Source organism: Streptomyces sp. NPDC005728 (assembly GCF_040630895.1).
Lineage (GTDB): Bacteria > Actinomycetota > Actinomycetes > Streptomycetales > Streptomycetaceae > Streptomyces.
In genome coordinates this window covers 111,613-167,642 of sequence record NZ_JBEXYL010000003.1, presented here as the reverse complement: position 1 = coordinate 167,642, position 56,030 = coordinate 111,613, and the positions used below count along the sequence as shown (strand labels likewise).

52 protein-coding genes (2 of these 52 only partly in view) are annotated in these 56,030 nt (G+C 72.1%); 19 read left to right on the top strand and 33 right to left on the bottom strand.

Annotated features, from left to right (window positions below):
* Both ABZ471_RS03990 and ABZ471_RS03985 read left to right on the top strand, forming a co-directional pair.
* Positions 1 to 953, top strand: partial view of an acetyl-CoA acetyltransferase gene (locus ABZ471_RS03990; protein ID WP_359062102.1) — the 3' portion only. The gene continues 217 nt to the left of window position 1, outside the view; the window shows 953 of its 1,170 coding nt (coding positions 218-1,170); its start codon lies off the left edge, out of view; it ends in the stop codon at positions 951 to 953.
* A gap of 83 nt (positions 954 to 1,036) precedes the next feature.
* A complete protein-coding gene (locus tag ABZ471_RS03985) occupies positions 1,037 to 1,462 on the top strand; it encodes a pyridoxamine 5'-phosphate oxidase family protein (RefSeq protein WP_359062100.1) in 426 nt (141 codons plus the stop codon).
* Positions 1,463 to 1,497: 35 nt separating this feature from the next.
* Here ABZ471_RS03985 and ABZ471_RS03980 read toward each other — a convergent pair whose 3' ends face one another.
* The gene (locus ABZ471_RS03980; protein ID WP_359062098.1) at positions 1,498 to 2,721 is read right to left on the bottom strand and encodes a transposase; all 1,224 of its coding nucleotides are present in this window, start codon (positions 2,719 to 2,721) and stop codon (positions 1,498 to 1,500) included.
* Between the two features lie 276 nt (positions 2,722 to 2,997).
* On the opposite strand from ABZ471_RS03980, the gene ABZ471_RS03975 reads away from it, so the two are divergent.
* The gene (locus ABZ471_RS03975) at positions 2,998 to 3,663 is read left to right on the top strand and encodes a pyridoxal 5'-phosphate synthase (protein ID WP_359062096.1); all 666 of its coding nucleotides are present in this window, start codon (positions 2,998 to 3,000) and stop codon (positions 3,661 to 3,663) included.
* A 14-nt stretch (positions 3,664 to 3,677) separates the two neighbouring features.
* Here the strand turns inward: ABZ471_RS03975 and ABZ471_RS03970 are convergent, their stop codons facing one another.
* The 3 genes from ABZ471_RS03970 to ABZ471_RS03960 are packed head-to-tail and all read right to left on the bottom strand — an operon-like array spanning position 3,678 to position 5,405.
* A complete protein-coding gene (locus ABZ471_RS03970) occupies positions 3,678 to 4,544 on the bottom strand; it encodes a GNAT family N-acetyltransferase (RefSeq protein ID WP_359062094.1) in 867 nt (288 codons plus the stop codon).
* 16 nt (positions 4,545 to 4,560) lie between these two features.
* Entirely contained in the window at positions 4,561 to 4,956 is a 396-nt protein-coding gene (locus tag ABZ471_RS03965; protein WP_359062092.1) for a Zn-ribbon domain-containing OB-fold protein, read from the bottom strand.
* Entirely contained in the window at positions 4,956 to 5,405 is a 450-nt protein-coding gene (locus ABZ471_RS03960) for a DoxX family membrane protein (protein ID WP_359062090.1), read from the bottom strand. Before ABZ471_RS03960 ends, ABZ471_RS03965 begins: the two co-directional genes overlap by 1 nt.
* A 194-nt stretch (positions 5,406 to 5,599) precedes the next feature.
* On the opposite strand from ABZ471_RS03960, the gene ABZ471_RS03955 reads away from it, so the two are divergent.
* From ABZ471_RS03955 to ABZ471_RS03940, 4 genes are all read left to right on the top strand, one after another.
* Complete coding sequence (locus tag ABZ471_RS03955) at positions 5,600 to 6,142, top strand: hypothetical protein (protein ID WP_359062088.1); 543 nt, start codon at positions 5,600 to 5,602, stop codon at positions 6,140 to 6,142.
* Positions 6,143 to 6,368: 226 nt separating this feature from the next.
* Positions 6,369 to 7,547, top strand: a complete 1,179-nt coding sequence (locus ABZ471_RS03950; RefSeq protein WP_359062086.1) for an NAD(P)/FAD-dependent oxidoreductase — start codon at positions 6,369 to 6,371, stop codon at positions 7,545 to 7,547.
* Between the two features lie 101 nt (positions 7,548 to 7,648).
* A complete protein-coding gene (locus ABZ471_RS03945) occupies positions 7,649 to 9,877 on the top strand; it encodes an acetate--CoA ligase family protein (RefSeq protein WP_359062084.1) in 2,229 nt (742 codons plus the stop codon).
* Positions 9,874 to 10,662, top strand: coding sequence for an enoyl-CoA hydratase-related protein (locus tag ABZ471_RS03940; protein WP_359062082.1), 789 nt, complete (start codon positions 9,874 to 9,876; stop codon positions 10,660 to 10,662). The genes ABZ471_RS03945 and ABZ471_RS03940 overlap by 4 nt, the downstream gene beginning before the upstream one ends.
* A gap of 3 nt (positions 10,663 to 10,665) precedes the next feature.
* On the opposite strand, the gene ABZ471_RS03935 is transcribed toward ABZ471_RS03940, so the two are convergent.
* On the bottom strand, positions 10,666 to 11,592 hold the full coding sequence (locus tag ABZ471_RS03935) for a hypothetical protein (protein WP_359062080.1): 927 nt from the start codon (positions 11,590 to 11,592) through the stop codon (positions 10,666 to 10,668).
* Between the two features lie 80 nt (positions 11,593 to 11,672).
* On the opposite strand from ABZ471_RS03935, the gene ABZ471_RS03930 reads away from it, so the two are divergent.
* Positions 11,673 to 12,284: a flavin reductase family protein gene (locus tag ABZ471_RS03930; protein ID WP_359062078.1), complete on the top strand. Its 612-nt coding sequence runs from the start codon at positions 11,673 to 11,675 to the stop codon at positions 12,282 to 12,284.
* Positions 12,285 to 12,292: 8 nt separating this feature from the next.
* Here the strand turns inward: ABZ471_RS03930 and ABZ471_RS03925 are convergent, their stop codons facing one another.
* Positions 12,293 to 13,627 (bottom strand): MFS transporter, encoded by a 1,335-nt coding sequence (locus ABZ471_RS03925; protein ID WP_359062076.1) that lies wholly within the window; start codon positions 13,625 to 13,627, stop codon positions 12,293 to 12,295.
* A gap of 38 nt (positions 13,628 to 13,665) precedes the next feature.
* On the opposite strand from ABZ471_RS03925, the gene ABZ471_RS03920 reads away from it, so the two are divergent.
* On the top strand, positions 13,666 to 14,673 hold the full coding sequence (locus ABZ471_RS03920; RefSeq protein WP_359062074.1) for a helix-turn-helix domain-containing protein: 1,008 nt from the start codon (positions 13,666 to 13,668) through the stop codon (positions 14,671 to 14,673).
* A gap of 39 nt (positions 14,674 to 14,712) precedes the next feature.
* Here the strand turns inward: ABZ471_RS03920 and ABZ471_RS03915 are convergent, their stop codons facing one another.
* The 4 genes from ABZ471_RS03915 to ABZ471_RS03900 form a co-directional block, all read right to left on the bottom strand.
* Positions 14,713 to 15,936: an MFS transporter gene (locus ABZ471_RS03915; RefSeq protein WP_359062072.1), complete on the bottom strand. Its 1,224-nt coding sequence runs from the start codon at positions 15,934 to 15,936 to the stop codon at positions 14,713 to 14,715.
* 102 nt (positions 15,937 to 16,038) lie between these two features.
* Positions 16,039 to 17,088: a Zn-dependent alcohol dehydrogenase gene (locus ABZ471_RS03910; protein WP_359062070.1), complete on the bottom strand. Its 1,050-nt coding sequence runs from the start codon at positions 17,086 to 17,088 to the stop codon at positions 16,039 to 16,041.
* Positions 17,088 to 18,236 carry an acyl-CoA dehydrogenase family protein gene (locus tag ABZ471_RS03905; RefSeq protein ID WP_359062068.1) on the bottom strand — a complete coding sequence of 383 codons (1,149 nt, stop codon included), beginning with the start codon at positions 18,234 to 18,236 and terminating at the stop codon, positions 17,088 to 17,090. The genes ABZ471_RS03910 and ABZ471_RS03905 overlap by 1 nt, the downstream gene beginning before the upstream one ends.
* Positions 18,237 to 18,288: 52 nt before the next feature.
* On the bottom strand, positions 18,289 to 19,203 hold the full coding sequence (locus ABZ471_RS03900) for an SDR family NAD(P)-dependent oxidoreductase (protein ID WP_359062066.1): 915 nt from the start codon (positions 19,201 to 19,203) through the stop codon (positions 18,289 to 18,291).
* Positions 19,204 to 19,289: 86 nt separating this feature from the next.
* On the opposite strand from ABZ471_RS03900, the gene ABZ471_RS03895 reads away from it, so the two are divergent.
* The gene (locus tag ABZ471_RS03895) at positions 19,290 to 20,216 is read left to right on the top strand and encodes a cyclase family protein (protein ID WP_359062064.1); all 927 of its coding nucleotides are present in this window, start codon (positions 19,290 to 19,292) and stop codon (positions 20,214 to 20,216) included.
* Between the two features lie 235 nt (positions 20,217 to 20,451).
* On the opposite strand, the gene ABZ471_RS03890 is transcribed toward ABZ471_RS03895, so the two are convergent.
* From ABZ471_RS03890 to ABZ471_RS03875, 4 genes are all read right to left on the bottom strand, one after another.
* Positions 20,452 to 20,916, bottom strand: a complete 465-nt coding sequence (locus ABZ471_RS03890; protein ID WP_359062062.1) for an ATP-binding protein — start codon at positions 20,914 to 20,916, stop codon at positions 20,452 to 20,454.
* Between the two features lie 484 nt (positions 20,917 to 21,400).
* Positions 21,401 to 22,297 (bottom strand): acyl-CoA dehydrogenase family protein, encoded by an 897-nt coding sequence (locus ABZ471_RS03885; protein WP_359062060.1) that lies wholly within the window; start codon positions 22,295 to 22,297, stop codon positions 21,401 to 21,403.
* A 2-nt stretch (positions 22,298 to 22,299) separates the two neighbouring features.
* A complete protein-coding gene (locus ABZ471_RS03880) occupies positions 22,300 to 23,433 on the bottom strand; it encodes an acyl-CoA dehydrogenase family protein (RefSeq protein WP_359062058.1) in 1,134 nt (377 codons plus the stop codon).
* Positions 23,433 to 24,626 carry an amidohydrolase family protein gene (locus tag ABZ471_RS03875; protein ID WP_359062056.1) on the bottom strand — a complete coding sequence of 398 codons (1,194 nt, stop codon included), beginning with the start codon at positions 24,624 to 24,626 and terminating at the stop codon, positions 23,433 to 23,435. The genes ABZ471_RS03880 and ABZ471_RS03875 overlap by 1 nt, the downstream gene beginning before the upstream one ends.
* A gap of 140 nt (positions 24,627 to 24,766) precedes the next feature.
* Here ABZ471_RS03875 and ABZ471_RS03870 point away from each other — a divergent pair, with 140 nt between their 5' ends.
* Positions 24,767 to 26,290, top strand: a complete 1,524-nt coding sequence (locus ABZ471_RS03870) for an AMP-binding protein (protein ID WP_359062054.1) — start codon at positions 24,767 to 24,769, stop codon at positions 26,288 to 26,290.
* Here ABZ471_RS03870 and ABZ471_RS03865 read toward each other — a convergent pair.
* Together ABZ471_RS03865 and ABZ471_RS03860 are read right to left on the bottom strand one after the other, a co-directional pair.
* Positions 26,274 to 26,786, bottom strand: coding sequence for an EF-hand domain-containing protein (locus ABZ471_RS03865; RefSeq protein WP_359062052.1), 513 nt, complete (start codon positions 26,784 to 26,786; stop codon positions 26,274 to 26,276). The genes ABZ471_RS03870 and ABZ471_RS03865 overlap by 17 nt on opposite strands.
* A 154-nt stretch (positions 26,787 to 26,940) precedes the next feature.
* The gene (locus ABZ471_RS03860) at positions 26,941 to 27,321 is read right to left on the bottom strand and encodes an STAS domain-containing protein (protein WP_359062050.1); all 381 of its coding nucleotides are present in this window, start codon (positions 27,319 to 27,321) and stop codon (positions 26,941 to 26,943) included.
* Between the two features lie 335 nt (positions 27,322 to 27,656).
* Between ABZ471_RS03860 and ABZ471_RS03855 the strand changes: the two genes are divergently transcribed.
* Positions 27,657 to 28,262, top strand: coding sequence for a sigma-70 family RNA polymerase sigma factor (locus ABZ471_RS03855; RefSeq protein ID WP_359062048.1), 606 nt, complete (start codon positions 27,657 to 27,659; stop codon positions 28,260 to 28,262).
* Positions 28,259 to 29,632, top strand: a complete 1,374-nt coding sequence (locus tag ABZ471_RS03850; RefSeq protein ID WP_359062046.1) for a zf-HC2 domain-containing protein — start codon at positions 28,259 to 28,261, stop codon at positions 29,630 to 29,632. The genes ABZ471_RS03855 and ABZ471_RS03850 overlap by 4 nt, the downstream gene beginning before the upstream one ends.
* Before the next feature lie 19 nt (positions 29,633 to 29,651).
* Here ABZ471_RS03850 and ABZ471_RS03845 read toward each other — a convergent pair whose 3' ends face one another.
* The 3 genes from ABZ471_RS03845 to ABZ471_RS03835 form a co-directional block, all read right to left on the bottom strand.
* The gene (locus ABZ471_RS03845) at positions 29,652 to 30,431 is read right to left on the bottom strand and encodes an SDR family oxidoreductase (protein WP_359062044.1); all 780 of its coding nucleotides are present in this window, start codon (positions 30,429 to 30,431) and stop codon (positions 29,652 to 29,654) included.
* A 24-nt stretch (positions 30,432 to 30,455) separates the two neighbouring features.
* Positions 30,456 to 31,337, bottom strand: coding sequence for a formyltetrahydrofolate deformylase (purU, locus tag ABZ471_RS03840; RefSeq protein ID WP_359062042.1), 882 nt, complete (start codon positions 31,335 to 31,337; stop codon positions 30,456 to 30,458).
* Between the two features lie 92 nt (positions 31,338 to 31,429).
* A complete protein-coding gene (locus tag ABZ471_RS03835; RefSeq protein WP_359062040.1) occupies positions 31,430 to 31,930 on the bottom strand; it encodes a hypothetical protein in 501 nt (166 codons plus the stop codon).
* Between the two features lie 117 nt (positions 31,931 to 32,047).
* Here ABZ471_RS03835 and ABZ471_RS03830 point away from each other — a divergent pair, with 117 nt between their 5' ends.
* Positions 32,048 to 33,376, top strand: coding sequence for an ABC transporter substrate-binding protein (locus ABZ471_RS03830; protein ID WP_359062039.1), 1,329 nt, complete (start codon positions 32,048 to 32,050; stop codon positions 33,374 to 33,376).
* 30 nt (positions 33,377 to 33,406) lie between these two features.
* Here ABZ471_RS03830 and ABZ471_RS03825 read toward each other — a convergent pair whose 3' ends face one another.
* Both ABZ471_RS03825 and ABZ471_RS03820 read right to left on the bottom strand, forming a co-directional pair.
* Complete coding sequence (locus ABZ471_RS03825; protein WP_359062038.1) at positions 33,407 to 35,113, bottom strand: hypothetical protein; 1,707 nt, start codon at positions 35,111 to 35,113, stop codon at positions 33,407 to 33,409.
* Between the two features lie 201 nt (positions 35,114 to 35,314).
* Positions 35,315 to 36,700: a transcriptional regulator gene (locus tag ABZ471_RS03820; protein WP_359062036.1), complete on the bottom strand. Its 1,386-nt coding sequence runs from the start codon at positions 36,698 to 36,700 to the stop codon at positions 35,315 to 35,317.
* Between the two features lie 277 nt (positions 36,701 to 36,977).
* On the opposite strand from ABZ471_RS03820, the gene ABZ471_RS03815 reads away from it, so the two are divergent.
* Genes ABZ471_RS03815 through ABZ471_RS03805 form a run of 3 tightly spaced genes read left to right on the top strand, consistent with a single transcriptional unit; the run spans position 36,978 to position 40,042 of the window.
* On the top strand, positions 36,978 to 37,631 hold the full coding sequence (locus ABZ471_RS03815; protein WP_359062034.1) for a bifunctional DNA primase/polymerase: 654 nt from the start codon (positions 36,978 to 36,980) through the stop codon (positions 37,629 to 37,631).
* Between the two features lie 51 nt (positions 37,632 to 37,682).
* A complete protein-coding gene (locus ABZ471_RS03810) occupies positions 37,683 to 38,459 on the top strand; it encodes an ABC transporter ATP-binding protein (protein WP_359062032.1) in 777 nt (258 codons plus the stop codon).
* On the top strand, positions 38,456 to 40,042 hold the full coding sequence (locus ABZ471_RS03805; RefSeq protein WP_359062030.1) for a transporter: 1,587 nt from the start codon (positions 38,456 to 38,458) through the stop codon (positions 40,040 to 40,042). Before ABZ471_RS03810 ends, ABZ471_RS03805 begins: the two co-directional genes overlap by 4 nt.
* A gap of 90 nt (positions 40,043 to 40,132) precedes the next feature.
* Here the strand turns inward: ABZ471_RS03805 and ABZ471_RS03800 are convergent, their stop codons facing one another.
* Both ABZ471_RS03800 and ABZ471_RS03795 read right to left on the bottom strand, forming a co-directional pair.
* A complete protein-coding gene (locus ABZ471_RS03800) occupies positions 40,133 to 40,993 on the bottom strand; it encodes an alpha/beta hydrolase (protein WP_359062028.1) in 861 nt (286 codons plus the stop codon).
* Between the two features lie 299 nt (positions 40,994 to 41,292).
* Positions 41,293 to 41,985, bottom strand: a complete 693-nt coding sequence (locus tag ABZ471_RS03795) for a metal-dependent transcriptional regulator (RefSeq protein ID WP_067120881.1) — start codon at positions 41,983 to 41,985, stop codon at positions 41,293 to 41,295.
* A 301-nt stretch (positions 41,986 to 42,286) separates the two neighbouring features.
* On the opposite strand from ABZ471_RS03795, the gene ABZ471_RS03790 reads away from it, so the two are divergent.
* Complete coding sequence (locus tag ABZ471_RS03790) at positions 42,287 to 43,042, top strand: SIS domain-containing protein (protein WP_359062026.1); 756 nt, start codon at positions 42,287 to 42,289, stop codon at positions 43,040 to 43,042.
* Positions 43,043 to 43,081: 39 nt separating this feature from the next.
* Here the strand turns inward: ABZ471_RS03790 and ABZ471_RS03785 are convergent, their stop codons facing one another.
* From ABZ471_RS03785 to pdxH, 3 genes are all read right to left on the bottom strand, one after another.
* Complete coding sequence (locus ABZ471_RS03785) at positions 43,082 to 44,518, bottom strand: PAS domain-containing protein (protein ID WP_359062024.1); 1,437 nt, start codon at positions 44,516 to 44,518, stop codon at positions 43,082 to 43,084.
* 113 nt (positions 44,519 to 44,631) lie between these two features.
* Positions 44,632 to 45,093, bottom strand: coding sequence for a GNAT family N-acetyltransferase (locus ABZ471_RS03780; protein ID WP_359062022.1), 462 nt, complete (start codon positions 45,091 to 45,093; stop codon positions 44,632 to 44,634).
* 390 nt (positions 45,094 to 45,483) lie between these two features.
* Complete coding sequence (gene pdxH, locus ABZ471_RS03775; RefSeq protein ID WP_359062020.1) at positions 45,484 to 46,170, bottom strand: pyridoxamine 5'-phosphate oxidase; 687 nt, start codon at positions 46,168 to 46,170, stop codon at positions 45,484 to 45,486.
* 167 nt (positions 46,171 to 46,337) lie between these two features.
* On the opposite strand from pdxH, the gene ABZ471_RS03770 reads away from it, so the two are divergent.
* A complete protein-coding gene (locus tag ABZ471_RS03770) occupies positions 46,338 to 47,438 on the top strand; it encodes a citrate synthase 2 (protein WP_359062018.1) in 1,101 nt (366 codons plus the stop codon).
* Positions 47,439 to 47,520: 82 nt separating this feature from the next.
* On the opposite strand, the gene ABZ471_RS03765 is transcribed toward ABZ471_RS03770, so the two are convergent.
* The 7 genes from ABZ471_RS03765 to ABZ471_RS03735 all read right to left on the bottom strand — a co-directional run.
* Entirely contained in the window at positions 47,521 to 48,552 is a 1,032-nt protein-coding gene (locus tag ABZ471_RS03765; RefSeq protein ID WP_359062017.1) for a 2-oxoglutarate and iron-dependent oxygenase domain-containing protein, read from the bottom strand.
* Positions 48,553 to 48,779: 227 nt separating this feature from the next.
* Entirely contained in the window at positions 48,780 to 49,385 is a 606-nt protein-coding gene (locus ABZ471_RS03760) for a TetR/AcrR family transcriptional regulator (RefSeq protein WP_359062015.1), read from the bottom strand.
* Positions 49,373 to 50,110, bottom strand: a complete 738-nt coding sequence (locus ABZ471_RS03755) for an enoyl-CoA hydratase family protein (protein WP_359062013.1) — start codon at positions 50,108 to 50,110, stop codon at positions 49,373 to 49,375. The genes ABZ471_RS03760 and ABZ471_RS03755 overlap by 13 nt, the downstream gene beginning before the upstream one ends.
* The gene (locus tag ABZ471_RS03750; RefSeq protein WP_359062011.1) at positions 50,107 to 51,675 is read right to left on the bottom strand and encodes a 4-coumarate--CoA ligase family protein; all 1,569 of its coding nucleotides are present in this window, start codon (positions 51,673 to 51,675) and stop codon (positions 50,107 to 50,109) included. Before ABZ471_RS03750 ends, ABZ471_RS03755 begins: the two co-directional genes overlap by 4 nt.
* A 38-nt stretch (positions 51,676 to 51,713) precedes the next feature.
* Positions 51,714 to 52,874, bottom strand: coding sequence for an acyl-CoA dehydrogenase (locus tag ABZ471_RS03745; protein ID WP_359062009.1), 1,161 nt, complete (start codon positions 52,872 to 52,874; stop codon positions 51,714 to 51,716).
* 7 nt (positions 52,875 to 52,881) lie between these two features.
* Entirely contained in the window at positions 52,882 to 54,729 is a 1,848-nt protein-coding gene (locus ABZ471_RS03740; protein ID WP_359062007.1) for a biotin carboxylase N-terminal domain-containing protein, read from the bottom strand.
* A 5-nt stretch (positions 54,730 to 54,734) separates the two neighbouring features.
* On the bottom strand, positions 54,735 to 56,030 hold the 3' portion of the coding sequence (locus ABZ471_RS03735; protein ID WP_359062005.1) for a carboxyl transferase domain-containing protein. 303 nt of this gene lie beyond the right edge of the window; the window shows 1,296 of its 1,599 coding nt (coding positions 304-1,599); the start codon falls outside the window, past its right edge; it ends in the stop codon at positions 54,735 to 54,737.

The following is a 56,030-nucleotide window of genomic DNA, read 5'->3' as shown; positions in this document are numbered from 1 at the left end:
CCTGGGTGGACTCCACCTCCGTCGGCGGCTCGACCTGGGAGGTCATGGCGGCCCACGCGGCGGACGCGATAGCGGCGGGCCACGCGAACGCCGTCCTGCTGGTCTACGGCTCGACGGCGCGGGCCGACATCAAGGCGGGCCGCAGGACCGGCAACCTCTCCTTCGGCGCGCGCGGCCCCCTCCAGTTCGAGGTCCCGTACGGACACACCCTGATCGCCAAGTACGCGATGGCGGCCCGCCGCCACATGATCGAACACGGCACGACGATCGAGCAGTTGGCGGAGGTGGCCGTACAGGCACGGGCCAACGCTGCCCTGAACCCGGAGGCGATGTTCCGCGAGCCGATCACGGTGGACGACGTCCTGTCGGGCCCGTTGATCGCCGACCCCTTCACCAAGCTGCACTGCTGCATCCGCTCGGACGGCGGGGCGGCGGTGCTGCTGGCGGCCGACGAGTACGTACGGGACTGCCGTACGCCCCCCGTGTGGATCCTCGGCACCGGCGAGCACCTCTCCCACGCCACGATGTCCGAGTGGCCGGACTTCACGGTCTCCCCGGCGGCGGTCAGCGGCCGGCTCGCCTTCGAACGGGCCGGGGTGCGCCCGGCCGAGATCGACTTCGCGGAGATCTACGACGCCTTCACCTACATGACCCTGGTGACCCTGGAGGACCTCGGCTTCTGCGCCAAGGGCGAGGGCGGGGCGTTCGTGGAGAAGGGCCGGCTGCTGGTGTCCGGAGAACTCCCCGTGAACACGGACGGGGGCGGGCTGTCGGCCCAGCACCCCGGGATGCGGGGGTTGTTCCTGCTGGTGGAGGCGGTGCGGCAGCTGCGCGGAGAGGGCGGGGAGCGGCAGGTGCGCAGGCGGGACGGGGAGGTGCCGCGCCTCGGCGTGGTGTCCGGGACGGGGGGCTGGTTCTGCTCGTCCGGGACGGTGGTGCTCGGCCGGAACTGATCGGCCGGGGGACCGCGCGGGAAGACGGCTCGTGCCGGCCGGTGTTGTCGCCGGCCACGGACGAGCTGCAGGAGGAGACCGAGATGGCGTTGACCCGCGAAGAGCGAGAGGCGTTCCTGGCCGAGGCGCACGTCGCCGCGCTGGCGGTGGACTCGGGCCCGGGGCGGGCGCCACTGGCCGTGCCGATCTGGTACTGGTACGAGCCCGGCGGGGACGTGTGGATCATGACGGGGCGGGAGTCCCGCAAATACGGCCTGATCAGCGCGGCAGGCCGGTTCACGCTGATGATCGACCGACTGGAGCCGACGATCAGGTACGTGTCGGTGGAGGGCCCGGTGGTCGAGACGACTCCGGCCACCGTCGACCAGCTGCGGGAGATCTCGGCGCGCTACCTGCCGGCCGAGAAGGTGGACGGCTACGTCGACTTCGCGTCGAAGAACCACGGGGAGCAGGTGGTGATCCACATGCGTCCGGAGAGGTGGGTGTCCTCGGATCTGGGCCAGGTTTGAATGCTCCCCCTGCCTGTTGGGAGGGGATTCCTGGCTCAGGCTGCCTCCTGGAGCAGCGCCCCAGGAGGTCTTACGCCCTCGACACCAGCCGGGTTCAGACCAGCCCGGATCAGCATCACACGCGCGGAGTTCTTGTCCCTGGGGGAGACGGCTCCGCACGCGACGCAGGTGTAGGTACGTTCGGACAGCGGCAGTGCGTGCTTGGTTCTCGCTCCGCACCGTGCGCAGTCCATGGTGGTGTGCGCGGGATGCACGAGACGGACGTCCCGCCCGTGCTTGCGGCCCATCTCGGCCAGGGCCCTCTTCGTGGCGCCGATCGCGGCGTCCGCTGCCTTGCGCGCCATCGGCGTCCTGGCGAGGAACTTCGGGCGGAAGTCCTCCACGGCGATGGCGTCATGGTCGGTCACCACGCGCTTGGCCCACTTGCGGCCGGTGTCCTGCCGCTGCCGGGCCACCTTCTTGCACGCCTTCGCCCGCAGCCTCCTGGCCTCGCGGTACCCCTTCGAGGCCGCCTGTCCCTTCGCGGGTTTGCGGCGGGCCATCATCCGGTCGTACCGCGACAGCTTCGCCTGGGCCTCCTTGCCGTGTTCGGCGTGCGGGAGGTCGTGGGCGTCCGAGGTGGTGGTCGCGGTCTCCTTCACACCCCAGTCGATCCCGATCACCGCGCCGGTGGCGGGCAGCGGCTGGACTTCGGCGGGCACGACGAAGGAGGCGTACCAGTGGCCGAGGCCGTCGCGGTACACGCGCACGCTGGACGGCTCGGCGGGCAGTTCGCGCGACCACACCACGGTCAGGACAATATCGCCCGCGAGGTGCAGACGGCCGTCCTTGAGACGGAAGCCGCGCTTGGTGTAGTTCAGCGTCGGGTCCGCCTCGCGCTTCTTCTTCCACCCGGGCATCCCGGCCCGCTGTTTGAGGGGCAGACGCCCTTTGATGTCCTTGTGCGCCTTCGCACGCGACTTGCCGAAGTCCCGGATGATCTGCTGCTGCGGCACCGAACTGCCCGCGCGCAGCCACGGCGTGCGCTCGCGGGCCCCGGTCAGCATCTTGTCGAGCTGGGCTGGGCCGCACGTCAGCTTGTCCTCGGGGTGCGCCTTGTTGTGCGCGTGCACGGCCTTGGACTTGGCCACGCATTCGTTCCACACCCACCGGCAGCGGTCCCACTCGGCGAGCAGCGCGGCGCCGGCGGTCAACGACACACGCAGCCGGTAGGTGTACCGGGTACACCCGCCCTTCTCGGGCTCCCTCACCGCCAGCACGACTTCACCCCCTCCACGCCCCGCCCACTCCTCCCCGCTTCCATGGCAAGACCGTACGTGCGAACTCCGTACACCCATGCCCTCATCACGCCACAGTCACCACAGCCAGCGAACGCAGGCACACGCGTTCGCTTCCTGGGCTCCGTCGGTGTATCGCGGGCGCTCCGCGCCCCAGGAGACCGGGCACGGTGACACTCCGCGTCACCGTCACGAGATGCGATTCCTCCCCGGGTGAACGCCTGGGCATCCTCGCAAGATTCAGGTGAGCATGAGGGAATGGGAACTGATCTCCACGCACTACTGAGGTCGCTGCGGGTGTGGGACGCGGGGACGACGACGCTGCCCCCCTTCGACCCGGCCAAGGCGCCCCCGACACCGCTTTCTCTGTTCACGAGCTGGTTCGCGGACGCGGTGGAGGCCGGCCAGCCCGAGCCGCACACGATGTCGCTCGCGACGACGGACGCGGAGGGGAACGCGGACGTGCGGATCGTGATGCTGCACGGCGCCGATGCGGACGGCTGGTCCTTCGCGACCCACGCCACCAGCCGCAAGGGCCGAGCCCTGGCCGCCCACCCGTACGCGGCCCTCGCCTTCTACTGGCCGGTGCTGGGACGGCAGGTGCGGGTGCGGGGTCCGGTGACGTCGGCGCCGTCGCAGGAGAGCCAGGCGGACCTGCACGCACGCTCGACGGGAGCGCTGGCGGCGGCCCTCACCGGACGGCAGAGCGAGGACCTCTCCTCGCTGGAGGACCTGCGGCAGACGTCGGAGGCCGCCTGGGAGCGAGCCCGCCGGAACCCGACGGAGCCCTCCCCGACCTGGACCCTGTACCGGCTGCACCCGCAGACGGTGGAGTTCTTCCAGGGCGACGCCGACCGACGCCACGTACGGCTGGAGTACCGGCGCGACGGGTTCGGGTGGAGCCGGGGGTTGCTATGGCCGTGAGAAGCCGGGGGTTGCTATGGGCGTGAGAACTCGTACACCGCGAAGTCGGCGATCCCCCGGTACCCGATCCTCTGGTACAGGCCGTTGCTCGTCGGGTTCGCGAGGTCGGTGAAGAGGAGGACCTCTTCCGTCCCGGACTCCAGGGCGACCCGGCTCACCTCGGCGGTCGCCGCGCCCGCGTAGCCACGCCCGCGCAGGTGCGCCGGGGTGTACACCGGCGCCACCCGCACCTGGCCTGCGGTCTCCGGGGTCACCCCGGCCATGGAGACGGGGGTGCCGTCGGGAGTCTCCCAGAGGGTGACACCGCCGTGGGCGATGCGGGCGTCGGTCCACTCGCCCGCGTCCTGGACCGCGCTGAGCCCGGCCGCGTCCTTGAACTCCCGGTACCAGCGGATCACCAGCTCCCGGTCTGCCGGCCCGGCCACCCGCGCCCGGCCCTCCGGCTGCGGTGCCGGTGCGGTCAACTCGGCCAGACGGTAGAGACGTTGGCGCTTGCTGATGCTGCCCGTGGTACCGGTGTGGCGGTGCCAGGCCGCCGTGAAGGCGCCTGCGGTGTCCCGCTCGGCCGAGACACCGGGGACCGGACGGCCCAGGCCGGCCACGAGCACCGCCAGCGACTCGGCCTCCTGCGGTGCGAGAGAAGTGACGTTCAGGGGGTGCGGTGGGGTGTGGAACAGGGTTGCGCGTACCGTGCCGTCCGCGTCCGCCAGCGTTCCGAAGAGCGGAGCTTGCTCACCGAAGACATGCAGCCCCCGCCTGCGCAACACGTCCGACACCGTCAGCTGCACCGTGTGCAGGGCCGGCCGGGAGCGCAGGAAGCCGTCGGCGCGGGCCAGGAACGCGTCCAGGTCGTGGGTCAGCTGCCAGGCGTCCGGATGCATCCCGCCATGGTCGCGCTCAGCCACCCGGCCTGAACACCGGTTTTCCCTCTCGGAAGACCACCCGCAGGGCCGTCCCGGCCGTCGGCTCGCCCTCCCCGCACTCGACCAGCTCCGTCATCATCCGCGGGCCCTCCACCAGATCCACGACCGCGGCCACGTACGGGGTGCGGTCACCGAAGGGCGGGAGGTCGTTGCGGTGGACCGTGGACCAGGTGTAGAGCGTCGCACGGCCGCTCGCCTCCTCCCAAGCCACCTCCTCGCTCCAGCAGTGCGGGCAGAACTCGCGGGGGTAGTGGTGGGCCCGGCCGCAACTGCCGCAGCGGCGGATCAGGAGACGTCCCTCGGCGGCCGCCTCCCAGTAGGGGCGGGTGAAGCCGTCGATCTCCGGGATGTCGTACCGTGCCGCGCCCATCAGAACCACCCCAGCGCCGCGTCCACCGACCACGTCTGCCACGCCATGCCGAAGAAGCCGGCCAGCGAGATCAGCGCCATCATCGAGTTCTGCCCCTGCTCCGCCCAGTCGTGGATCATGAGGACGAAGTAGAGGACGTTCAGGACCAGGCCGCCCAGCAGGGCCACCGGGGTCAGAAAGCCCAGGATCAGGCCGAGCCCCAGGGCGAGTTCGGCGTACGCCACGATGTACGCCATCAGCCTCGGCCGCGGGTTCACCACCGTCGCGAAGCCCGCCCGCACCGGGGCCCAGCGGTGTTTCGCCGCCACGTCCGCCGCCCAGGCGATGCCCGCCCCGCGCTCGAACCAGGCCTTCTTGTCCTTGTGACGCCAGCTCTCCAGCCACCACAGGCCTAGGCCTATGCGCAGCACCGCGAGCCACTCCGCGCCGTCGAGCCAGATCGCATCCATGGCATCTGACGGTACGTCAGATGCCATGGAAAGCCGAGGGCCCTGCAGTGGATCGGCTGTACGTTCGCCGCGGGGCTATGGCCGCCCTGTGAATGGCCCGAAGATTGTTGACGATTTTGTTGGCCACAAATTACGTTCGCAGACGCACGAGGGAGTCGGCGACACGAGAGGGCATCAAGGTGAAGCACAGGGCAGTGAGGCGCAGGACCGTCGCCATGGGCATCGGCGCCACCGCCGGTGTCGCGGCCGTGGGCGGCATCGCCCTGAGCGCACAGGCGTCGAGCGACCCGGCGTCGCCGGCATCGGACGCGCTGGTCTTCGACCCGGACGGCTACACCAGGCTGACCACGACCATCACGGACGCCGACGGCACCGACCACGCGGTCACGTACCACTTCTGGAAGGCGATCACCTATGTCGCCGACCCGGTCGACAAGACCTACCAGAGCCTCAACGTCAGCGTGCCGGTGGAGATCGACGGCAAGACCGTGGACGCCTCGGGCGCGCCGGTCCTGTTCGCGAACTCCGTCGGCGGATACATGCCGTCGTCGGTCGCGAAGGACTCGGACACCTCGCTCACGGTGTCCGCCAACCTCGCGGCGGCGGCCGCCGACCTCGGCGACGACGTGAACCACCTCTACTACTGGGACCAGGGCCACGGCGCCAACACGGACCCGGGTGACTTCGTCAAGTGGATCGCCGAGGTCACCGGGTACCGGGGCGGGAAGAACGGCTGAGTCCCGTGCCGAGACCGCGGTGTCCGTCTCCCGTCATGCTGCGGACACCGCCCCGCCGCGACGCCGGGCCCCCGCGCACCGGGGCCGGGCGTCGCGGCCTTCTCGTCACATCCGAGGCGGCTACGACACCTGTCCCACCCACTCCTCCCACATACGTGATCAATCCGCAACCAATTCCGGTCTTGACCGAGACCCATCAACCGGGTGGGTGATTACGCTCCCGCTCATGGCCGTCTCCCGTCCTTCCTCCGCACAGCCCGTCCCGGGCCCCACCGACCGCCCCGTCTACGTCATCGGCGCCGGTCCGGGTGGCCTGGCCGCCGCGTACGCGCTGCGGGCGCGAGGCATACGGGCCGTGGTCCTGGAGAAGGCCGACCGGGTGGGGGCGTCCTGGCGGGGCCACTACGACCGGCTCCACCTGCACACCACCCGGCGGCTGTCCGCCCTGCCGGGTCTGGCGATCCCGCGGAGGTTCGGGCGCTGGGTGTCCCGGGACAACGTGGTGCGCTACCTGGAGAAGTACGCCGAGCACCACGATCTGGAGATCGTCACCGGTGTGGAGGTCTTCCGCATCGAGCGGGCCGCGGGTGGCGAGGGCTGGGTGCTGCACGCCTCCGGCGGCCGGGAGCTGACCGGCAGCGCGGTGGTCGTCGCCACCGGCTACAACCACACCCCGCGCGTGCCCGCATGGCCGGGCCTGGACGGCTACGGCGGAGAGTTCCGGCACGCCGGCGAGTACCGGAACCCCCAGCCCTACGCGGGCCGGGACGTGCTCGTCGTCGGCATCGGCAACACCGGTGCCGAGATCGCCGTCGACCTGGTGGAGGGCGGGGCCGCGCGGGTGCGGCTGGCGGTGCGCACCGCGCCGCACATCCTGCGCCGCTCGACCGCCGGGTGGGCCGCCCAGTACACGGGCGTGCTGGTACGACGGCTGCCCGTGCGGCTCGTCGACCGGCTTGCGCGGCCACTGGCGAAGATCAGCATGCCCGACCTGTCCGCCCACGGGCTGCCGCGCCCGGACACCGGGCTGTACAGCAGGGTGCGGGAGGGTGCCATCCCCCTGCAGGACGTCGGCCTCGTCGACGCCGTACGGAAGGGGAAGGTGGAGATCGTGGCCGCCGTCGAGGGGTTCGAGGACGGGAAGGTGGTCCTCGCCGACGGGAGCCGGATCTCGCCGGACGCCGTGATCGCGGCCACGGGCTACGCCCGGGCGCTGGAAGGGCTGGTCGGGCATCTGGACGTGCTCGACGGGCGGGGTAAGCCTGTGGTGCACGGGGCCCGTACTCCGGGGAACTCCCCCGGCCTGTACTTCACCGGATTCACCAACCCCATCAGCGGGATGTTCCGGGAGCTGGCGATCGACGCCGAGAAGATCGCCAGGGCGCTGACGAAGAGACGGGCATAGCCGTCCGCAACTTTGCCGTTCCGACCCGTTCCTGACGCTGTGTCAGTTCAGTAATCTGACAGTGCGTCAGTTATGGCTGTCACACAGGAGCGGGCGGAACGATGCTTGGATCAACCCACGGCACCCTCACCACCGACTCCCGCCGGGCCCGGGTCCTCGCCTGCGGTGAGCAGCGGCCCGGACCCGCCGTCCACGGACGGGCGGACGAAGCGGACGATCGCGATGTCAGCGGGCGCCCGCTGTACTCGGACGTCCCGGATCTGGCGCGGTTCTTCCGGCCAGAGTCGGTCGCCGTGATCGGCGCCTCGGACACCGAGGGGCGGCCGAACACCGGGATCACACGACAACTGCTGGGCTGGGCCGAGCGGGTGGGGGCGCGGGTGCATCCCGTGCATCCGACCCGGCCCTCGGTCTTCGGCATCCCGTGCTCCGCCTCGGTCGCCGACCTGCCCGAGCAGGTCGATCTGGCCGTGCTGCTGGTGGCGGACCCGCTCCCCGTCGTGGAGCAACTGGCCGAGGCGAAGGTGAAGTTCGCCGTCGCCTTCGCCTCCGGGTTCGCGGAGACCGGGGAGGCCGGGGCCGAGGCGCAGAGGCGGCTCGCGGACGCCGTGCGCCGGTCGGGGCTGCGGATGCTCGGCCCGAACACCAACCTGAACGCCTTCGAGCGGTTCCGGGAGGACCTGGCGGGTCCGGCGATCGCACTCATCACCCAGTCGGGACACCAGGGCCGACCCGTCTTCGCCCTGCAGGAGCTGGGCATCCGGCTCTCGCACTGGGCGCCCACCGGCAACGAGGCGGACCTGGAGACCGCCGACTTCATCTCCTACTTCGCCGAGCGGCCCGAGGTCGGCGCCATCGCCTGCTACGTCGAGGGGCTCAAGGACGGCCGCGCCTTCCTGCTGGCCGCCGACCGCGCCGCCCGCCGCAAGGTGCCGGTGGTCGCGGTGAAGGTGGGCCGGACGGAAGCGGGGGCGCGTACGGCCGCCTCGCACACCGGCAAGCTCACCGGCGCCGACGACGTGGTGGACGCGGCCATGCGGCAGTACGGCGTGATCCGCGTCGACGGCCTGGACGAACTCCAGGACACGGCGGCTCTGCTGGCCCGGGCACGGGCTCCGCACGCGGACGGGGTCGTCGTCTACTCCATCTCCGGCGGCACGGGTGCGCATGTCGCCGACCTGGCCGCCGGGCTCGGACTGCGGCTGCCGACGCTGCCGGAAAGTCGGCAGGCCGAGCTGCACCAGTGGATCCCGGAGTACCTGAGCGTGGCCAACCCGGTGGACAACGGCGGGCACCCGGTGGGCGACTGGCGCGGCCGGAAGATCATCGACACGATCCTCGCCGATCCGGAGGTCGGGGTGCTGATCTGCCCGGTGACCGGCCCCTTCCCGCCGCTCAGCGACAGACTCGTACGCGACCTGGTCGATGCCGCCGAGGAGACGGACAAGCTGGTGTGCGTGGTGTGGGGATCACCGGTCGGCACCGAGCCGGCGTACCGGGAGGTCCTGCTCGGCTCCTCCCGCGTGGCCACCTTCCGGACCGTCGGCAACTGCCTCACCGCCGTCCGCGCCTGGCTCGGCCACCACCACTTCGTGAGCGACTACCGCTCCCCCTTCGACGAGGCCCCCCGCACCCCCTCCCCCTCCTTCCGCAAGGCCGACGCCCTGATGCGGCCCGGGCAGCAACTCAGCGAGCACGCGGCCAAGCAGCTACTGCGCGCCTACGGCATCCGGGTGCCGCGCGAGCAGCTGGTCACCAGCGCCGCGGCGGCCGTCCGCGCGGCCGGGCAGGTCGGCTACCCGGTGGTGATGAAGGCGTCCGGCGCACAGATCGCCCACAAGACGGAACTGGGTCTGGTGAAGATCGGTCTCACCTCGGCCAGCCAGGTCCGGGACGCCTACCGCGAGCTGACCGACATCGCCCGCTACGAGGGCGTCTCGCTGGACGGTGTCCTGGTGTGCCAGATGGTCGAGCAGGGCGTGGAGATGGTCGTCGGGGTGACGCACGACGAGCTGTTCGGGCCGACCGTGACGGTCGGGCTCGGCGGGGTCCTGGTGGAGGTGCTGCGCGACGCCGCCGTACGGGTGCCGCCGTTCGGCGAGGAGCAGGCCCGGGACATGCTCGCCGAACTGCGCGGACGGGCCCTGCTGGACGGCGTCCGGGGACGGCCGCCGGCCGACGTCGACGCGCTCGTGGAGGTCGTGCTGCGGGTCCAGCGCATGGCCCTCGAACTGGGCGAGCAGATAGCCGAGCTGGACATCAACCCGCTGCTGGTGCTGCCCCGCGGGCAGGGCGCGGTGGCGCTGGACGCGCTGGTGGTGTGCCGATGAGCGAGTCGGTACTGCACGAGGTCCGCGACCACGTCTCCTACGTCACCCTGAACCGGCCCGAGGCCCTCAACGCCCTCACGCCCGCGCAGCGGGACGTCCTGATCGCACTGCTGGCCGAGGCGTCGCAGGACCCGGACGTACGGGCCGTCGTCCTCACCGGGACCGGGCGCGGGTTCTGCGCGGGCGCGGATCTGCGGGGCGGTGCGGGCGGCGGGGAACGCATCCCGGGGGACGTGGCCCGCACCCTCCGCCTCGGCGCCCAGCGGCTCGTCTCCGCGGTACTGGACTGCGAGAAGCCGGTGCTCGCGGCCGTGAACGGCACGGCCGCCGGGCTCGGTGCGCATCTCGCGCTCGCCTGCGACCTGGTGCTGGCGGCCGAGTCGGCCCGGTTCATCGAGGTGTTCGTGCGGCGCGGACTCGTACCGGACGGCGGCGGTGCCCATCTGCTGCCCCGGCTGGTGGGGCCGCAGCGGGCCAAGGAGCTGATGTTCTTCGGGGACGCGGTGCCGGCGGCGGAGGCGGAACGCCTGGGGCTGGTCAACCGGGTGGTCCCGGACGGCGAGTTGGAGAAGACCGCCCGCGAGTGGGCGACCCGGCTGGCCGCCGGTCCGACCCGTGCCCTCGCCCTCACCAAACAGCTGGTGAACGCCTCCCTCGACGGCGACCGGGCCGCCGCCTTCGCCGCCGAGGCGGCCGCTCAGGAGATCAACATGACGACCGAGGACGCCCGGGAGGGGCTGCGGGCGTTCGTGGAGCGCAGGGAGGCGGAGTTCCGGGGGCGGTGAGGCTCAGCCGCGGGCCTGCTTGAGGATGCGCAGCGAGCCCCCGTCCGGGTCGCCGAAGAGCACGAACAGCTCGGGGGAGGTCCCACTGCCGCCGATCGACCAGTGGGTGTCCTCGCCGCAGCGGCCGTCGAGCTTGAGCAGGACTCCGTCGCGCCCCGTGTTGCCCGAGTCGTCGTCCGGCTCCCAGGTGCCGGCGCCTCCGCACACGACGTAGTCACGGAAGTGGTCGTCGTCGAAGGGAGGTTGGGACGGCAGCCCGACGGCCTCGGCGCTTCCGTCGGAGCGCAGCCGCAGCTCGGCTCCGCTCTCGCCCCGCCAGACCCCGGCCAACTGGCCGGCGGTCAGCTGCGGGGGCTCGTACTCCTGGATCAGGCCCGCCTCGGTGGCGAGGAACCCGCCACCGAAGGCCAGGACGAACAGGGCGACCGAGCCGAGCGCCGCCCGCCACCAGACACCCCACTGCCGCCAGTCGCGCCTGCGGGCGAGGCCGACCCAGAGGGTGGGCAGCAGTCCGAGGGCGGCCAGGACGGGGACCGTGGTGCCGAGCGGCCACCCGAAGAGCACGCCGGTCAGTCCGCCCCAGAAGAGGGCAGGCACGACCGGGGCCACCCCGTGCCAGACCGGCCCCGGGCCGGGCAGGCGCCGGCCCGCGAGCCGCGCGAGCACCACCGAGGGCAGGGTCAGCACGAACGCCGACAGCACGCCGAGGATCGGCAGCAGCAGCGGTGCGAAGAGGAGGAGGCACAGCGCACCGAGAGCCCCGCCCAGCCCGGCCCCGTAGTCGTCCTGGACAGCAGCCTCGTAGATCCACCACAGCAGTCCGGCCGCCGGCAGCTGGGCGCCCCCGAGGGCCGTCGCCGCGCTCAGATCCTCGGGTGCCCAGGTCAGCCCGGCACTCCGTAGCGTTCCACGCGTCTTTCCCCACCCCATGGGCGCAGCGTACGGGGACACTTTCGGCCATTCTCCTCCCCCTTCCCATCTGACACCCCGTCAGCTTCAATGGGGGTGTGATGGGACACGCAGGGGCGGCGGCCGCCGCCGTCCGGTACCTCAGGTCGGCCCCGCTGCCGGGGCCCATGGAGGCGTTGCCGCGCCCGGAGTTGCGGTGCGTCCGGGAGGACGAGCGGACGCCGGTGGACCAGGCGGCGTTCCGGAGCGTGCTGGGCGCCTTCGCGACGGGGGTGACCGTGATCACCGCGCCCGCCGCCGAGGAGGACGAGGAGTCTCCCGCCGGCTTCGCCTGCCAGTCCTTCTCCTCCCTCTCCCTCGACCCGCCCCTGGTCTGCTTCATGGTGGGCCGCACGTCGACCACCTGGCCGCGCATCGCCCGCACGGGTGCCTTCTGCGTCAACGTGCTGGCCGCCGGCCAGGGCGAGCTGTGCCGGTCCTTCGCGGTGAGCGGCGCGGACAAGTTCGCGGGGGTGGCGTACGACGCCGCGCCCGTCTCCGGCTCACCACGCCTCACCGGCGCCGCCGCCTGGATCGACTGCACGGTCCACGCCGTGCACACCGGGGGCGACCACCTCATCGTGGTGGGTCGGGTGGACGCCCTCGGCGCCGCCGAGCGGGGCGAGCCGCTGATCTTCCACCGGGGGCGGTTCGCCCGGCTGGTCGAGAGCTGAACCCCGCGTCAGGACAGTGCGGCCACGGGAGCCTGGCTCCGCCTGATCACCAGGGCCATCAGGGCCGCCACCGCGCACAGGGTGCCGGAGGTGTACCAGACCATGTTGTAGGAGCCGAAGACGTCGCGGGCGACACCGCCGAGGAAGGCGACGAGGGCCGCGCCGACCTGGTGGGAGGCGAGCACCCAGCCGAAGACGATGGCGCTGTCCTCGCCGTACTGCTCCCGGCACAGGGCCAGGGTGGGCGGGACGGTGGCGACCCAGTCGAGGCCGTAGAAGACGATGAAGAAGACCATCGGCGGGTGGACGGACGGTCCCAGCAGCATGGGCAGGAAGAGGAGCGAGACGCCGCGCAGGGCGTAGTAGACGGCGAGCAGGCGGCGCGGTTCGAAGCGGTCGGTGAACCAGCCGGAGGCGATCGTGCCGACGACGTCGAACACGCCGATGACCGCCAGCAGCGAGGCCGCCGCCGTGACGGGCATGCCGTGGTCGTGGGCGGCGGGCACGAAGTGGGTCTGGATCAGGCCGTTGGTGGAGGCACCGCAGATCGCGAAGGTGCCGGCGAGCAGCCAGAACGGGCCGGTGCGCACGGCCCGCGCGAGGATCGTGAGCGTGCGGCGGGCGGCCCCGGTGACCGGTGCCGGCTTCGGTACGAACTCCTGCGCGCCGTACGGCATCAGGCCCACGTCGGCCGGATGGTCGCGCAGCAGGAGCCACACGAACGGGACGACGGCGAGCGCGGCGAGGGCGACCGTCACGGCGGCCGGACGCCAGTCGTACGTCTCGACCATCCAGGACAGCAGCGGCAGGAAGATCAGCTGGCCGGACGCGGAGGCGGCCGTGAGGATGCCGCTGACCAGCCCGCGCCGCTCGGTGAACCACCGGTTGGTGACCGTGGCGGCGAAGGCGAGGGCCATGGAGCCGGAGCCGAGACCGACGAGCAGTCCCCAGCACAGCAGCAGCTGCCAGGCCGCCGTCATCCACACGGTCAGACCGGAGCCGATCGCTATCACCGTCAGCGCGACGGCGACCACCTTGCGGATGCCGAAGCGGTCCATCAGCGCGGCGGCGAAGGGCGCGGTGAGCCCGTAGAGCGCGAGGTTGATGGAGACAGCCGCGCCGATCGTGCCCCGCGACCAGCCGAAATCCTCGTGCAGGGGGTCCATCAGCAGACCGGGCAGGGAGCGGAAGGCGGCCGCGCCGATGATCGTGACGAAGGTGACGGCGGCGACGAACCAGGCGCGGTGCACGCGGCGGCGCCGGACGGGCGGGCCCTGGACCCGGGCGGCGGCTTCACTTGTCTGAGTCACGTCATAGAGAGTCCTGTTTCCGGCCCCGTCCATCGAGTGGCCCAAAGGCCAGCATTCGTTAGGATCGGGCCATGACTGTCGGCCAGGACTTCCGCCCGCACCGGATCGCCGTCCTCGCGCTGGACGGCCTGCTCCCCTTCGAGCTGGGCATCCCGCACCGCATCTTCGGCCGCCCGCGGGACGCCGAGGGCCGCTATCTGTACGAGGTCGTGACCTGCTCGGTCCGGCCGCCCGGCCCGGTCGAGACGGACGCCGACTTCGCGGTGCACGTCACGCACGGCCCGGAGGCCCTGGAGACGGCCGACACGGTGATCGTCCCGGCGTCGTACGAACTCGGCCCGGTCTACGAGGAGGGCAGGCTGACCGACGAGCTGTCCGCCGCGTTCGCCCGCATCCGCCCCGGCACCCGCCTCGCCTCCATCTGCACGGGCGTCTACGTCCTCGCCGCCGCGGGCCGCCTGGACGGCCGCCCGGCGACCACGCACTGGGCGGACGCCGACCGCTTCCAGCGGATGTTCCCGCGGGTCAGGGTGGACGCGGACGTGCTGTTCATCGACGACGGGGACGTGCTGACCTCGGCCGGGGTGGCCGCCGGGATCGACCTGTGCCTGCACATGGTGCGCCGCGACCACGGCACGGCCGTCGCCAACGAGGTGGCCCGCCGCACGGTCGTCCCGCCCCACCGCGACGGCGGCCAGGCCCAGTACATCCACCGCCCCGTCCCCGACCCCCAGCTCGCCACGACCACCGCGGCCCGCGCCTGGGCCCTCGGCCGCCTGCACGAGCCGATCCAGCTGCGGGACATGGCCGAGCAGGAGGCCATGTCGGTCCGCACCTTCACCCGCCGCTTCCGCGAGGAGGTCGGCATCAGCCCCGGCCAGTGGCTCACCCAGCAACGCGTCGAACGCGCCCGCCACCTCCTGGAGTCCACCGACCTGTCGGTCGACCAGGTGGCCCGCGACGCCGGCTTCGGCACGGCCCAGTCGATGCGCCAGCACCTGCAGCAGTCCCTCGGGGTGACCCCGACGGCCTATCGACGGACGTTCCGCACAGCGGTCGCCGGAGCCGGCAAGCGGTAGGGCGGGGCGCGGGGCCGGCGGTGAGGGCCCTCCGCGCTGTCACGGCACCGTGGGTATCCGGCTCGGGTCGCGCCCGTCGGCCGCCACGGCTTCCGCGCTGCGGGCGGACCGCGCCCTCCGTGTCTCCCCCCACCAGCCCGCCCCCGCCAAGGTCACCGTCAGCCCCGCCCCCGCCAGGATCGCCGTCGAGGGTGCCGCAAGCTTCAGCAGGGCGCCCGCCAGGGAACCCGTGGCCGCGTAACCGGCGCCCGCGGCCGCGTACATGACCGAGTAACCGGCTGCCAGCGCGCCGGGCGGGAGGGTCTCGCGCAGCGACAGGTTGCGGGTGAGCATCGCCGCCGACTGGAACAGGCCCGCCACCGCCAGCCCGGCGGCGATGCCCGCCAGATCCGGTATCAGCGCCACCAGGGCCACGACCGCCGACATGCCGCACAGCAACAGCACACTGCGCGTGGCCAGTCGCCCCGGCCAGGTACGCAGCCCGTACAGGAACGCGCCCACGCCCGAGGCCACCGCCATGCCGAGGAGCAGCGGTCCCGACCAGCCGACGCCGATGCCGCGCTGTTCCAGGAGGGCGGGCAGGACCAGTTCGGCGAGGCCGAGCAGGCACAGGCTCGCGGCCCCGGTGACGTACGCAGGCCAGGCACCCGCCAGCACCCGGAGCTGTGACGTCCCCTCGGTCCGCCCCTCCGACTGCCAACCCTGCGGCAGCAGCCACAAGCCCACGGCCGAGGAGGCCATCAGGACGGCCGCGAGCAGCAGCGGCAGGCCCGGGGCGACGCCCAGGGCGAGGCCGGTGACCGCGGCCGGGGCGACCCCCCAGACGCCCGCCGTCAGCATCGACTCCGCCGACAGGGCCTGCGCGGCCGCGTGGGCGGGGACCAGCGAGGTGAGCAGGGCCCGCAGCCCTCCGGCAGCCGCCGCGGGAGCGGCACCGGCGAGGAACGCGAACGCCGCGAGTATCACGGGGCCGGCGCCGGACAGTGTGCCGAGGCCCGCGAAGCCGACGGCACCGGCGGCGAGACCGGCGGCCAGGTGCGGGCGGGCCCGGCGGGGGTGCATACGCATGCCGAGGACCGGGGCGCCGAGGATCTCGCCGATCACGTACACCGCGGCAAGGGCGGCACCCAGGGGATAGCCGCCCGGGCGCCCTCGGACCAGGAAGACCAGGGCCAGCGGGGCCATGGCCACCGGCATGCGGGCACCGACGGACACACAGGCCCAGGTCAGCACCTGCTTCGAGGCGACGTCGCGGTAGGTCATGCGATGACGGTAGGGGCCGCCGCCGACAACCGCCGACGCATTTTCCCGGGCCTGTGGACAACACGGACGACCCTGCCTGTGGACAGCCCCGGTGATCCGCGATCAGAACGTCAGCACCCCCCGCGCCACCCGCCCCGCCTCCGCGTCCGCCCGTGCCTTCTCGAAGTCCTCCACCGGATAGGTCGCCGTCACCAACTCGTCCAGGAGCAGCCGGCCCTGGCGGTACAGCTCGGCGTACAAGGGGATGTCCCGCTGGGGGCGGGAGGAGCCGTAGCGGCAGCCGAGGATGGACTTGTCCAGGTACATGGAGGAGACCAGGAAGGACGCCTCGGCCGTCGCCGCGGGGACCCCGAGCAGGACCGCCTGGCCGTGGCGGTCGAGGAGGTCGACGGCCTGGCGGATCAGCTCGACCCGGCCCACACACTCGAAGGCGTGGTCGGCGCCGTTCGGCAGGATGTCCCGCACGCCCTCCGTGGAGGTCAGGAAGTCCGTCGCGCCGAACTGCCGCGCCACCCCCTCCTTGGCCGGGTTGGCGTCCACCGCCACGATCCTGAGCGCGCCCGCGATCCGCGCGCCCTGGATGACGTTCAGGCCGATACCGCCCGTGCCGATGACGACCACGCTGTCCCCGCGGTCCACCCGGGCCCGGTTGAGCACGGCCCCCACTCCGGTCAGCACCCCGCAGCCGATCAGCGCGGCCGACGGCAGCGGGATGTCCTTCGGGATCCGCACCGCCTGCACGGCCTTGACGACCGTACGTTCCGCGAACGCCGAGTTGGAGGCGAACTGGTGTACGAGCCGGTCGCCCCGCGTGAACGGTTTCCCCGGCCGCCCGATCGCCCGGCGGCACATGGTCGGCCGCCCCCGGTCGCACTCCGGGCACGTGCCGCAGTTGGCGAGCGTGGACAGGGCCACGTGGTCGCCGGGGGCGACATGCGTGACGCCCGCGCCGACCGCCTCCACCACTCCGGCTCCCTCGTGGCCGAGCACCACCGGGACCGGGAACGGGATGGTGCCGTCCACCACCGACAGGTCGCTGTGGCACAGCCCGGCCGCCGAGATCGCCACCAGCACCTCACCGGGCCCCGGGTCCCTCACCTCCAGGTCGTCCACCACCTGGACCTGCTTGCCGTCGAACACCACACCACGCATCACACGGCCCCCTTCGGCTCCTTCGGCAGACCGAGCACCCGCTCGGCGATGATCGTGCGCTGGACCTGGTCCGAGCCGCCGTAGACGGTGTCGGCCCGGGAGAAGAGGAACAGGTGCTGGTCGGGGTCGATCTCGTACGGTGCCGACGGCGACCAGTCCACGGGTCCCGCGGACGCCGCCCCGCCCCGGACCTGGACGGCCAGTTCACCCAGCCGCTGGTGCCAGTTCGCCCACAGCAGCTTGGCCACGCTGGGCGCGCCCGCGTCGCCCGAGCCGCCGAGCGTGCGCAGGGCGTTCCAGCGCATGGTGCGCAACTCGGCCCACTGCCGCACGAGCCGGGCCCGCACGACCGGGTCGTCGGCGGCGCCGGTGCGCACGGCCGTCCGCACGATCCGCCCCAACTCCTCGGCGAACCCGATCTGTTGGGCCAGCGTCGACACCCCACGCTCGAAGCCCAGCAGGCTCATCGCCACCCGCCAGCCCTGCCCCTCTCCCCCGACGAGGTGCTCCACGCGCGCGCGTGCCCCGTCGAAGAAGACCTCGTTGAAGTCGCTCGTGCCGGTCATCTGCCGGATCGGCCGGACCTCGATCCGCCCCGGCTGGTCCATGGGGACGAGCAGGAAGCTGAGTCCGTGGTGGCGGCGGGACCCGGGATCCGTCCGGGCCAGCACGAAGCACCAGTCGGCCTCGTGGGCGAGGGACGTCCAGATCTTCTGACCGGTGATCCGGTAGTACTCCCCCTCGCGCACCGCCGCCGTACGCACCCCGGCCAGGTCGGACCCCGCACCCGGTTCGCTGTACCCCTGACACCACAGCTCCTCGCCGGCCGCGACGGGCGGCAGGAAGCGGCTCTTCTGCTCCTCGGTGCCATGGGCGATGAGGGTGGGGGCCAGAAGGTTCTCCCCGATGTGCCCGGACCGCGCCGGCGCGGCCGACCGCGCGTACTCCTCGGCCCAGGCGACCTGCTGGGTGAGACCGGCGGTCCGGTTGCCGTACCCGGACTCCGGCCAGCCGATCCCGATCCAGCCGGCCGCACCGAGGGTGCGTTCCCAAGTCCGCCGGTTTGCAGAGGGGTTGGCGTGCGCGGCCAGCCAGGCGCGCGCTTCGGTACGGAACACCTCGTCCTCGGAGGTGAATTCAAAGTCCACGGGGTCTCCTCTTGGCACCGGTGACATCAGCCGACCCGGACATCTCTCCGAGCTACCGGGCGTTCGGCCGCTCCCCGTCCCGTGCGGCCTTCTCCATCGCCGCCAGCTGCAAGAGCATCGGCATCGGGTCCACCCCCACCGAGCCGGGCAGAGACTCCGCGATCCGCTCCGGGGTCCAGGCCCCCTCGCCGTAGACCGCCCGCAGCTCCCGCGGCTGAGCCCACACCGCGATCTTCGGCCCCGCGACCGTGTAGACCTGCCCGGTGACCCCTTGCTCCTTCGCGGCATCGGAGAGCAGGTAGACCACCAGCGCGGCCACGTCCTCGGGCGAGCCGATCTCCTTCAGCTCCGTCGGCACGTTCGCCGACATCCGCGTACGGGCCACGGGGGCGACCGCGTTGGCGGTGACCCCGTACTTGTGCAGCCCCAGCGCCGCGCTGCGGACGAGCGAGATGATGCCGCCCTTCGCCGCGCTGTAGTTGGCCTGCGAGACAGAGCCCTGGTGGTTGCCGCTGGTGAAGCCGATGAGGGTGCCGGACTGTTGTCTCCGCATGACGGCCGAGGCGGCCCGGAAGACGGTGAAGGTGCCCTTGAGATGGGTGGCGACCACCGGGTCCCACTCCTCCTCGGACATGTTGAACAGCATGCGCTCGCGCAGGATCCCGGCCACGCAGACGACCCCGTCGATGCGGCCGTACGAGGACAGGGCCGTGTCCACGACCCGCTGCCCACCCGCCATGGTGGAGATGTCGTCGGCGACCGCCACCGCCTCGCCGCCCGCCGCCTCGATCTCCTTGACGACGGCCTCGGCGACCTCACTGGTCGGCGAGGTGCCGTCGGTGGACACCCCGTAGTCGTTGACGACGACCCTCGCCCCTTCGGCCGCCGCCGCGAGAGCGACCGCGCGCCCGATGCCCCGTCCGGCGCCCGTCACGGCGACCACCTTGCCTGCCAAGAAGTTCCCCACGCCCGGCCCCTTCCCGCGGTTTCTGACGGACCGTTAGATTTTATGGCGCGTCAGACGTGTGGACACAAGCCCCGGGGAGGCACCGGATGTCACTGCCCGCCGAGTTCCACGAGATCGCCAAGCGCGTGAACAACTGGGGGCGTTGGGGAGCGGACGACGAAATCGGCACCCTGAACCTGATCACCGACGGGGTCGTCCGCGAGGCCGCCGCCTGCGTCCGCACGGGCCGGCGCGTCCCCCTCGCCCTGCCCCTCCAGCAGGACGGCGTGCAGACAGGGATGATCCCCGGGCGGGTCAACCCGCTGCACGCCATGGTGCAGCTCAACCAGGAGCTGTTCGGGCCGGGCACGGTGGCGTGCAGCGACGACGCGGTGACCATGGGGCTGCAGGCCGGTACCCACTGGGACGCGCTGACCCATGTCTCGCACTCCGGGAAGCTCTACAACGGCCGCCCGGCGCACACGGTCACCGCGCACGGCGGTGCGGAGTTCAGCGGCATCGACAAGGCGCGGCACATCGTCTCGCGCGGGGTGCTGCTGGACGTGGCACGCGCGCGTGGCGTGGACCGGCTGACGGGCGGGCACGCGGTCACGCCGGAGGATCTGGAGGCGGCCGAGGAGTTCGGCGGGGTGCGGGTGCGGTCCGGGGACGTGGTGCTGGTGCGGACCGGGCAGGTGCAGGTCCTGCTGGCCGGGGACAAGCACGGGTACGCCTATCCGTCACCGGGGTTCTCGGTGCGCTGCCCGGAGTGGTTCCATGCGCGCGACGTCGCCGCGGTCGCGAACGACACGCTCACGTTTGAGATGTTTCCGCCCGAGATCGAGAATCTGTGGCTGCCCGTGCACGCGCTGGACCTGGTGGAGATGGGGATGCTCCAGGGCCAGAACTGGAATCTCGAAGAGTTGTCCACAGCCTGTGGACAAGAGGAGCGGTACGCGTTCCTGCTCTCGGCGATGCCGGAGCCGTTCGTCGGCGCGACAGGCACGCCGGTGGCTCCCGTCGCAATCCTGTGAAGTCCGGTTGGCGGCGCGCCCCCTGCGTTCGACATCGCGCCGCCACCCGGTGCGACCCACACTCGACGAGGACCGCCGTCACCCGAGCCCTCGCCGTCCCCTCGCGGCGAATCGTTGCCCACAAGCGTGTTCAAACGGTCACAAGCAGTCAACACCGGTTCAGCGATTTATTACGTACGCCCGATTCACGGCGGCCGCGCACGGATGCATCCCCGGCGCATGGCCTCACCGGTGCCTACACCGCTTCGAACGCGAGGCCCTCGTACGCGGACCGTCCGCCCCCGTACGCCATCGCTGCGCCCTCCTCGGGCTGCGAGCAGCGGTCCAGCTCGCACCAGATGCTCTTGCCGGAGCCCTCGGGGTTCCAGCCCCAGCGGTCGGCGAGGCAGTCGACGAGCGCCAGACCCCGGCCGCCGGTGGCGTCACCGGCGGCGCAGCGCGGCACGGGCGCACGGGAGCTGGCGTCGGCCACCTCCAGGCGGACGGTGGCGGAGTCGACCACGTCCGAGGGCAGGGACAGCCGCAGCACGGCCGGACAGCCGGTGTGCACCACGGCGTTGGTGACCAGCTCGGAGACGAGCAGGATCAGGTTCTCGGCGAGTGCCTCGTCGGCCTCTATACCGGACCCGGCCAGGCGCGAACGGGCCCACCTCCGGGCTCGCCCCACCTCTGCGGGGTCGGGCCGGACTTCCAGCTGCACCTGAAGCACCTGCACCGCTCACACCATCCGAACCGGCGGACACATGACCTCGTGCCGCACACGCACCGCGACGAGGGCCACGATCGTAGCCATTTTCTGCATGGCCAGAACAACGGCCAGAGCAAGGGTCACGGAACGTGAATCCCTTACGAGACAGCATGGTTGACGTACAGTCACCCCAACAAGCGCTTCGGGCATATTCCAGCGCGAAGGAGTACCCGTGCGGGATACTGTGCGACGCCCGTTGCGGGGAGTCGAACAGGCCAGTTCCGGCATCACCCCAGGGGCAATACCGGCACGGCTCGTGCTCGCAGCCACTCGCATCTCACACAAGGTACCGGAGGGGGCACCCGACTCCGGGATGTGACGAGTCACGCAAAGGACACAACCCGATATCAACGCTCCGTGATTCCGGTACGCCACGATCCGCGACATCCTGGGCCAACGGTGTCCTGACGGCCCAGCACAGGACTCCGCCGAACGGTCAGGCCACCAGATCGGCGGCCAACGCTTCCTCACTCTCCGTGCTCCCGCCACCACGTTGGGCCCGAACCCAGGCCCGTTTGAGATGCAGATGGACCTCCGCCTCCCAGGTGAAGCCCATACCGCCGTGCACCTGGAGGCAGTCACCGGCCCCGCGCACGGCGGCCTCGTCGGCGAGGAGCCGGGCGGCTGCGATGTCGGCGGGGTCGGCGGTCACGGCGGCCGCGTAGACGGCGGCCCGGGCCGTCTCGGCGCGTACCAGCAGGTCGGCGCACAGGTGTTTGACGGCCTGGAAGGCTCCGATCGGCTGCCCGAACTGCTCACGCGCCCGGGCGTGTTGCACGGCCAGCTCGCACGCGCGCGTGGCCGTGCCGAGTTGCTCGGCGGCCGTGAGGAGCACGGCCACCGGGTCCGGTGCGCCGCCGGCGCCGGGACCGCCGGTGCCGCCGGGACCCCCGGGAACACGGTGCAGGGGTGTCAGCGGGTCCACCGAGCGCAGGGGTACGGCCCCGGAGGTGTCCCCGCACACGGTGTCCGCCACGTCCAGCCACTCCGCGAGCGCGCCGTCCACGCGGGCCACCACGACCTCCCCGGCGGCTGCCCCGGGCACGGTCCCGGCGGCGAGGTGGGTGGCCAGCACGGGCCCCGGCAGCAGCGCGCGTCCGGTCTCCTCGAAGACCAGCACCGCCTCCGGCAGACCGAGGCCGACCCCGCCCTCGGACTCCGGCACCCGCAGCGCGAACAGGCCCGCCGCCCCCAGCTCCCGCCACAGCCCCCGGTCCAGATGCCCGGGCCGGGCCACGGCCGCCCGCAGCGCGTCCGCGCCGAAGCGGCGCTCCAGCAGCTGCCGCACCCCGGCCCGCAACGCCCGCTGCTCCTCGGTGAGTCGGAAGCGCACGGTCACCGCCCCTTCGGCAGGCCGAGGATGCGCTCGGCGACGATGTTGCGCTGGATCTGCGAGGTGCCGGCGGCGATGGTGTACGACAGCGAGGAGAGCCGGTCGAGGACCCAGGGCCGGTCCAGGTCGAGGCGGTCCGGGCCGAGCACCTCGGCGGCGGTGTCGTACAGCTCCTGACGGGCGTGCGAATACCGGAGTTTGAAAACCGAACCCCCGACGCCCGGCACCCCGCCGCTCGCCTCCGCCTCGCTCACGTTCCACTGGGTCAGCCGCCACAGCGCCCGGAACTCGGCGTGGAGCCGCCCGAGCCGCCGGCGCAGCACGGGATCGTCCCAGCGGCCGTTCTCCCGTGCCGTGCGGGCGAGTTCGCCGAGCACCCGGCGGCAGGCGACGACCTCGCCGACGAAGGCCGTGCCGCGCTCGAAGGAGAGCGTCACCATGGTCACGCGCCAGCCGTCGTTCTCCGCCCCGACACGGTTGGCCACCGGCACCCGGACCTCGTCCAGGAACACCTCGGCGAACTCCGCCGACCCGGCGAGGGTGCGCAGCGGCCGTACGGTGACGCCCTCGGCGTCCATGGGCATGGCCAGCCAGGTGATGCCCTTGTGCTTGGGCGCCCCCGGGTCCGTACGGACGAGCAGCTCGCACCAGTCGGCGACCTCGGCGTGCGAGGTCCAGATCTTGGACCCGCTCACCACGTAGTCGTCGCCGTCCCTACGCGCGCGCGTGCGCAGCGCGGCGAGGTCGGATCCGGCGTCCGGTTCGCTGAACCCCTGGCACCACACCTCGTCCCCGCGCAGGATGGGCGGCAACCAGCGCGCCCGCTGCCCGGGAGTGCCCTCGGCGGCGACGGTCGGGCCGGCGTGCAGCAGTCCGACGAAGTTGGCTCCCACGTAGGGGGCGCCCGCCTTCTCCGTCTCCTCCAGGAAGATCAGCCGGATGGTCGGGGAGGCGTCCCAGTGGACGTCGGCGTACCCCGCGTCGTGGAGCATGCGCTGCCAGCCGAGGTCGTAGGCGCGCCGGCCGGGCCAGTCGTCCGGGGACGGCCTGGCCGGCAGGGTGGGAAGCGCCTTGGCGAGCCACTCGCGCAGCCGGGCCCGGAACTCCTCTTCCTCCGGTGTGTACGAGAGGTCCATTACTTGTCGAAGTCCAGGTCCAGCATGCGGATGGCGTTGCCCCGCATCAGCTTGTACACGGTCTCGTCGTCGAGGCCCTTCACATGGTCGAGGGCGACCTCCTTGGTGTGCGGGAAGGTCGAGTCGACGTGCGGGTAGTCGGTCTCGAAGGTGGCGTTGTCGCGGCCGACGACGTCCAGGGAGGCGACCCCGTGCTTGTCGCGGAAGAAGCAGCAGAAGATCTGCCGGTAGTAGTACGTCGACGGCGGCTCGGGGATCAGGTCCCGCACCCCGCCCCAGGCGCGGTGCTCCTCCCACACGTCGTCGGCGCGCTCCAGGGCGTACGGGATCCAGCCCATCTGCCCTTCGGAGTAGGCGAGTTTGAGGGTCGGGAACTTCACCAGGACCCCGCTGAACAGGTAGTCCATCATCGAGGCCATCGCGTTGTTGAAGCTGAGTGAGGCCTGGACGGCGGGCGGCGCGTCCGGGGAGGCGGCGGGCATCTGCGAGCTGCTGCCGATGTGCATGTTGACGACCGTCCCCGTCTCCTGGCAGACCGCGAAGAACGGGTCCCAGTACCCGGAGTGGATGGACGGCAGCCCGAGGTAGGTGGGGATCTCGGAGAAGGTCACCGCCCGCACCCCGCGCGCCGCGTTCCGCCGGATCTCCGCGACGGCCAGCTCCACGTCCCACAGCGGGATCAGGCACAGCGGGATCAGGCGCCCTGCGCTGTCCCCGCACCACTCCTCCACCATCCAGTCGTTGTAGGCGCGCACGCACGCGAGGGCGACCTCCTTGTCGTGCGCCTCGGCGAAGGTCTGACCGCAAAAGCGCGGGAAGGTCGGGAAGCAGAGGCTGGCCTCGACGTGGTTGAGGTCCATGTCGGCCAGCCGCGCCTTCGGGTCCCAGCACCCGCGCCGCATCTGCTCCCGGGTGATCCCCTCCAGGGTCATCTCGTCCCGGTCGAAGCCGACGGCGGCGATGTTGCGCTTGTACGGGAACTTCAGGTCCTCGTAGATCCACCAGTCCGTCGGCTGGCCGTCCGGATCCATGGTGATCTGGTACTTCCCGCCGACGTACGCCAGCTCCCCGATCCCGGCGGTGAGCGGCTTGGGCCCCCGGTCCCGGTACTTCGCCGGCAGCCAGGTCTCGAAGAGGTGGGCGGGCTCGATCACATGGTCGTCGACGCTGATGACGCGGGGCAGTTCGGTCATGGGTCCCCCACCTACTTATCTGATGGACCGTCAGATTCACTGTCTCCTGAAGGCTAGCTCCGCACCCCTGGACCGACAAGGCGCACGGCCCTACGCTCTGCTGCGAATCTGACGCATCGTCAGCCAGGTAGGGGGTCGAAGTGAACGACACCGCACACGCCCTGGGCGCCTCGCGCACCCTGTGGGAGCTGGTGGACCGCCGGGCCCGCCTCACCCCCGACCGGCCCGTCCTGCTCCAGGACGACCGCCGGCTGACCTTCGGCGAGCTGCGCACGCGGGCCGAGCGGGTCGCGGCCGGCCTCCACGACATGGGCGTACGCCCGGGCACGGTCGTCGCCTGGCAGCTGCCCACCCGCCTCGAAACGGCCCTGCTCTCCTTCGCGCTGGCCCGTCTGGGCGCCGTACAGTCCCCGGTCATCCCGTTCTACCGGGACCGGGAGGTCGGCTTCGCGCTGCGCGAGTCCAAGGCCGAGTTCTTCGCCGTACCGGGTGCCTGGCGCGGCCACGACCACACGGAGATGGCCCGGCGGCTCGGCGCGAAGGGCGTCTTCGAGGCGTACGACTCCCTGCCCGACGGCGACCCGTCCGTCCTCCCCGCCCCGCCCTCCGAAGGCACCTCGGTCCGCTGGATCTACTGGACCTCGGGGACGACCTCCGACCCCAAGGGCGTCCTGCACACCGACCGCTCCCTGATCGCGGGCGGCTCCTGCCTCGCCCACGCACTGCGCCTCACACCGGACGACGTGGGCTCGATGGCCTTCCCGTACGCGCACATAGCGGGCCCCGACTACACAGTCATGCTCCTTCTGTACGGCTTCCCGGCGGTGATGTTCGAGCAGTTCGCGCTGCCGGACGCGCTGGAGGAGTACCGGCGGCACGGGGTGACGGTGGCCGGCGGCTCGACGGCGTTCTACTCGATGTTCCTGACCGAACAGCGCAAGCGGCCCGGGACGAAGGTGATCCCTTCCCTGCGGCTCCTAGCGGGCGGCGGAGCCGCCAAGCCCCCGGAGGTCTACCACTGCGTCGTACGCGAGATGGGCGTCCAGCTCACGCACGGCTACGGCATGACCGAGGTGCCGATGATCACCATGGGGGACCCGGAGGACACGCCGGAGAACCTGGCGACGACCGAGGGACGCCCGCCGGAGGGGATGGAGATACGGATCGTCGACGGAGAGGTACGGCTGCGCGGCGAGGCGGTGTGCCAGGGCTATCTGGACCCCGGCCAGACGGCCGCCGCCTTCGACCCGGAGGGTTTCCTGCGCACCGGCGACCTGGGCCGTGTGACCGACTCCGGGCACCTCGTGCTCACCGGGCGGCTCAAGGACGTGATCATCCGCAAGGGCGAGAACATCTCGGCCAAGGAGATCGAGGACCTGCTCGCCGCACATCCGGCGGTGTCCGACGTGGCGGTGATCGGCCTGCCGGACGCGGCCCGCGGGGAACTGGTCTGCGCGGTGGTCGAACAGCCTGCGGACGCGGCCGAGTTGACGCTGGCGGACATCGTCTCCCACCTGCGCTCGGAAGGACTGTCCGTCCACAAACTGCCGGAGCGGCTCGAGGTGGTCGACGCCCTTCCGCGCAACGAGACCCTGCGCAAGGTACTCAAGTACAAGCTGCGGGAGCGGTTCTCCGGGTCGCCTGCCGCTACTCGGGAACGGTGAAGTACCGCGCGAACGCCGGGACGATCTCCGATTCGCCGACCCTGCCGTCGCCGTCCGTGTCGAGGGCGGTGGCGGTGGCCTCGGCGATCTCACCCGGGACGTGGAAGACCCGCAGGACGCGAACGGTGTCGGGAACGGTGGCATGGCCGTCCGCGTCCCGGTCCGCCACGGCCAGGGCCGCGTGCAGGAAGGGACGGGCGATCTCGGCGAAGCGCTCGGGGTTGTCGCGCAGGCGCTTGACGGCTCCGGAGACGAACTCGTCCCGGGTGATGCGCTGGTCACCGTCCCGGTCCGCGATGCCCGCCATGCCCTGCCAGAAGGCCTCCGCACCGGCGTACAGCGCCTGGCCCCGGTCGGAGCGGGCGGGGACGGCGAACTCGGCGAGCAGCGCCTTGGCAGCCGCGTTGAAGTCCTCGCGGTCGATGTAGCCGTTGCCGTCCTGGTCGAAGGTGGCGAACCGGGCGGCGATCCTGCGCTCGTACTCGGTGCTGACCATGTCTGTTCGGGCCGCCTTACGTTGACGTGGGGGTCGATCTGGCAGGGAGCGTACGTCGTGCGCGGCGGCGGCGTGACGGAAAAGGGGTGCTTGTGCCAAGACCGGGGGAATTCTGGGACAACCTTGTGGCGACGGCGCGGCGGTACGGCGCCGCTCAGGCCGAGAGGGGGCCCGCCTCGTCGGCGGTGGCGGACTCGACGTCGGAGCGGATGTCGAAGAGGCGGCGGACACCGAGCGCACCGAGGACCCGGTTGACGTGCGAGCCGTCGACCGCGCCCCGGTCCGGCAGTATCAGCCGCAGCCGGCCCTGACAGGAACGGATCAGCCGCCGGGCGGCGATCAGGACGCCGACCCCGCTGGAGTCGCAGAAGAAGACCTCGGAGAGGTCGAGGATCAGGCTGTGGTGCCCCTCGGCCACCACGTCGTGCACACGCTGGCGCAGTACCGGCGAGGTCATGAGGTCCAGTTCCCCGGTCACCCGGAGAACGGCCCACTCGCCCTGTTCGACGCCGGTCACCTTGAATGCCACGGCCACGCCCCTCCGCTCGCCGGATCTCCCGGAACCGCCCGGAACCGGAAGCAGTTCCTACGTTTCTTTCCGCGCGGCTGCCCAGCGGCCGTTCCCTGAAACTTCGGAGAACAAACCGCACGCGATCGACAAGGGGCTTGTTTCAGTCACTATCGATCCTGTTCGATCGGACTTGGACACCCTTTGCGTGAAGGTTATGTGAAGGGGGCACTATCACCTGCGGCGCCTCGCGGGGCGCACATGGACACAAAGGGGCGTGCGCTGTCAGACGTGCCGACTACATTCGAGAGGACAGTGCGGAGACGCTGAACGGGCCGGCCGAGGGCGAAGGGAGGGGCAGCATGGCGCAGAAGGACGTACCGCCCCGCTGGGACCGCAAGATGCAGCAGCGTCTCGCGCGCGGCGAGGCCGCCGCGCTCGGCGAGCTGTACGACCGCTTCGCCTCCCTCGTGCACAGCCTCGCCCACCGCGTCCTCGGCGACGAACGGGCCGCGGACGGGGTCACCCGCGAGGTCTTCGCCCACGTCTGGGAACACCCCGACACCTACGATCCCAAGCAGGGTCCGCTGCGCTCCTGGGTCGCCGCGGTGACCCACCGGCTGGCCGTGCAGCGGCTGCGCGCCACCGAGACCGCCGCGCTCACCCGGGGCGGGAGCGACTCGGCCGAGGAGCCGGAGCGCCTGGAGAGCGAGGCGCTGGAGAGCCTGGAGAGCAAGGTGCGCCGCGCCTCGGTCGCCGCCCGCGCCGACTACATCGTCCACTCGATGCCCGCCCCGCTGCGTGCGGCGCTGGAACTGGCCTATTTCCAGCGCCGTGACTACCGCCAGACCGCCGCCGACCTCGGCGTCACCGAGGACGAGGCGCGCCGCCGGCTCCGGCTCGGACTGCAACTGCTGTCCACCGCCCATGACGTCGGCACTCCGCCGGGATACGGGGGTGCGGTGTGAGCGGCCCGGGAGGCTTCGAGACCCACGACGGTCGCGACGGTCACGACGAGGAGAGGGAGCACGGCGCGTTCGGAGGCACCCAGGGATCCGGCTCGGGTGCCGGTGCCGTGCCGCCGGGTGCCGACGGTCCCGGATCCGACCGATCGCCCCGGATACCGCTGCCCCGGGCCTCCGTCGAGGACAGCGGGCTGCCGCTGCCCGCCCTCTCCGACCTGGGGGACCTCGCACCCGTGCCGCTCGACCTGCCGCACGACGTCCTGAAATCGCTCCTCGGCGCCTGGGCCCTGGCCGCCTGCTCGGCGGCCGAGACGGCGGCCGTGGAGGACCACCTCGGCACCTGCGGCTCCTGCGCGGACGAGGCGCTGCGGCTGCGCGAGGCGGTCGGCCTGCTGCACCAGCCCGAGAGCCTGGACCTGGATCCCGCCCTGCGTACCCGCGTCCTGGAGAGCTGCCTGGACCGCAGGCCGCCGCGCATCCCGGTGCCCGGGTGGGCAGCTCCGTACGACGCCGAGACCGCGCGACTGGACGCGCTGCTGCAGGACTTCGGAGACGCCGAGTGGCATGCGCCGGTGCGGCTGCGGTGGTTCGACGGTGACGCACCGACGAGTCGTCGTACCACCGTGGCGGGGGTGATCGCGCATCTGCTGTCGGTGGACGGGCTGGTCGCGACGGCGCTCGGCCTGGAGGACCCGCTGGCCGAGGTCGTCGGCCAGGACGCGGCGGGCGAGCTGGGCGAGGCGGGGCCGGCCGAGCGTACCGAGGCGTTCTGGCGGACGTCCCACTTCCCGCCGACGCGGTCCGTGCGCGGGCCGTGGCGGGAGCAGAGCCACAACCTGGTGCGGACGGTGTCCTTCACGGGCGGCACCGCCGGTGGGCTCGCGGTGTCGTACGGCGACTTCGCACTGCCGTTGCACGACGCGATGCTGGACCGCGCCTTCGAGTGCTGGGTGCATGCGGAGGACATCGCGGAGGCGGTGGACTATCCGTACGAGCCGCCCGCGCCCCGGCACTTGAACAAGATGATCGACCTCGCCGCCCGGATGCTGCCGACCGCGCTGGCCGAGCGGCGCAGGGCCGGGCTGTCCGCGCCGGGGCGGACCCCGCATCTCGTGCCGGCGGGGGCGCCGGGGCGCAGCCTGCGGCTGGAGATCGAGGGCGCGGCCGGCGGCGAGTGGCTGATCCCGCTGGACTCGCCCGCCGCGGTGGGCTCCGCCGAGTTCGAGGTGGCCCATGTCGCCCTGGACGGCGTGGAGTTCTGCCGGCTGGCCGCGGGTCACGTCCCCCCGGAGGAGGCCGCGGCGGGACAGGCGGGCGACCGGGAGGCGATCAGAGACGTGCTGTTCGCCGCGGCGGGGCTCAGCCGGATGTGAGCTGAGCCCCCGGCAGGGCTCAGTGGACGGAGAGCCCACCGTCCACGAAGATCGACTGCCCGGTGACATAGGCGGAGGCACCGCCGGCGAGGAACACCGCCGCGCCCGCGAAGTCCTCGGCCAGGCCGTTGCGGCCGACCATCGTGCGGGCGGCCAGCGCCGCCACCTTCTCGGGGTCGGACGACAGTCGTGCGTTGAGCGGCGTCAGCACGAAGCCCGGCACGAGGGTGTTGCAGGTGACGCCGTACGGCGACCATGCCTCGGCCTGGGAGCGGGCCAGCGACTCCAGCGCGCCCTTGGAGACGCCGTAGGCACCGCTCTGCACGAAGGCCCGGTGGGCCTGCTGGGAGGTGACGTGGATGATCCGGCCGAAGCCCCGCTCGGCCATGCCGGGCCCGAACCTCTGCCCCAGCAGGAAGGGTGCCTCCAGGTTCACGGCCATGGTGGTGTCCCACACGTCCTCGCCCAGCTCGCCCAGCGGCGGCCGCAGGTTGACCCCGGCGCAGTTGACGAGGATGTCGGGCTCCCCGAACACCGTGGCCGCCTCGTCCGCCGCCGCGCGCACGGCCTCGCGGGTGCTCAGGTCGGCGCTGACCCAGGCCGCCCGGCAGCCTTCGGCGGTCAGCTCGTCGACCGTGGCGGCCAGCTCCGCCGCCTTGCGTGCGACGACCACCACGCGCGCCCCGGCACGCGCCAGTGCCCCGGCGATGGCCCGGCCGATGCCGGAACTGCCTCCGGTCACCACCGCGACCCGGCCGTCCAGCGAGAACAGTTCGGAGAGGTAGGCCTGCGAGATCATGTTCGAAAGCCTAGACCTCAGTTCTCAGGCGAACACCACAGTCCGGCGGCCGTTGCGCAGGATCCGGCGCTCCGCGTGCCACTTCACCGCGCGCGCCAGGGCCTGGCACTCCACGTCCCGTCCGACGGCGACCAGTTGGTCCGGGGTCGCGTCGTGGCCCACCCGTTCGACCTCCTGCTCGATGATCGGGCCCTCGTCGAGGTCGGCGGTGACGTAGTGGGCCGTGGCGCCGATCAGCTTGACGCCCCTGGCGTGGGCCTGATGGTACGGCTTGGCGCCCTTGAAGCTCGGCAGGAAGGAGTGGTGGATGTTGATGATCTGGCCGCTGAGCTGCTTGCACAGGTCGTCCGAGAGGACCTGCATGTAGCGGGCGAGGACGACCAGTTCGACGTCCTCCGCGCGCACGATCTCCAGCAGCTGCGCCTCGGCCTGCGCCTTGGTGTCCTTCGTCACCGGGATGTGGTGGAAGGGGATGTTGTACGACCCCACCAGCTCCTGAAAGTCGGTGTGGTTGGAGACCACGGCCGCGATCTCCACCGGCAGGGCGCCGATCCGGGCGCGGAAGAGCAGGTCGTTCAGGCAGTGGCCGAACTTGCTGACCATCAGCACGATGCGCATCTTCTCGTCGGCCCGGTTGAGCTGCCAGTCCATGTGGAAGGAGTCACCGATCGCCGCGAAGCTCGCCCGCAGCTTGTCCACCGTCAGCGGCGCGTCCGCCGAGAAGTGGACGCGCATGAAGAACAGTCCCGTGTCGTGGTCGCCGAACTGCTGGCTGTCCTCGATGTTGCAGCCGGTCATGAACAGGTAGCTCGACACGGCGTGCACGATGCCCTGCTTGTCCGGGCAGGAGAGGGTGAGGACGTACTGATCGGCGGGGGCCGCGGCTCGGCTGGGCTGCTCGTTCATGCACCACAGGGTCCCATACCGGCCACGTGCCGTGGGGCTCCGTCCCGCAGGGCGGAACGGGTCCGTACGGCCCCGGCCCCGCCGGACAGGCCCTAGGCGGTCCTCGTCATGATCTGCAGCACTTCCAGGCTCCGCGGGGGCGCGTCGGGGTCGTCGCCGTCGCTCGCCGCAAGGCGCAGGTGCGCGTCACGGGCCGCCCGTACCGCCTCCGGCCACGCGTGGTGGTCGAGGTAGACGGCGACCGGCGCGTCCGGGCCGACCTGGTGCATGATCCGCAGAACCCGCAGCACGGCGGTGTCGACGAGCGCCGCCTCCTGCGAGTCCCGGAATATCGTGCCGACGTACTTCTCGGCGGACCAGTTGTCCAGCCAGGTGTCCTCCACCAGCCGGTACACGGCGTCGGTCACGTCGCCGTATCCGTCCACTCCGGCCAGCCAGACGTCCTGCTGGAAGGCCGGATCAGAGAGCATGTGCAGCGCGGAGCGCACATTGCTGCGCCAGCGCCACCACGGCATGTCGTTCAGTGGCATGCCGCCCATGGTGGAGGAGCGACGGCCGCGACGGGAAGAGTTCTCCGAACCTTGCACGGTCATCGATCGTACGTTCCTCGTCACAGGACTCTCACCACCCCCCGTAATTCACCTCTAGGTCACCTTTCGTTGACCGAGAGGCACGCCACGGTTAGCGGTGTGAGGGAATCGTGCGTGTTCATGACCGGCAGGCGACGCACCAGCAGTATGTTCCTCCAATCCCTCTCCCGGCCCGTCAGAGCCACCGCCGTGTACGCGGGCTCCCTGGCCGTCTGTGCGTCGCTCACCGCCGGATGCGGGGTCATCCCCGGTGCCACGGGGGGCTCCGGGGGTGACCCGATCAAGGTCATGACCTGGGCGCCCGAGAACACGGACGCCACCAACAAGCCCGGCATGCCCGCGATGGCCCGCGCCTACGGCAAGTGGATCAACTCCCACGGCGGCATCGACGGCCGCAGGCTCGAGGTCCTGACCTGCAACGACCACAACGACAGCGTGGGCGCGGCGAAGTGCGCCCGGCAGGCGGTGGCCGAGGACGTCGTCGCGGTCGTCGGCTCCTACAGCCAGTTCGGCGACTCCTTCCTCGCCCCGCTGGAGAGCGCCGGCATCCCGTACATAGGCGGTTACGGCGTCACCAGCGAGGAATTCACCGGCCCCATGGTGTACCCGGTCAACGGCGGCCAGCCCGCCCTCCTGGCCGGCCTCGGCAAGGCGCTCGCCGCCACCTGCGGCAAGATCGCCCTGGTCCGCCCCGACAGCATCGCCGGGGACCAGCTGCCCGCGCTGCTCGACTCGGGTCTGAAGGCGGGCGGACACGTCGCGGCCCGCGACCAGCTCGCCGCCGAGAACGCCACCGAGTACGACGGCCAGGCCGACGAGGCGCTGCGCTACGCCACCAAGAACGTGACCCGGAAGGGATGCGTGGTGCCCGCGCTCGGGGACCGCACCGACACCTTCATGGACTCCTTCCGGCGGACCCGCGAGGGCTACCCCGCGGTGCGGACGGCGACCGTACTGGGCAGCGTCGACCAGACGGTGATCAACGCGACGGGCGGGGCGACGGGGCCGTACGAGGGGGCGTACATCACCGGCTGGTACCCGGTGGCCTCCGACGCCCGCTGGAACCCGATGAAGAAGGTGATCAGCGAGGAGGCCTTCGGCGACAACCGCATCGACCCCGCGGACGCCGGAGTGCAGACCACCTGGATCGCCTACACCGTGCTGAAGGCCGTCCTGGAGAAGACCGGCGCCGGCGAGGTGAGCGCCGACAGCGTGCGCCGCACCCTCAACGACGACCTGCAGGTGTCCACGGGCGGCCTCACCCCGACCCTGCACTGGCCCTACGAGAGCAAGCTCGCCGGGGTCGGCTTCCCGCGGCTCGTCAACGCCGCCGTGACCCTCCAGGTGGTCCAGGAGGGCCGGCTGGTCGCGGCGAGGAAGACCACCGGCTCGGGCATCGACGGGATCACCGACATGACGAGCACGCTGGAGAACGCGGACATCGACTGACCCGGCCCCCGGCGCCGGCCCGGCCCCGCCTCACAGCTGGGTCGGCTGGCGCTGGGTCAGGCCGTACTTCGTCGCGATGGAGTTCCACAGCGCGGCCGCCTTCACCTTCTGCTGGCTGGCGGTGCCGCTCTCCCGGTTGCCGGCCTGGGTCTGGCCGGTGGTGCGGGCGTGGCCCTTCTTGCAGCCCTTCCCACTGCCCACCTGGTCCGCCCAGGCCGCGTAGTGGTTGTCGGCGGCCGCGGACGCCTGCCAGGCCCTGGTGAGGGCGGCGGTCAGCTCGGCGTTGCCCGGCAGCTTGTCGACGGACAGCTTGCCGAGCCGGGTGACCAGGCCGCTGCGCTGCTTGGCCGCGTCGCGCAGGTCGGAGGAGGCCTGGCCGAGGTTGTTGCACTGCTTGACGTTCGCCACCGCCTGGATCACCGAGGCGCGGCTGCTGCCGCTGTCCGCGAGCAGCTTGTCCAGCGCGACCGCCTGCTCCTTCGCGGGGTCGGCGGCCGCCGAGGCGGACTCCTGGGTGGCCGGGGAGGCGGCGACGGTCTTGTTGTCGTCGCCCTTGCCCCCGCCACCGCCGCTGAGCAGCGCACCGGCGCCGACGCCGACCACGATGATGCCGACGCCCACGGCGGCGATCAGCGGCACCCGCGAGCCGGTGCGGCCGCCCCTGCGCCCGCCGTCGTCGTCCACGGGCGGGCTGTACGACGGCTGCCCGGGGCCCGGGTAGCCGCCCTGGGGCTGGCCCGGGTAGCCGCCCTGCGCCTGGATGCGCGGCATCTGCTGCGTGGCACCGGCCGGGCTCTCCCCGCCCCCCGGCGCGCTGCGGAAGAGGTTGTCGAACTCGGCCGGCGGCTGCCGGTCCCCGCCCTGCGCCTGGGCGCCGTAGGGCGGTATGTGCTGCGTGGCCTGGGCGTCGGGGTGCGCGGGCGGCTGCTGCGCGCGTCCCAGATACCGCGTCTGCTCCCCGGCCGACTCCGGCGGAAGCGCGCCGGCCGCCACCGGCGGTATGTACTGCGTGGCGCCCTCGTCGGCGGGGGCCGCCGGGACCGGGGGCAGGTACTGGGTCGCACCCTCCGGCGCGCCGGCCGCCGGGACGGGCGGGATGTACTGGGTCGCGCCCTCGTCCGCAGGGGGCAGCGCGGAGGCCGCGGGGACCGGCGGGAGGTACTGGGTCGCATTGTCGGCCGCCGGGGGCAGCGCCGCGCCCTGCACCGGGTAGGCGGCAGGCAGGGGCGCGGACGGAGCGGGCGAGGCCGGGTACTGCTGCTGGTACGGGGCCGGGGCGCCGTAGGCGGGCTGCTGGGCCGAGCCGTCGTGGGGCTGCGAACCGCCGTCGTACGGGGTGCCGCCGCCGTACGCGCCATGGGCCGGTGCCTGGCCCCCGGAGCCGTACGCCAGGTCCTGCCCGGGCACACCGTAGGCCTGACCGCCGTACGACGGAGCCGGTGCGCCCTCCGGAGGCAGCGGGCCGGGACCGTGACCGGCGGGCGGCTGCTGCTGGAGCTGCTGTTCCGGGGTGCCCCACTGCTGGGCGGGCGCCGCGGGCCAGCCCTGGTCCTGCTGCGGCGCCTCCTGCCGGCCGGGGCCCCATGGGCCGCCCCAGGCCTGGCCGCCGGCCGGCGCGGCGGAGGCCGCGGGGCCTGACATGCCCGGCAGCAGGGGCTCGCCTCCGTCGGAGGGCAGCACGATGCCTTCGCGCGCGGGCTGCGCCGAGGGCTCCTCGCCCTGTCCACTCTGCGTCACCGGGACTCCTACGACTGGGGGACCTTCGGAATCGTCGGCTCACGCTACCGGGTCCCCCGAGCCGGGTGCCACGCAGCTCAGGGCGCGATCTTCCTCGCTGTGACAGCAGTAACAAAACCGCCCCGCGGTGCGCTGTAAATGGCACCCCTCGTGCGCCCCGGTGCCGTTTCCCGTGCGTTCACGCAACCGCGGGGCCGGTGTTCAGGCGGCTTGCTGGAGGTCGAGACGGGCCCCGAACTCCCGTACGACCGCTTCGTCCCGGAAGGGCTCCAGGCGCTGCTGCAGGTCCTCCAGGTACTCGGCGCCCCGGTTGGAGCGCAGTGTCTCCAGCAACTCCACCGCCTTCGTCCCGGTGCTGCACGCCTGCTCGATCTCGCGCTGCTGCACCTGGGCCGTGGCGAGCAGCACATAGCCGATGGCGCGGCGCCGGGCCCGGGACTCGGGGTGCCCGGCCAGCGACTGCTCGGCGTACCGCGCCGCCGCCTCGGCCTGGCCCAGGTCACGGTGGCAGTGCGCCAGCTCGTCGGCCAGATAGGCCTCGTCGAAGTGCGCGATCCACACGGGGTCGTCCCCGGAGGCCGCGTCCGCCTGCTCCATCGCCGCGACGGCACGCCCGGAGGCCGCCTGCGCGGACCGGGCGTCACCGAGCAGGGCGTGCCCGCGGGCCTCGGCCGCGTGGAACATCGCCTCCGCGCGCGGAGTCACCCGCCCGCGCGCCCCTTCTTGCGCGGCCCGCGCCAGCTGGGCGATCTCGCGCGGGTTGCCGAGCTGCGCGGCGAGATGACTCATGGAGGCGGCGAGGATGTAACCGCCGTATCCGCGGTCACCGGCCGCCTGCGCCAGGCGCAGCGACTGGATGTAGTACCGCTGGGCGAGACCCGGCTGCCCGGTGTCGACCGCCATGTACCCGGCCAGCTCGGTCAGCCGGGCGACGGTCGCGAAGAGGTCGCGGCCGACCGCCTCGCGGTACGACCCCGCGAGCAGCCCGGAGACGACGCTGTTGAGGTAGTGCACGACGACCGGGCGCACGTGCCCGCTGCCGAACTGGTGGTCGAGGTCCACCAGCGCCTGGGTCATGGACCGTACGGCGGCCACGTCGGACTGGCCCACGCGCGGGCCCGCCTGCCGGGACACCTGGGGGTCCGGCGCCGAGATCAGCCAGTCGCGGCTGGGCTCGACCAGCGCGGAGGCGGCGACGGACGAGCCGGACAGGAAGTCCCGCCGGCCCACGTCGCTGCGCCACAGCTCGCAGACCTGCTCGATGGCCCCCAGTACCGTCGGCGAGAACTGGAGACCGACCCCCGAGGCGAGGTTCTTGCCGTTGGCCATGCCGATCTCGTCGATCGTGACCGTACGGCCGAGCTTGCGCCCGAGCGCCTCCGCGATGATCGCCGGGGCCCGGCCCCGCGGCTGCTGACCGCGCAGCCAGCGGGCCACGGACGTCTTGTCGTAGCGCAGGTCGAGGCCGTGCTCGGCGCCGCACATGTTGACCCGCCGGGCCAGCCCGGCGTTCGAGCACCCCGCTTCCTGGATGAGTGCCTGCAGCCGTTCGTTCGGCTGCCTCGCCACGAGAGGCCTTGCGGCCATGTGCTACCCCCTGCGAACCCCATGGAGCGTGAAGATCCGGCCGGAAGGATCCGGTCGTGAAGATCACTGCCCAGCTGACATACCGTCAATGCGTGACATGTGCGGTTTGCCGGGGTAAAGGCAGATGCCACCCCCATCACTGGCTACCCAGCCCCCGCCCCGGTTCCTCCCGCGCGCCCCCACCTGTGCACCCATGCGCCCCGGCTGCGGGGCCGATGCTCCTCCCCCGCGCGCGCATGAGCCGTAACTCCAGGTGGGTGCGGGAGTTGAGTGAACCGTGGAAGAGACGATCGCCGGCACCGAAGCCGCTCAGATTCCGCAGCAGCGCGGGGAATCGCTGCTGGAAACCGCCGTACGCTACGCCGAGGAGCGGCATTGGGACGTGTTCCCGGGCACCTGGCTGGAAGCCGTCGACGGGGTGCAGCGCTGCTCGTGCGGCGACGCCTCCTGTCCCGCGCCGGGTGCGCATCCCACGCGCCCCGACTGGGCGACCCAGGCGACCGGCAGTGCGACCGTCGCGCGCCGGATGTGGCAGAAACAGCCGACCGCGTCGATCCTGCTGCCCACGGGGCGCACGTTCGATGCGCTGTCCGTCCCGGAGAGTGCTGGGTTCCTGGCGCTCGCTCGCATGGAGCGGATGGAGTTGACCCTGGGGCCGGTGACGTTGACTCCCGACCGGCGGATGCAGTTCTTCGTGCTCCCGGGGGCCTCCGTGAAGGTTCCTGATCTGGTACGGAAGTTGGGGTGGTCGCTGGCTTCGCTGGATCTCGCTCCGTTGGGTGAGGGCGCTTACGTGGCCGCTCCGCCGACTCGGTTCGGCTCGCGTGGCGCTGTGCAGTGGGCTTGCCGGCCCACCCCGGCGAATCGGTGGTTGCCGGATGCCGAGGAGTTGATCTCGCCGCTCGCCTATGCGTGCGGTCGGGACAAGTGACGTACGCGGTCCCCGCGCCCCCAGGACATTGCACCGCCGTAGGGTTCTGGCATGAACGAGGCTGCGGTTCGTGTGCGGGGGCTCTGGAAGCAGTTCGGGGCGCAGATCGCCGTCGGGGGGATCGATCTCGATCTGCCCGCCGGCAGGTTCATCGGGCTGGTCGGGCCGAACGGGGCCGGGAAGACCACCACGCTGTCCATGGTGACCGGGTTGCTGCGGCCCGACCAGGGGTCCGTCGAGGTCGTCGGGCACGACGTGTGGCGGGACCCGGTGGCCGTCAAGGCGCGGATCGGGGTGCTGCCCGAGGGGCTGCGGCTGTTCGAGCGGCTGTCGGGACGGGAGCTGCTCGGGTACTCGGGGCGGCTGCGCGGACTGCCCGGCGCCGAGGTCGACAAGCGGGCCACACAGTTGCTGGACGTACTCGACCTCGCCGGGGCGCAGCACAAGCTGGTCGTCGACTACTCGACCGGCATGCGCAAGAAGATCGGGCTCGCGGCCGCGCTCCTCCACAATCCCGAAGTGCTCTTCCTGGACGAGCCGTTCGAGGGCGTGGACCCCGTGTCCGCGCAGACGATCCGGGGCGTGCTGGAGCGGTACACCGCCTCCGGCGCCACCGTCGTGTTCTCCTCGCACGTGATGGAGCTGGTCGAGTCGTTGTGCGACTGGGTGGCCGTCATGGCGGCGGGGCGCATCCGGGCGACGGGCACGCTGGCCGAGGTACGCGGGGAACATCCCACCCTGCAGGCGGCCTTCCTGGAGCTGGTGGGGGCGAGCGGGCGGGATGCCGCGTCCGATCTGGACTGGCTGGGCGGCGGGGCGGCCCGATGACGAGCCTGACCTCCACCGTCGTACGGCTGAAGCTGTCGCTGCTGCGGAACGGGCTCAGGCAGTCGGCGGGCCGACGGGCCGCGTTCGTCGCCTCGGCCGTCGTCGCCCTGCTGTTCGCACTGCTCCAGTTGCTCGGTTTCATGGCGCTGCGCGGGCATGCGCACGCCGAGGCCGTCGCCGTGCCGGGTACGGCCGTGCTGGCGCTGGGCTGGGCGGTGCTGCCCCTGTTCTCCCCGAGCGGTGACGAGACGCTGGACCCGACCCGGCTGGTGATGCTGCCGCTGCGGCCCCGGCCGCTGGTCCGGGCCCTGCTGGCCGCCTCACTGGTCGGCATCGGGCCACTGTTCACGCTGCTGGTGCTGGCGGGATGCGTGCTGTCGGTGGCGCACGGCGCGGCGGGCTACGCCTTCTCCGTCGCCGCCGTCCCGCTCGCCCTGCTGGTCTGCGTGGCGCTCGCTCGGGCCGTCGCCGCCGCCAACGTACGGCTGCTGACCAGCAGGAAGGGCCGCGATCTTGCCGTGCTGAGCGGGCTGGTGGGCGCCGTCGGGGCACAGCTGGTCAACTTCGGTGTACAGCGGCTGGGTTCGGCGGGACTCGGGCAGCTGCAGCCGGCTGCGGACGTGCTGTCCTGGGTGCCGCCCGCGTCGGCGGTGGGGGCGGTGCGGTCGGCGAGCGAGGGGGCGTACGGCGTGGCTCTCGGTCAACTCGCGGTGTCGGTGGCCGGGCCGGCACTGCTGATCGTGGTCTGGGCGCGGAGCCTGACCCGGCTGATGACCTCGCCCGACGGATCCACGCTCCAGGCGGCCGACACGGGGGTGCGGGACCGTTCCCCGGCCGGGCTCCGGCGGCTGCTGCCGGGCGGGCGCACGGGTACGGTCATGGAGCGCAGCCTGCGCTACGTCTGGCGCGACCCGAAGACCAAGGCCGCCTGGGTGACCTCGCTGGCCATCGGGCTGATCGTGCCGGTGTTCAACGCGATGCAGGGCACCGGGTCGATCTACTTCGCGTGCTTCGCCGCCGGCATGCTCGGCATCCAGATGTACAACCAGTTCGGGCAGGACACCTCGGCCTTCTGGATGGTGGCCCAGACGATCTCCTCGGCACGCGACGCCCACACCGAGCTGCGCGGGCGCGCACTGGCCCTCCTGGTGATCGCCCTGCCGTACGCCGTCCTCGTGACCGTCCTGACGACCTCGCTGCTCGACGCCTGGGCCCGGCTGCCGGAAGCGCTGGGCCTGTCCCTCGCACTGCTCGGTGCGATGCTGGCCACCGGCGCCTGGACCTCGGCCCGCTTCCCGTACTCCATCCCGCAGGAGGGCCACAAGAACGTGGCCCCCGGCCAGGCCGGCCTCGCCTGGATCTCGATCTTCGGCGGCATGGTCGCAGCGGCTCTGCTCTGCTCTCCCGTCATCGCGGCGACGATCTGGCTGAACGTGACCGCGGACGCGGATGCGTGGGGGTGGGTGCTGCTGCCGGCCGGGGCGGCGTACGGGGCGACCCTCACCCTGCTCGGCCTGCACCTGGCGGCTCCCCGAACGGCAGCCCGTCTGCCGGAGATCCTGACGGCCGTGAGCAAAGGCTGACCGGTCGAGGGGCGCGGGGAACTGCGCGGCAAGCCGGACCCCATCCGCACCCGCCGACGCGGGAGCAGCCACGCAGACGACGAGGCGCTGTCACACAGCCAGCACAGCCTCCAGAAACGGTTCGATGGCACCCCGCCAGGCCACCGGCTGGTCGTAGTGGACCAGGTGCCCCGCCTCGGCCACCTCCGCGTACTCCCCGCTCGGCAGCACCCGCACCATCTCCTGCGCCTCGGCGCGCCCCAGCTCACCGTCGAGCCCGCGGACGACAAGAGCAGGGCAGCGCACCTGCGCCAGTTCCTCCCAGTGCGCGTCGTACACCCAGCTCTCCCGGGTCCTCAGCATCTGCTCGGGCTCGAAAACCGGCCGCCAGCCGTCCCCGCACTCGTGCATCACTTCCGCGTAGAACGCCCCGCGGGACGGAATGGGCCGTTCCACCCACGGATCGTCCTCCCCGAACCACTTGCGGACGTCGGCGAGGGTGGTGAAGGGGACGGGCCAGGACCGGAACCACTCGGCCCACTCCCGCTGCGAGGCCGCGCCGAGCGCGGAGGCCCGCATGTCGCAGATGACCAGGCCGCGCACCAGGTCGGGGCGTTTCGCGGCAAGCTGCCAGGCGGTCAGCGCGCCCATGGCATGCCCGATGAGGACCGCGGGGGCGAGACCGAGCTGCTCGAGAGCGGCCTCGGCGTCCTCGACGTAGGCCTCGCGGGTGTAGGCGGCCTCCGCGGGCTTGTCGCTCCGGCCGTGGCCCCGCTGGTCGAGCGCGACGGCGCGGTGGCGCTCGGCGAGCCAGCGGGCGGTGGAGGCCCAGTGCGAGGCGCGGCCCATCAGGCCATGGAGTAACAGCACGCCCGGAGCTCCTCGCTCCGCCCCGGGTTTGGGCGGGTCCGCGAAGTCCCACGCGGCCAGGCGCACCCCGCCCGCTCCCGTCACATCGATACGCCGTGCCATCGGCCTGGCACCCCCCCAGCTCCGCCTGCCTCGTACCGTTGTACTGCCGTTGTCGCCGTCGTACTGCCGCCGCAGACTATCGAATGCGTATTCGAAAATGTGGTCTCTGCGGACAACACCCCTCGTTTGAGTGACACCCCTCAAGGAATGATCGCCGCCGCCGAGGGGATCTTTCTGGCGGGAGGCGGACCGCTCGGGGAAAAACGGTCCGAGGGAAATGACCCTGAGAGCTCGGGGCTCCGGGTCAGCACAGGGGAGGACAGGCCCCGGCGCCACACGGCGCCGGGGCCCTCTCCTGTTCAGCGCTTGGCGACGAACACATGCGAGGCGACGTCCGCCTCCAGCTCGGCCGCCTCGCCGCCGCTGCCCACCAGCACCCCGCCGGCCGACTCCGTCACGCTCACCACCGAGCCGGGCTGCACACCCGCGCGGCGCAGCGTGTACATCAGCTGGGCGTCCGTCTGGATCGGCTCGCCGATCCGGCGGACCACGACCGTCTTGCCGTCGCTGCCCGGGTCCAGGTCGGCCAGCGACACCATGCCCTCGTCCAGGAACGGGTCCGCCCCGTCCTTCTCGCCCAGCTCCTCCAGGCCCGGGATGGGGTTGCCGTACGGCGACTCGGTCGGGTGCCGCAGCAGCTCCAGGACCCTGCGCTCCACGGCCTCGCTCATCACGTGCTCCCAGCGGCACGCCTCCGCGTGGACCTGCTCCCACTCCAGGCCGATCACATCGACCAGCAGACACTCCGCGAGGCGGTGCTTGCGCATCACCCGCGTGGCCAGTCTGCGGCCTTCGTCGGTCAGCTCCAGGTGGCGGTCGCTGGCCACCGAGACCAGGCCGTCGCGCTCCATGCGCGCCACCGTCTGGCTCACCGTCGGCCCGCTCTGGTCCAGCCGCTCCGCGATGCGGGCGCGCATGGGGACGACGCCTTCCTCTTCGAGTTCGAGGATGGTGCGGAGATACATCTCCGTGGTGTCGATCAGTCCGGACATACGTGCCCCTCGATTACCTCTGCCGGAAGCCCGGCGCGTGCGCTGGCCCTGCAACCAATTCTGCCGTACCCCACCGACAAGCGGGCCGTACCGGGGAAACGGGGGCCTCGGGGGTCTTGATGCCGCGCGCCGTGTGCGACCGATCGCGCCCACGCGGCGGAGCCGCATGGTGACACAGTCCCACGGCCCGGGGGAGTTGCAGTCACCGTACTCGCAGGGCGCCCGGACCCGGCCGTATTGACACCGCACTGGTCCAGACCGCACGGTGATCCGCGACACAGACGCTGCGAAGGGGCACCGCATGAGCGACGGCACGCCTGCCGACCTGTTCTTCGACGCCGCCATCGGCCTGCTGCGACGGGTCCGCGAGGAGGAGGCCGGGACGATCGGAGCGGCCGGCACCCTGCTCGCCGACACCGTCGAGGCCGGCGGCCGCCTGTTCGCCTTCGGCGCCGGGCACTCCTCGCTGGCCGCGCAGGACGTCGTCTACCGCGCCGGCGGACTCGCCCTGATGAACCTGCTCGCCGTCCCCGGAGTCGTCGGCGTCGACGTCACCCCCGCCACCCTCGGCTCCGCCCTGGAACGCGTCGACGGGCTCGCGAGCGCCGTCCTGGACACCTCCCCGATCCGCGCCGGCGACGCCCTCGTGATCATCTCTCTGTCCGGCCGCAACGCCCTGCCCGTGGAGATGGCGCTCAACGCCCGCGCCCTCGGCGTGAAGGTCATCGGCGTGACCTCGGTGGCGTACGCCGCTCAGACCAAGTCCCGGCACGCCTCGGGCACCTTCCTGAAGGACCACTGCGACATCGTCCTGGACTCGAAGATCGCCGTCGGGGACGCCGAACTCACCCTCGACACCATCCCCTCCCCCTTCGCCCCCGCCTCGACGGTTGTCACCAGCGCCCTGATGCAGGCCGTCATGGCCACCACGGCAGCCACCCTCGCCGACCGCGGCATCGAACCCCCGCTGCTGCGCTCCGGCAACGTCGACGGCGGCCACGACTGGAACGGACGGGTCATGACGGAGTACGGGGACCGGATCTTCTACCGGCACTGACAGGGCCTTCCGGCCCGCGCCGAGCAGGCCCGGCCGGGCCTAATCCGCCGGCTTCTCCCGCACCGCATCCGCCAGATCCAGTGCCGCCGCGATCCGCGCGGCCACGTCCTCCGCGTAGGCCGCGTCCGCACGCTCGAAACGGCTGCGGCCGGACCCGCGCAGGAACGTGACCACCCCCAGCGTCCGGCCCCGGCTGCGCAGCACCGCACACAGCGCGTGCACCACGTCGCCGGGCCACTGCCGGGCCAGCGCCCACTCCCGCGCCCGCTCGGCCGGAACGGACCCGGCGTCCGCACGCACGGTTCCCGCCCGCTGCACACAGCTCAGCGCCGGGTGCCCCTCCTCATAGCGCAGGGGCAGCCCCGCCGCGCCCGTCAGCAGACTGGGCCCCGGCGCTCCGGCCGGAGTCGCGGCCAGCCGGACCAGCCGCGCCGGAGCCGCATCGTCGCCCTCCGCGCGCGGGGCACCCGCCAGCCGGTCGAGCAGTGCGTGGTCGGCGAACCCGGCGAGGGCGAAGTCCAGGTGGACGGTGGCCGCCTCCGCCGGATCCTCGCACTCGGCCGCGGCACGGGCCGCACGGTGCAGCTGGTTGGTGCGGAAGCGCAGCAGCGCCGCCTCCTGCTCGCCCTGCTTGCCCTCCGTGACGTCCTGGAACAGCCAGCCGACCCCGAGCGGTACCGGCTCCTCGGCGAGCGGCGAGGCCAGCCGCACGAACCCGCTGCGCCAGCAGCGCCGGTTCTCGCCCTCGGCCGTACGCACCGTCACCCACATCTCGGCGGGCGCGGGCGGCGCTCCCTCGGCCAGGACATGGGTGAGCGCGCCCTCCAGCTCCTCTACGCCCTGCGCGAGCAGCTCGCCGAGCGGCCGCCCGAGCGCGGACGTCCGCCCGATGCCCAGGGCACGGGCCGCGTGCGCATTGACGACGGCGGGCCGCAGATCGGCGTCGACGAGAACGACGCCCCAGGAGGCGTCCTCGAACAACGCCTCGCTGAGCGCGATGGACCGCTCCAGATCGATCTGCGCATGCACCTCGCTGAACGCGCAGTACAGTCCCGCCGGTTTCCCGTCGGGCCCGCGCACGGCGGCGGACTGGGTCCGCACGAGAACGCGCCCCCCGTCCTTCGTGACGAGCGCGAACTCGTGCACCTGCCGGCCGGGGGCGTGCATGGCGGACATCAGCCGCGCCTGGACGTCCTCGGCGTCGGCACTGCGCACCGCCCACCCCGCGAACCCGTGCCGTCCCACCGCCTCGGCGGCGGTCCAGCCGAGGATCCGCTCGGCCTCGCGGTTCCAGTGCGTGACCACCCCGTCCGCGTCGAAGGCGCACAGGGCCGCGTCCATCCCGTCCAGCAGCGCGGCGAGCAGATCGGAGCCGCCGGACTCCTCCGGACCGTCGTCAGGGGCGTGCGGACCGTCCCGCTCGGGCTCGTCGGGCCCCAGCTCGTCGGTGGTCCCACTCCGCCGGGAAGCACTCACCTGGACCCCCTGGAGGCTGCGTCCGCGCACGTACGGCGCTCGGTTCGCTCACTGGCCTTCATTCAACTGGAACGTGACACAGCCCACATCCTGTTCCCGCAAGATTGAAGGAATCAATGCCCGGCACCGGACTCCCGCTCCAGCCGCAGATCGACCCACTCGTCGCTCTCGCCGTCCAGCACATACCGCTCGATCTCCACGAAACCGTGCCGCTCGGCGAACCGCAGCCCGTCCGTGTTCACGGCCAGCACGCACGTCTCGACCGCCTTCGCACCCAGCACGCGCGCGTGGGCGAGCCCGTTCTCGTACAGGGCCGTACCGAAGCCGCGGCGCCGGAATCCGGGCAGCACCCGCGCGATGACCGTGGCAACGGCGCCCTCGCCGTCCGGCGGCCTGACGGTCGAGCAGCCGACGAGCACGTCACCCAGGTACGCGTTCTCCAGCCGGTACCGGTCCCTGCGCTGCCGGGCGTCGTCCAGGGACATGGCGGCGGGCGGCACGACGACGTTGTGGACGTGGCGCCACTGTTCGAGCGCGGGGTCGCCGTCGACGGCTTCGATACGAAGATCGGTCACGGAGGCAGCGAATCTCTCCGGGCGTCCTGCGTCAACCGCATTCCGCCGGTGCGCACTGCCCTCGGGCGGTGCGACAGGAAGCCGCCCGGTCAATCTCCCGAAAAAAACAGTTGAGCGTCCGGCGGCAGCTTCCTAGAGTGGGCGCTAATTCGGAAAGGAGGTGGTTCGGCAGATGTATGAATACCGGACAGAAGAGGTGGCTGCGGGCTAGCGGCTCGCCACCACACGATGTGCGGTGCCGGACCAGCGTGTGCGACAGACACGCAGCTGGCCTAATCCAACGCAGTCACCCGACCCGCGAGCTCGCCGGTACGTCCGGCCGGCTCCCCCGTCCACCGGACGGAGGAACCGAGCTCGCGGGTCGTCTGCGTTCCGGAAGGCTCCAGGACCTCAGGGGCTGAGCCGCTCCACGTCCCAAGCGCCGTCCGGCCGGGCCACGTACCGCAGCCGGTCGTGCATGCGGTTCTCGCGGCCCTGCCAGAACTCGACCGTCTCCGGCGCGATCCGGAAGCCGCCCCAGTGCGGCGGGACCGGCACCTGCTCCCCCTCCGGGTAGCGGGCGCCCAGCTCCGCATAGGCGGCATCCAGCTCGTCGCGGGACATGAGCACCGAGGACTGGGCGCTGGCCCAGGCGCCCAGCTGGGAGCCGTGCGGACGAAGGCGGAAGTAGGCGGCGCTCTCCTCCCGGCCGGTGCGCCGGGCGACACCGGTGACGATCACCTGGCGGGCGATCGGATGCCAGGGGAAGAGCAGCGAGACGTACGGGTTGGCGGCCAGCTCACGGGCCTTGCGGGAGTCGTAGTTGGTGTAGAAGACGAAGCCGTCGGTGTCGTACTGCTTCATCAGGACCGTACGGGAACTGGGCCGGCCCGTCGCGTCCGCCGTGGAGACGACCATCGCGTTGGGCTCGTAGAGCGTGCCGTGCACCGCCGCCCGGGCGGCGTCCTCGAACCAGCGGGAGAACTGGTCCATCGGGTGCGCGGCGAGTTCCTTCGCGTCGAGGCCCTGAGCCCGGTACTGCTTGCGCATGGCGGCGGGATCGACGACGGGGTCGAGGCTGAGGTCGCTGTCGGTCACGCGGTCATCCTGCCGTATCGAACGTGCGTGGCACCCAGTGTCGTATGGGCTCCCCAACGATGGCACTCGGAGTTATCGTGCTGGTTCCCCTGCGGTTTGGGTGACCACCGGCTGATCGGGGCATCACCGGGGTGACCGCCGCCGACACTTTCACGAGGAGCCGCCTGATGTCCGATTTCGTACCCGGGCTCGAGGGAGTCGTCGCGTTCGAGACGGAGATCGCCGAACCCGACAAGGAAGGCGGCGCCCTGCGCTACCGCGGCGTCGACATCGAGGACCTGGTGGGCCACGTCTCCTTCGGGAACGTGTGGGGACTGCTGGTCGACGGTGCCTTCAACCCCGGGCTGCCGCCCGCCGAGCCGTTCCCGATCCCGGTGCACTCCGGTGACATCCGTGTCGACGTACAGTCCGCGCTCGCCATGCTCGCCCCGGTCTGGGGTCTGAAACCGCTCCTCGACATCGACGCGGACCGGGCCCGCGAGGACCTGGCCCGGGCCGCCGTCATGGCGCTGTCGTACGTCGCCCAGTCCGCGCGCGGGCAGGGGCTGCCGATGGTGCCGCAGCGGGAGATCGACAAGGCGAACTCGGTGGTCGAGCGGTTCATGATCCGCTGGCGGGGCGAGCCGGACCCGAAGCACGTCGCGGCCGTCGACGCCTACTGGACGTCGGCCGCCGAGCACGGCATGAACGCCTCCACCTTCACGGCCCGGGTCATCGCCTCGACCGGCGCGGACGTCGCCGCCGCCCTGTCCGGGGCGGTCGGCGCCATGTCCGGTCCCCTGCACGGCGGCGCCCCCTCCCGAGTGCTCGGCATGATCGAGGAGATCGAGCGCACGGGTGACGCGGAGGCGTACGTCAAGCGGGCCCTGGACCGCGGGGAGCGGCTCATGGGCTTCGGGCACCGGGTGTACCGGGCCGAGGATCCGCGCGCTCGCGTGCTGCGCCGTACCGCCCGGGAACTGGGTGCTCCTCGTTTCGAGATCGCCGAGGCGCTGGAGAAGGCCGCGCTGGAGGAGCTGCACAACCGGCGTCCGGACCGGGTGCTGGCGACCAACGTCGAGTTCTGGGCCGCGATCATGCTGGACTTCGCGGAGGTTCCGGCGCACATGTTCACGTCGATGTTCACGTGTGCCCGGACTGCCGGCTGGTCTGCGCACATCCTTGAGCAGAAGCGGACGGGACGGCTTGTGCGGCCTTCTGCTCGGTATGTGGGGCCCGGGTCGCGCCGGCCGCAGGAGATCGACGGCTACGCGGACATCGCCCACTGACAGGGCCGGCAGGGGCATGGGGCTCGGGGCCATGTGGCACGGCCCCGTCCCCCGAAAGAACGGACCCTTGGGGCCCGTTCTTTCATGCAGGCGTCAGCAAGTCCGCATGGTGCCGTTCCGCCGCCAGCGGGTGTGCCCTGAGCTTGCCCTTCAGTTCGTTGTAGCCGTACTCGGCGAACAGCGGGTTCGCCGGGTCGGTGGTGATGCCCGGCGCCGTCGAGGCGTGCGGGAAGGGCAGGGGCTCGACCCTGGCGTCCAGGCGGGGGTTGTAGAAGAAGGGCACCGAGAAGCGTTCGGTGGCTCCGGGTGGGCTGATCACCCGGTGGTTGGTGGCGACGAGGTAGCCGTTGGTCGCCACTTCCAGGAGTTCGCCGAGGTTGACGACGAAGGCGTTCTCCAGCGGGGGCACGTCGTGGAAGAGACCGTCCTCGCGCTGGACCTGGAGGCCACCGACCCTGTCCTGCAGGAGCAGGGTGAGGAAGCCGTAGTCCTTGTGGGCGCCGACGCCCTGGTCGGTGCCGTCGCCCGCGCTGCCCGGGTAGCGCACGAGCTTGAGGTGCGGGTGGGCGTGCGCGCCGAAGACCGGGTCGTAGAAGTCGGCGGGGGCGCCGATGGCGGTGAGGAGTTCGTGCAGGAGGCGCTCGGCGACCGCGCTCAGCCGGTCGACCCAGGCGAGGGCGGCGGTGCGCAGCTCGGGGAGGGCGGCCGGCCACTGGTTGGGGCCCTCCAGCCACCAGTAGGGCGGCTCGCCCCGGCCGGGGACATGGGCGGGGCGCTCGGCGCCTATGTCGAGCTGGTCGCGCCAGTCGCGGGCGCCGCGGGTGCGCTCGTCGCCGGTGCGGGTGTAGCCGCGGAAGTGCGGGGAGTTGACGTTGTCGAGGGCGAGCCGGTCTGCCTCGGGGAGGTCGAAGAAGGCACGCATGGCGGTGAGCAGCGCGTCGGTCTCGGTCTGCGTCACGCCGTGTCCGACGAGCTGGAAGAAGCCGACGTCGTGGGCGGCGCTGTGCAGCTGGGCGTGGAGCAGGGCACGGGCCTGGGGACCGCGGTCGGCGGCCGACAGGTCGATGATCGGGAGCTGGTCGTACGACAGGGTCGTCGCGGGGTGCGTCGTCATGGATGCGTCCACAGGGTGTGTGGGCCACGGGCAGGCCGCCGAGGGTAGGGCGGCGCCCAGAATGCCGTAAGAGGGGGAGAAAAAGGGGCTGATTTCAGGCCGAAAGCCGACAGCCCATGCTCGTGACGCGCACGTAGTCCACGTGGCGGCGGCGAACGAGCATCGGAAGCATGGGCCCAAGGGTAACGCTCCCCCGCGGTGTCCCCGTCGGCCCGGCGTCGCCCCTCTCAGCCCAGCGTTTCCTCCAGCAGCACCGCCCACTGGGCGACCACGCGCTCGCGGCGGGCGGTGTCGTCGGTGAGGAGGTTGGCGAGGCCGAGGCCGCGGGCCATGTCGAGCAGGCCCTGGACCGTCTCCCGGACGCCGGGGCGGGTCTCGTCGACGCCGAGGAGGTCGACGGCGATGCGGTGGGTCTCGCGGCCGACGCGGGCCTCCAGCTCGGTCACGCGCGGGCGCAGCTGTTCCTCGTCGCTGGCGGCGACCCACAGGTGGAGGGCGGCGCGGAAGAGGGGGCCGGTGTAGAGGCCGACCAGGGCGAGGACGACGGCGCGGCGGTCCGCGGGGCCGTCCGGGAACAGCTCCCTGAGCGCGGTGGAGCGCTCTTCGGCGACGTACTCGACGGCCGCCGTGAACAGGTCCTCGCGGGTCGGGAAGTGGTGCTGGGCGGCGCCCCGGGAGACTCCGGCGCGCTCGGCGACGACGGCGACCGTGGAGCCTGCCCAGCCGTGCTCGGCCAGGCAGGCCACGGCGGCTTCCAGGAGCCGCTGCCGGGTGGCACGGCTGCGGTCCTGCTTGGGTACGCGGTCGCGTTCCGCCGTACTCACACCACCCATGCCGCATCCCGTCTTTCCAGGAAGGCCGTCATCCCCTCCCGGGCCTGGGCGGAGGAGAACAGCCGGGCCGAGAGCGCGGTCAGCTCCGCCGCGTCCCGGTCGAACGTCTTCAGCACCCTAGCCGTGAGCAGCTGTTTCGTCTCGGCCAGTGCCTGGGGGGAGGAGCGGCACAGGCCGTCCAGAACGGGGGCGAGGGCTGCGTCGACGTCGTCGCCGGTGACGGTGAGCAGACCCAGGCGTACGGCCTCGGCGGGGTCGAAGCGCTCGCCGGTGAGGTAGTAGCGGGCCAGGGCGCGGGGGTCCGCGCGCGGGATCACCGGGAGGGAGATCACCGCGGGCGCCACGCCGATGCGGACCTCGGTGAAGGCGAAGGTGGCCTCGGCGGAGGCGGCGGCGATGTCGCAGGCGGCGAGCAGGCCGAGGCCGCCGGCGCGTACGTGTCCGGTGATCCGGGCGACGACGGGTCTGGGCAGCTCCACGATCTGCCGCAGCAGGCCCACCAGCGCGTCCGGGTCGGGCGGGTCGCGCAGGTCGGCGCCGGCGCAGAAGGTGGTGCCGGTGTGGGTGAGGACGACGGCCCGGATGTCCGGGTCCTTCGCACAGTCGGTGAGGGCGTCGGCGAGTTGGCCGACGAGGGCGGCCGACAGGGCGTTGCGGGTGTCGGTGGCGTCCAGGCTGAGGGTTTCCACGGCACGCGCGCGCGTGCGTCCGATCAGTGTGGTCACGTGTGCTCCCTGAGTTGTCGGCGCAGGATCTTCCCGCTGGCCGCGCGGGGGACGGTGTCGAGGAAGGTGACCCGGCGGACACGCTTGTAGGGGGCGACGCGTTCGGCGACGTAGAGCATGATCTCGTTCGCGCCGAGGGCGTCGGCTGTGGGCTGGCGGACGACGAAGGCGTGCGGGACCTCGTTGCCGTCCTCGTTGTAGGCGCCGACGACGGCCGCGTCGGCGATGCCGGGGTGGGTGAGCAGCAGGGCCTCCAGTTCGGCGGGGGCCACCTGGAAGCCCTTGTACTTGATGAGTTCCTTGACGCGGTCGACGACGAAGAGCCAGCCGTCGGCGTCCACGTGGCCGATGTCTCCGGTGTGCAGCCAGCCCTCGGTGTCGATCATGGCGGCGGTGGCGTCGGGACGGCCGAGGTATCCCTTCATCACCTGGGGGCCGCGGATCAGGATCTCGCCGGCCTCGCCGGTGCCGAGGTCCTTGCCGGGGTCGTCGAGCGAGACGATCCGCATCTCGGTGCCGGCGATGAGCGTGCCGACCGTGCCGGCAGGCGCCCGGTGCAGGGCGTCGAGCGGGACGACGTGGGTGCCGGGCGACAGTTCCGTCATCCCGTAGGCCTGGCCTATCGGGGGCAGGCCCAGGCGTTCGGCGCAGGCGGCGGCGAGCTTCGCGTCCAGCGGGGCGGCGGCACTGATGACGTACTTCAGGGAGGAGAGGTCGTAGCGGGCGACCGCCGGGTGCTTGGCGAGGGCGAGGACGATCGGCGGGGCGACGTACAGGCCGGTGATGCGGTGGTTCTCGACGGCGGCGAGGAAGGTCTCCAGGTCGAAGCGGGGCAGGACGACGACCGTGGCGCCCTTGCGCAGGGGCGCGTTCATCAGGGCGGTCAGGCCGTAGATGTGGAAGAACGGCAGGACGGCGAGGATGCGGTCGCCGGGACCGGCCGGGACGGGGGCCTCCAACTGGGCGAGGTTGGTGGCGATCTGCCGGTGGGTGAGCATCACGCCCTTGGGGACGCCGGTGGTCCCGGAGGAGTACGGCAGCGCGGCGATGTCCTCGGCCGGGTCGAGGTCGATCTGCGGTTCGGGGGCGGCGCAGGCGAGCATGTCGATGAGCGAGCGGTGTCCGGGTGCGCTGTCGCACACGAAGATCTCCCGTATCCCGCCTGCGAGTTCGGCGGCGCGGCGGGCCGCCTGCAGGAGCGGGGAGACGGTGACGATCCAGCGGGCGCCGCTGTCGCCGAGCTGCTTGGCGAACTCCTCGGGCGTGGCGAGCGGGTGCACCGTGGTGACGGAGGCACCCGCGCGCGTGGCCGCGTAGAAGGCGGTCGGGAAGGCGATGGTGTTGGGGCTGTGCAGGGCGAGGACGTCGCCCTTGCGCACGCCGGCGTCGGCGAACGCGGCGGCCAGCCGCCGGTGGAACCGGTCCACCTGCTCGTACGTGAGGGTGGTGCCGTCCGTGCCGTCGATGAGGGCGGGATGGTCGCCGAAGTCGGCGGCCCGGCCCAGAACGGCCTCGTGGATGGGGAGTTCTACGGGCGGAACGTCTGCGTACGCGCTGCGGAACACGGTTCCTCCAAGCGGCTGCCGGTAGTGGACGACAGGGCCTAGTAGGACTTGGGCAGGCCCAGGGTCTGGTGGGAGACGTAGTTGAGAATCATCTCCCGGCTCACCGGAGCAATACGAGCCACGCGTGCGGCCGTTATCAACGAGGCGAGCCCGAATTCGCGCGTGAGGCCGTTGCCGCCGAGGGTGTGCACGGCCTGGTCGACGGCCTTCACGCAGGCCTCCCCGGCGGCGTACTTGGCCATGTTGGCGGCCTCGCCGGCGCCGATGTCGTCGCCGGCGTCGTACAGGTGGGCCGCCTTCTGCATCATCAGCCGGGCCAGTTCCAGGTCGATGTGCGCCTGCGCCAGGGGGTGCGCGATCGCCTGGTGGGCGCCGATGGGGGCCTTCCAGACGGTACGGTCGCGGGCGTACTCGACGGCCTTGGACAGCGCGTACCGGCCCATGCCGATCGCGAAGGCGGCGGTCATGACGCGCTCGGGGTTGAGCCCGGCGAACAACTGGAGCAGCCCCGCGTCCTCGTCGCCGACGAGCGCGTCGGCGGGCAGCCGTACATCGTCCAGAACCAGCTCGAACTGCTTCTCGGCAGCGTTGAGTTCCATGTCGATGGGATGCCGCTGGAAGCCCTCGGCGTCCGTCGGGACGATGAACAGGCAGGGCTTGAGGCGACCCGTGCGGGCGTCCTCGGTGCGGCCGACGATCAGCACGGCGTCGGCCATGTCGACACCGGAGATGAAGACCTTGCGGCCGGTGAGGAGCCAGTCGGCGCCGTCCCTGCGGGCCGTGGTGGTGATGCGGTGGGAGTTGGAGCCGGCGTCGGGTTCGGTGATGCCGAAGGCCATCAGGCGGGTGCCGTCGGCGAGTCCCGGGAGCCAGGCCCGCTTCTGCTCCTCGGTGCCGAAGCGGGAGATGACCGTGCCGCAGATGGCGGGTGAGACCACGAGCATGAGCAGCGGGGAGCCTGCGGCGCCCAGCTCTTCGAGCACGATGGAGAGTTCGGCGATGCCGCCGCCTCCGCCTCCGTACTCCTCGGGGAGGTTGACGCCCAGGTAGCCGAGTTTGCCTGCCTCGGACCAGAGTTCGGCCGGGTGGCGGCCCTCGGCGACGGTACGGGCGATGTAGTCGCGGCCGTAGCGCTTGCCCAGGGCGGCGACTGCGGCTCGGAGGGCCTTGTGCTCTTCGGCTTCGATGACGGGGGTCATGGGGCTCCTAGGAAGAGGTTTCCTGCACTACGGCGAGCAACATGCCTGGCTCCACCTGCTGCCCCGGCGTGACGTGCAGGGCGCTGAGGGTTCCGGTGACCGGAGCCGAGATCTGGTGCTGCATCTTCATCGCCTCCAGCCAGATCAGGGGCTGTCCGGCCGCTACGGCGGCGCCCTCGGTCAGCCCCTCGGCGATCCGTACGACCGTGCCCGGCATCGGGGCCACCAGGGAGCCGGGGGCGAGCTGGGCCGTCGGGTCGGGGAACCGGGGCAGGGCGGTCAGGGCGGCGGCGTTGACATGGACCCGCTCGCCGTAGCGAGCTACCTCGAACCGCCGCTGTACGCCGTCCACTTCGAGTACGACCAGACGCGCGCCGGCGTGCACGACCCGCACTCCGTCGGCCGCGAGACCCTGGCGGGTGTGCCGGTAGTGCACCTCGTGCTCCTCGCCCGCCATCTCGTACCGCTTGACCTGCGGCTGCGAGGGCAGGTTGCGCCAGCCGGCGAAGCGGGAGCGGCCGTGGGCGTCGGCCAGGGCCGCGGCCAGGGGGGCGTACGGGTCGGGGGCGGACTCGGTGAGTTCGGCGAGGTGACGGTCGTAGAAGCCGGTGTCCATGCGGCCGTCGGCGAACTCGGGGTGGCGCAGTGAGCGCACCAGCAGGTCCCGGTTGGTGACGGGGCCGTGGAGCGCGGCGCGCTCCAGTGCGCCCGCGAGTCTGCGGATCGCCTCCGCGCGCGTGGGGGCGTGGGCGACGGCCTTGGCGAGCATCGGGTCGTAGTGGACGCCGATGCTGTCGCCGTCGGTGTAGCCCGTGTCGAGGCGGACGCCCGCGGGTACGGCGAGGCGGTGCAGGGTGCCGGTCTGCGGGGCCCAGTCGCGGGCAGGCTCCTCGGCGTACAGGCGGGCCTCCACGGCGTGGCCCTGTGCGCGGGGCGGGTCGGCCGGGAGGGGGTGGCCCTCGGCGACGCGGAGCTGTTCGGCCACCAGGTCGAGACCGAAGACGGCTTCTGTCACCGGGTGTTCGACCTGGAGGCGGGTGTTCATCTCCAGGAAGTGGGCTCTGCCGTCGGCGACCAGGAACTCGACGGTGCCGGCGCCCACGTAGGACACGGCCCGGGCGGCGCGCACGGCCAGGGTGTACAGCTCCTCGGTGAGTCGGGAAGTCAAACCCGGCGCCGGGGCCTCCTCGATCACCTTCTGGTGGCGGCGCTGGAGGGAGCAGTCGCGGGTGCCGAGCGGCCAGACCGTTCCATGGGTGTCGGCGAGGATCTGCACCTCGACGTGGCGGCCGTGCTCGAGGTAGGGCTCGACGAAGACCTCGCCGTCACCGAAGGCGCTCGCCGCCTCGGCGCGCGCGCCCTCCAGTGCGGCGCTCAGCTCCTCCAGGCGGCGCACGATACGCATCCCGCGCCCCCCGCCGCCCGCGGCCGCCTTCACGAGCACCGGCAGGTCCGCCTCGGTGACCGCGTCCAGGGGCGCGATCCCCATCAGCTCCTTGGCGCGGGTCTTGGACGCCATCGCCTCGATCGCCTCCGGAGGCGGCCCGATCCAGACCAGGCCGGCGTCGAGGACGGCACGGGCGAACTCGGGGTTCTCGGAGAGGAAGCCGTACCCGGGGTGCACGGCGTCCGCGCCGGCGGCCAGCGCCGCCTTCACGATCAGGTCGCCGCGCAGGTACGTCTCCGCGGGCGTCGCCCCCGGCAGCCGTACCGCGGTGTCCGCCACGCGCGTGTGGAGGGCCTTCTCGTCCGCGTCCGAGTGCACCGCGACCGTCCGGATTCCCAACTCACCGCAGGTGCGGAAGATCCGGCAGGCGATCTCGCCCCGGTTGGCGACCAGCAGAGTCGAAATCATGAGCCTCACATCCGGAAGACGCCGAAGCCACCGCGCGCGCCCTCGTAGGGGGCGGTGTGGAGGGCGGACAGGCACAGGCCGAGGACGGTGCGGGTGTCGCGCGGGTCGATGACGCCGTCGTCGTACAGCCGCCCGGACAGGAACACAGGCAGCGACTCGGACTCGATCTGCTGCTCCACCATCGCGCGCAGGGCCGCGTCCGCGTCCTCGTCGTACGGCTGTCCCTTCGCCGCGGCCGACTGCCGGGCGACGATCGACAGGACGCCCGCGAGCTGCTGCGGGCCCATGACGGCCGACTTGGCGCTGGGCCAGGCGAACAGGAAGCGGGGGTCGTAGGCCCGCCCGCACATGCCGTAGTGCCCGGCGCCGTACGACGCCCCCATGAGTACCGACAGATGCGGGACCCTGCTGTTGCTGACCGCATTGATCATCATCGCGCCGTGCTTGATGATCCCGCCCTGTTCGTACTCCTTGCCGACCATGTAGCCGGTGGTGTTGTGCAGGAAGAGGAGCGGGATGTCGCGCTGGTTGGCGAGCTGGATGAACTGGGCGGCCTTCTGCGACTCCTCGCTGAAGAGGACTCCCTGGGCGTTGGCCAGGATGCCGACGGGGTAGCCGTGCAGGCTCGCCCAGCCGGTGGCGAGGCTCGTGCCGTACAGCGGCTTGAACTCGTCGAAGTCGGAGCCGTCGACCAGGCGGGCGATGACCTCGCGTGGGTCGAACGGGGTCTTCAGGTCGCCCGGGACGATGCCGAGCAGTTCCTCCGGGTCGTACTTGGGCGGGGCCGCCGGGCCCGGATCCTCGTACGCCTTGCGGTGGTTGAGGCGGGCCACGACCCGTCGCGCCTGCCTCAGCGCGTCCTGCTCGTCCACGGCGAAGTAGTCGGCGAGGCCCGACACGCGCGCGTGCATCTCCGCGCCGCCCAGGGACTCGTCGTCGCTCTCCTCGCCGGTCGCCATCTTCACCAGCGGCGGCCCGCCGAGGAACACCTTCGCCCGCTCCTTGACCATGATCACGTGATCGGACATGCCGGGGATGTAGGCCCCGCCGGCGGTGGAGTTGCCGAAGACGACGGCGACGGTCGGGATGCCGGCCGCCGACAGCCGGGTCAGGTCCCGGAAGATGGCGCCGCCCGGGATGAAGATCTCCTTCTGGGACGGCAGGTCGGCGCCGCCCGACTCCACCAGGCTGATGCAGGGCAGCCGGTTGGCGAACGCGATGTCGTTGGCGCGCAGGGCCTTCTTCAGGCTCCAGGGGTTGCTGGCGCCGCCGCGCACGGTCGGGTCGTTGGCGGTGATCAG

Coding starts and splice junctions, on each gene's coding strand:
- ABZ471_RS03985 (WP_359062100.1), top strand. CDS start 1,037: ATGGCGTTGACCCGCGAAGAGCGAGAGGCGTTCCTGGCCGAGGCGCAC.
- ABZ471_RS03740 (WP_359062007.1), bottom strand. CDS start 54,729: ATGATTTCGACTCTGCTGGTCGCCAACCGGGGCGAGATCGCCTGCCGG.
- ABZ471_RS03790 (WP_359062026.1), top strand. CDS start 42,287: ATGAGCGACGGCACGCCTGCCGACCTGTTCTTCGACGCCGCCATCGGC.
- ABZ471_RS03820 (WP_359062036.1), bottom strand. CDS start 36,700: ATGGCCGCAAGGCCTCTCGTGGCGAGGCAGCCGAACGAACGGCTGCAG.
- ABZ471_RS03945 (WP_359062084.1), top strand. CDS start 7,649: ATGCTTGGATCAACCCACGGCACCCTCACCACCGACTCCCGCCGGGCC.
- ABZ471_RS03800 (WP_359062028.1), bottom strand. CDS start 40,993: ATGGCACGGCGTATCGATGTGACGGGAGCGGGCGGGGTGCGCCTGGCC.
- ABZ471_RS03770 (WP_359062018.1), top strand. CDS start 46,338: ATGTCCGATTTCGTACCCGGGCTCGAGGGAGTCGTCGCGTTCGAGACG.
- ABZ471_RS03810 (WP_359062032.1), top strand. CDS start 37,683: ATGAACGAGGCTGCGGTTCGTGTGCGGGGGCTCTGGAAGCAGTTCGGG.
- ABZ471_RS03935 (WP_359062080.1), bottom strand. CDS start 11,592: ATGGGGTGGGGAAAGACGCGTGGAACGCTACGGAGTGCCGGGCTGACC.
- ABZ471_RS03765 (WP_359062017.1), bottom strand. CDS start 48,552: ATGACGACGCACCCCGCGACGACCCTGTCGTACGACCAGCTCCCGATC.
- ABZ471_RS03930 (WP_359062078.1), top strand. CDS start 11,673: ATGGGACACGCAGGGGCGGCGGCCGCCGCCGTCCGGTACCTCAGGTCG.
- ABZ471_RS03895 (WP_359062064.1), top strand. CDS start 19,290: ATGTCACTGCCCGCCGAGTTCCACGAGATCGCCAAGCGCGTGAACAAC.
- ABZ471_RS03910 (WP_359062070.1), bottom strand. CDS start 17,088: ATGCGTGGTGTGGTGTTCGACGGCAAGCAGGTCCAGGTGGTGGACGAC.
- ABZ471_RS03915 (WP_359062072.1), bottom strand. CDS start 15,936: ATGACCTACCGCGACGTCGCCTCGAAGCAGGTGCTGACCTGGGCCTGT.
- ABZ471_RS03845 (WP_359062044.1), bottom strand. CDS start 30,431: ATGATCTCGCAGGCCTACCTCTCCGAACTGTTCTCGCTGGACGGCCGG.
- ABZ471_RS03875 (WP_359062056.1), bottom strand. CDS start 24,626: ATGACCGAACTGCCCCGCGTCATCAGCGTCGACGACCATGTGATCGAG.
- ABZ471_RS03830 (WP_359062039.1), top strand. CDS start 32,048: ATGACCGGCAGGCGACGCACCAGCAGTATGTTCCTCCAATCCCTCTCC.
- ABZ471_RS03760 (WP_359062015.1), bottom strand. CDS start 49,385: ATGGGTGGTGTGAGTACGGCGGAACGCGACCGCGTACCCAAGCAGGAC.
- ABZ471_RS03805 (WP_359062030.1), top strand. CDS start 38,456: ATGACGAGCCTGACCTCCACCGTCGTACGGCTGAAGCTGTCGCTGCTG.
- purU (WP_359062042.1), bottom strand. CDS start 31,337: ATGAACGAGCAGCCCAGCCGAGCCGCGGCCCCCGCCGATCAGTACGTC.
- ABZ471_RS03970 (WP_359062094.1), bottom strand. CDS start 4,544: ATGCATCCGGACGCCTGGCAGCTGACCCACGACCTGGACGCGTTCCTG.
- ABZ471_RS03920 (WP_359062074.1), top strand. CDS start 13,666: ATGACTGTCGGCCAGGACTTCCGCCCGCACCGGATCGCCGTCCTCGCG.
- ABZ471_RS03965 (WP_359062092.1), bottom strand. CDS start 4,956: ATGGGCGCGGCACGGTACGACATCCCGGAGATCGACGGCTTCACCCGC.
- ABZ471_RS03855 (WP_359062048.1), top strand. CDS start 27,657: ATGGCGCAGAAGGACGTACCGCCCCGCTGGGACCGCAAGATGCAGCAG.
- ABZ471_RS03835 (WP_359062040.1), bottom strand. CDS start 31,930: ATGACCGTGCAAGGTTCGGAGAACTCTTCCCGTCGCGGCCGTCGCTCC.
- ABZ471_RS03880 (WP_359062058.1), bottom strand. CDS start 23,433: ATGGACCTCTCGTACACACCGGAGGAAGAGGAGTTCCGGGCCCGGCTG.
- ABZ471_RS03925 (WP_359062076.1), bottom strand. CDS start 13,627: ATGGACGGGGCCGGAAACAGGACTCTCTATGACGTGACTCAGACAAGT.
- ABZ471_RS03865 (WP_359062052.1), bottom strand. CDS start 26,786: ATGGTCAGCACCGAGTACGAGCGCAGGATCGCCGCCCGGTTCGCCACC.
- ABZ471_RS03975 (WP_359062096.1), top strand. CDS start 2,998: ATGGGAACTGATCTCCACGCACTACTGAGGTCGCTGCGGGTGTGGGAC.
- ABZ471_RS03960 (WP_359062090.1), bottom strand. CDS start 5,405: ATGGATGCGATCTGGCTCGACGGCGCGGAGTGGCTCGCGGTGCTGCGC.
- ABZ471_RS03940 (WP_359062082.1), top strand. CDS start 9,874: ATGAGCGAGTCGGTACTGCACGAGGTCCGCGACCACGTCTCCTACGTC.
- ABZ471_RS03745 (WP_359062009.1), bottom strand. CDS start 52,874: ATGACCCCCGTCATCGAAGCCGAAGAGCACAAGGCCCTCCGAGCCGCA.
- ABZ471_RS03950 (WP_359062086.1), top strand. CDS start 6,369: ATGGCCGTCTCCCGTCCTTCCTCCGCACAGCCCGTCCCGGGCCCCACC.
- ABZ471_RS03795 (WP_067120881.1), bottom strand. CDS start 41,985: ATGTCCGGACTGATCGACACCACGGAGATGTATCTCCGCACCATCCTC.